48 protein-coding genes and 1 tRNA gene (1 of these 49 running past the window's edge) are annotated in these 57,671 nt (G+C 43.8%); 27 read left to right on the plus strand and 22 right to left on the minus strand.

Annotated elements, in window-relative coordinates; all coding sequences use genetic code 11:
* Positions 1-2,129, minus strand: a 2,129-nt coding sequence (locus tag ACRD6K_RS05475) for an autotransporter outer membrane beta-barrel domain-containing protein (RefSeq protein WP_430972406.1), incomplete at its 3' end; no start/stop codon positions are given.
* A gap of 1,478 nt (positions 2,130-3,607) precedes the next feature.
* Between ACRD6K_RS05475 and ACRD6K_RS05480 the strand changes: the two genes are divergently transcribed.
* Complete coding sequence (locus tag ACRD6K_RS05480; protein WP_430972407.1) at positions 3,608-4,231, plus strand: hypothetical protein; 624 nt, start codon at positions 3,608-3,610, stop codon at positions 4,229-4,231.
* Positions 4,232-4,702: 471 nt separating this feature from the next.
* On the opposite strand, the gene tpx is transcribed toward ACRD6K_RS05480, so the two are convergent.
* Together tpx and ACRD6K_RS05490 are read right to left on the minus strand one after the other, a co-directional pair.
* Positions 4,703-5,215 (minus strand): thiol peroxidase, encoded by a 513-nt coding sequence (gene tpx / locus ACRD6K_RS05485; RefSeq protein ID WP_299578668.1) that lies wholly within the window; start codon positions 5,213-5,215, stop codon positions 4,703-4,705.
* Positions 5,216-5,481: 266 nt separating this feature from the next.
* A complete protein-coding gene (locus ACRD6K_RS05490; RefSeq protein WP_430972408.1) occupies positions 5,482-6,057 on the minus strand; it encodes a peptidylprolyl isomerase in 576 nt (191 codons plus the stop codon).
* Between the two features lie 267 nt (positions 6,058-6,324).
* On the opposite strand from ACRD6K_RS05490, the gene ACRD6K_RS05495 reads away from it, so the two are divergent.
* Positions 6,325-7,326 carry an SRPBCC family protein gene (locus ACRD6K_RS05495; protein WP_430972409.1) on the plus strand — a complete coding sequence of 334 codons (1,002 nt, stop codon included), beginning with the start codon at positions 6,325-6,327 and terminating at the stop codon, positions 7,324-7,326.
* Between the two features lie 10 nt (positions 7,327-7,336).
* On the opposite strand, the gene ACRD6K_RS05500 is transcribed toward ACRD6K_RS05495, so the two are convergent.
* From ACRD6K_RS05500 to crtD, 6 genes are read right to left on the minus strand one after another with little or no spacing between them, the layout of a single operon-like run.
* Complete coding sequence (locus tag ACRD6K_RS05500) at positions 7,337-8,080, minus strand: tetratricopeptide repeat protein (RefSeq protein WP_430972410.1); 744 nt, start codon at positions 8,078-8,080, stop codon at positions 7,337-7,339.
* Positions 8,053-9,156 (minus strand): glycosyltransferase family 2 protein, encoded by a 1,104-nt coding sequence (locus tag ACRD6K_RS05505; RefSeq protein ID WP_430972411.1) that lies wholly within the window; start codon positions 9,154-9,156, stop codon positions 8,053-8,055. The genes ACRD6K_RS05500 and ACRD6K_RS05505 overlap by 28 nt, the downstream gene beginning before the upstream one ends.
* Positions 9,149-9,760 carry a lysophospholipid acyltransferase family protein gene (locus ACRD6K_RS05510; protein WP_430972412.1) on the minus strand — a complete coding sequence of 204 codons (612 nt, stop codon included), beginning with the start codon at positions 9,758-9,760 and terminating at the stop codon, positions 9,149-9,151. The genes ACRD6K_RS05505 and ACRD6K_RS05510 overlap by 8 nt, the downstream gene beginning before the upstream one ends.
* Positions 9,757-10,446 (minus strand): fatty acid desaturase, encoded by a 690-nt coding sequence (locus ACRD6K_RS05515; protein WP_430972413.1) that lies wholly within the window; start codon positions 10,444-10,446, stop codon positions 9,757-9,759. Before ACRD6K_RS05515 ends, ACRD6K_RS05510 begins: the two co-directional genes overlap by 4 nt.
* Positions 10,446-11,090 (minus strand): carotenoid biosynthesis protein, encoded by a 645-nt coding sequence (locus tag ACRD6K_RS05520; protein ID WP_430972414.1) that lies wholly within the window; start codon positions 11,088-11,090, stop codon positions 10,446-10,448. Before ACRD6K_RS05520 ends, ACRD6K_RS05515 begins: the two co-directional genes overlap by 1 nt.
* Complete coding sequence (crtD, locus tag ACRD6K_RS05525; RefSeq protein ID WP_430972415.1) at positions 11,090-12,550, minus strand: 1-hydroxycarotenoid 3,4-desaturase CrtD; 1,461 nt, start codon at positions 12,548-12,550, stop codon at positions 11,090-11,092. Before crtD ends, ACRD6K_RS05520 begins: the two co-directional genes overlap by 1 nt.
* 111 nt (positions 12,551-12,661) lie before the next feature.
* Here crtD and ACRD6K_RS05530 point away from each other — a divergent pair, with 111 nt between their 5' ends.
* The 3 genes from ACRD6K_RS05530 to ACRD6K_RS05540 are packed head-to-tail and all read left to right on the plus strand — an operon-like array spanning position 12,662 to position 15,653.
* Positions 12,662-14,146: a phytoene desaturase family protein gene (locus ACRD6K_RS05530; protein ID WP_299578720.1), complete on the plus strand. Its 1,485-nt coding sequence runs from the start codon at positions 12,662-12,664 to the stop codon at positions 14,144-14,146.
* The gene (locus ACRD6K_RS05535) at positions 14,130-14,963 is read left to right on the plus strand and encodes a phytoene/squalene synthase family protein (protein ID WP_299578722.1); all 834 of its coding nucleotides are present in this window, start codon (positions 14,130-14,132) and stop codon (positions 14,961-14,963) included. The genes ACRD6K_RS05530 and ACRD6K_RS05535 overlap by 17 nt, the downstream gene beginning before the upstream one ends.
* Entirely contained in the window at positions 14,964-15,653 is a 690-nt protein-coding gene (locus ACRD6K_RS05540) for a lycopene cyclase domain-containing protein (protein WP_430972416.1), read from the plus strand.
* 40 nt (positions 15,654-15,693) lie between these two features.
* Here ACRD6K_RS05540 and ACRD6K_RS05545 read toward each other — a convergent pair whose 3' ends face one another.
* Entirely contained in the window at positions 15,694-16,218 is a 525-nt protein-coding gene (locus ACRD6K_RS05545) for a NanQ anomerase/TabA/YiaL family protein (protein ID WP_430972417.1), read from the minus strand.
* A gap of 208 nt (positions 16,219-16,426) precedes the next feature.
* Between ACRD6K_RS05545 and ACRD6K_RS05550 the strand changes: the two genes are divergently transcribed.
* The 8 genes from ACRD6K_RS05550 (at position 16,427) to ACRD6K_RS05585 (ending at position 25,080) form a co-directional block, all read left to right on the plus strand.
* Positions 16,427-16,933, plus strand: a complete 507-nt coding sequence (locus ACRD6K_RS05550) for a hypothetical protein (protein ID WP_430972418.1) — start codon at positions 16,427-16,429, stop codon at positions 16,931-16,933.
* Positions 16,934-16,993: 60 nt separating this feature from the next.
* Entirely contained in the window at positions 16,994-17,521 is a 528-nt protein-coding gene (locus ACRD6K_RS05555; RefSeq protein WP_299578730.1) for a hypothetical protein, read from the plus strand.
* A 128-nt stretch (positions 17,522-17,649) separates the two neighbouring features.
* Positions 17,650-17,722 (plus strand) — tRNA-Gln (locus ACRD6K_RS05560).
* Between the two features lie 186 nt (positions 17,723-17,908).
* Entirely contained in the window at positions 17,909-19,144 is a 1,236-nt protein-coding gene (locus tag ACRD6K_RS05565; protein WP_430972419.1) for a site-specific integrase, read from the plus strand.
* 146 nt (positions 19,145-19,290) lie between these two features.
* Positions 19,291-19,998: a hypothetical protein gene (locus ACRD6K_RS05570; protein WP_430972420.1), complete on the plus strand. Its 708-nt coding sequence runs from the start codon at positions 19,291-19,293 to the stop codon at positions 19,996-19,998.
* A gap of 88 nt (positions 19,999-20,086) precedes the next feature.
* On the plus strand, positions 20,087-20,401 hold the full coding sequence (locus ACRD6K_RS05575) for a helix-turn-helix domain-containing protein (protein WP_430972421.1): 315 nt from the start codon (positions 20,087-20,089) through the stop codon (positions 20,399-20,401).
* A gap of 679 nt (positions 20,402-21,080) precedes the next feature.
* Entirely contained in the window at positions 21,081-21,404 is a 324-nt protein-coding gene (locus ACRD6K_RS05580) for a helix-turn-helix domain-containing protein (protein WP_430972422.1), read from the plus strand.
* Between the two features lie 7 nt (positions 21,405-21,411).
* The gene (locus ACRD6K_RS05585) at positions 21,412-25,080 is read left to right on the plus strand and encodes a restriction endonuclease subunit S (protein ID WP_430972423.1); all 3,669 of its coding nucleotides are present in this window, start codon (positions 21,412-21,414) and stop codon (positions 25,078-25,080) included.
* Positions 25,081-25,266: 186 nt separating this feature from the next.
* On the opposite strand, the gene ACRD6K_RS05590 is transcribed toward ACRD6K_RS05585, so the two are convergent.
* The 5 genes from ACRD6K_RS05590 to ACRD6K_RS05610 form a co-directional block, all read right to left on the minus strand.
* Entirely contained in the window at positions 25,267-26,862 is a 1,596-nt protein-coding gene (locus tag ACRD6K_RS05590) for a sulfatase (RefSeq protein ID WP_430972424.1), read from the minus strand.
* Between the two features lie 357 nt (positions 26,863-27,219).
* Positions 27,220-27,663: a response regulator gene (locus tag ACRD6K_RS05595; protein WP_299578734.1), complete on the minus strand. Its 444-nt coding sequence runs from the start codon at positions 27,661-27,663 to the stop codon at positions 27,220-27,222.
* Between the two features lie 67 nt (positions 27,664-27,730).
* Positions 27,731-29,938, minus strand: coding sequence for a transporter substrate-binding domain-containing protein (locus ACRD6K_RS05600; protein ID WP_430972425.1), 2,208 nt, complete (start codon positions 29,936-29,938; stop codon positions 27,731-27,733).
* Positions 29,935-32,148 (minus strand): PAS domain-containing protein, encoded by a 2,214-nt coding sequence (locus ACRD6K_RS05605; RefSeq protein WP_430972427.1) that lies wholly within the window; start codon positions 32,146-32,148, stop codon positions 29,935-29,937. The genes ACRD6K_RS05600 and ACRD6K_RS05605 overlap by 4 nt, the downstream gene beginning before the upstream one ends.
* Positions 32,149-32,407: 259 nt before the next feature.
* On the minus strand, positions 32,408-33,613 hold the full coding sequence (locus ACRD6K_RS05610) for a sensor histidine kinase (RefSeq protein ID WP_430972429.1): 1,206 nt from the start codon (positions 33,611-33,613) through the stop codon (positions 32,408-32,410).
* A 194-nt stretch (positions 33,614-33,807) separates the two neighbouring features.
* Here ACRD6K_RS05610 and ACRD6K_RS05615 point away from each other — a divergent pair, with 194 nt between their 5' ends.
* The 11 genes from ACRD6K_RS05615 (at position 33,808) to ACRD6K_RS05665 (ending at position 42,384) form a co-directional block, all read left to right on the plus strand.
* Positions 33,808-34,128: a NifB/NifX family molybdenum-iron cluster-binding protein gene (locus ACRD6K_RS05615; protein ID WP_299578742.1), complete on the plus strand. Its 321-nt coding sequence runs from the start codon at positions 33,808-33,810 to the stop codon at positions 34,126-34,128.
* A gap of 328 nt (positions 34,129-34,456) precedes the next feature.
* Entirely contained in the window at positions 34,457-34,792 is a 336-nt protein-coding gene (locus tag ACRD6K_RS05620; protein ID WP_299578744.1) for a NifB/NifX family molybdenum-iron cluster-binding protein, read from the plus strand.
* Between the two features lie 12 nt (positions 34,793-34,804).
* Positions 34,805-35,674, plus strand: coding sequence for a damage-control phosphatase ARMT1 family protein (locus ACRD6K_RS05625; RefSeq protein ID WP_430972430.1), 870 nt, complete (start codon positions 34,805-34,807; stop codon positions 35,672-35,674).
* Positions 35,671-36,546, plus strand: a complete 876-nt coding sequence (locus ACRD6K_RS05630) for a nucleotide-binding protein (RefSeq protein ID WP_430972431.1) — start codon at positions 35,671-35,673, stop codon at positions 36,544-36,546. The genes ACRD6K_RS05625 and ACRD6K_RS05630 overlap by 4 nt, the downstream gene beginning before the upstream one ends.
* Positions 36,524-37,393, plus strand: coding sequence for an ATP-binding protein (locus ACRD6K_RS05635; RefSeq protein WP_430972432.1), 870 nt, complete (start codon positions 36,524-36,526; stop codon positions 37,391-37,393). The genes ACRD6K_RS05630 and ACRD6K_RS05635 overlap by 23 nt, the downstream gene beginning before the upstream one ends.
* Entirely contained in the window at positions 37,386-38,213 is an 828-nt protein-coding gene (locus ACRD6K_RS05640) for an Mrp/NBP35 family ATP-binding protein (RefSeq protein ID WP_430972433.1), read from the plus strand. The genes ACRD6K_RS05635 and ACRD6K_RS05640 overlap by 8 nt, the downstream gene beginning before the upstream one ends.
* 13 nt (positions 38,214-38,226) lie before the next feature.
* Positions 38,227-38,871, plus strand: coding sequence for a GTP cyclohydrolase II (gene ribA / locus ACRD6K_RS05645; protein ID WP_430972434.1), 645 nt, complete (start codon positions 38,227-38,229; stop codon positions 38,869-38,871).
* The gene (locus tag ACRD6K_RS05650) at positions 38,864-39,310 is read left to right on the plus strand and encodes an acyl-CoA thioesterase (RefSeq protein WP_430972435.1); all 447 of its coding nucleotides are present in this window, start codon (positions 38,864-38,866) and stop codon (positions 39,308-39,310) included. Before ribA ends, ACRD6K_RS05650 begins: the two co-directional genes overlap by 8 nt.
* Entirely contained in the window at positions 39,288-40,085 is a 798-nt protein-coding gene (locus ACRD6K_RS05655) for an MBL fold metallo-hydrolase (protein WP_430972436.1), read from the plus strand. Before ACRD6K_RS05650 ends, ACRD6K_RS05655 begins: the two co-directional genes overlap by 23 nt.
* 63 nt (positions 40,086-40,148) lie before the next feature.
* Positions 40,149-41,507 (plus strand): FAD-dependent oxidoreductase, encoded by a 1,359-nt coding sequence (locus tag ACRD6K_RS05660; RefSeq protein WP_430972437.1) that lies wholly within the window; start codon positions 40,149-40,151, stop codon positions 41,505-41,507.
* Positions 41,508-41,667: 160 nt separating this feature from the next.
* On the plus strand, positions 41,668-42,384 hold the full coding sequence (locus ACRD6K_RS05665; protein WP_299578761.1) for a peroxiredoxin: 717 nt from the start codon (positions 41,668-41,670) through the stop codon (positions 42,382-42,384).
* A gap of 100 nt (positions 42,385-42,484) precedes the next feature.
* Here ACRD6K_RS05665 and ACRD6K_RS05670 read toward each other — a convergent pair whose 3' ends face one another.
* Entirely contained in the window at positions 42,485-43,252 is a 768-nt protein-coding gene (locus ACRD6K_RS05670) for an XRE family transcriptional regulator (protein ID WP_430972439.1), read from the minus strand.
* 163 nt (positions 43,253-43,415) lie between these two features.
* Between ACRD6K_RS05670 and dinB the strand changes: the two genes are divergently transcribed.
* Both dinB and ACRD6K_RS05680 read left to right on the plus strand, forming a co-directional pair.
* Positions 43,416-44,579 (plus strand): DNA polymerase IV, encoded by a 1,164-nt coding sequence (dinB, locus tag ACRD6K_RS05675; RefSeq protein WP_430972440.1) that lies wholly within the window; start codon positions 43,416-43,418, stop codon positions 44,577-44,579.
* A 115-nt stretch (positions 44,580-44,694) separates the two neighbouring features.
* Positions 44,695-47,625, plus strand: a complete 2,931-nt coding sequence (locus ACRD6K_RS05680) for a DNA polymerase III subunit alpha (protein WP_430972441.1) — start codon at positions 44,695-44,697, stop codon at positions 47,623-47,625.
* Between the two features lie 35 nt (positions 47,626-47,660).
* Here the strand turns inward: ACRD6K_RS05680 and ACRD6K_RS05685 are convergent, their stop codons facing one another.
* The 6 genes from ACRD6K_RS05685 to ACRD6K_RS05710 all read right to left on the minus strand — a co-directional run bounded on the left by ACRD6K_RS05685 (position 47,661) and on the right by ACRD6K_RS05710 (position 57,290).
* Positions 47,661-49,670 carry an OmpA family protein gene (locus ACRD6K_RS05685; RefSeq protein WP_430972442.1) on the minus strand — a complete coding sequence of 670 codons (2,010 nt, stop codon included), beginning with the start codon at positions 49,668-49,670 and terminating at the stop codon, positions 47,661-47,663.
* Between the two features lie 17 nt (positions 49,671-49,687).
* Complete coding sequence (locus ACRD6K_RS05690) at positions 49,688-50,623, minus strand: PorP/SprF family type IX secretion system membrane protein (RefSeq protein WP_430972443.1); 936 nt, start codon at positions 50,621-50,623, stop codon at positions 49,688-49,690.
* Between the two features lie 268 nt (positions 50,624-50,891).
* Entirely contained in the window at positions 50,892-52,901 is a 2,010-nt protein-coding gene (locus tag ACRD6K_RS05695) for a T9SS type B sorting domain-containing protein (RefSeq protein ID WP_430972444.1), read from the minus strand.
* A 44-nt stretch (positions 52,902-52,945) separates the two neighbouring features.
* Complete coding sequence (locus ACRD6K_RS05700) at positions 52,946-53,950, minus strand: hypothetical protein (protein ID WP_430972445.1); 1,005 nt, start codon at positions 53,948-53,950, stop codon at positions 52,946-52,948.
* Between the two features lie 43 nt (positions 53,951-53,993).
* Entirely contained in the window at positions 53,994-56,342 is a 2,349-nt protein-coding gene (locus tag ACRD6K_RS05705) for a hypothetical protein (RefSeq protein WP_430972446.1), read from the minus strand.
* 192 nt (positions 56,343-56,534) lie between these two features.
* Positions 56,535-57,290 carry a LytR/AlgR family response regulator transcription factor gene (locus ACRD6K_RS05710; RefSeq protein WP_430972447.1) on the minus strand — a complete coding sequence of 252 codons (756 nt, stop codon included), beginning with the start codon at positions 57,288-57,290 and terminating at the stop codon, positions 56,535-56,537.
* Positions 57,291-57,451: 161 nt separating this feature from the next.
* Between ACRD6K_RS05710 and tsaB the strand changes: the two genes are divergently transcribed.
* Positions 57,452-57,671, plus strand: partial view of a tRNA (adenosine(37)-N6)-threonylcarbamoyltransferase complex dimerization subunit type 1 TsaB gene (gene tsaB / locus ACRD6K_RS05715; RefSeq protein ID WP_430972448.1) — the beginning only. The gene runs 494 nt beyond the window's last position; 220 of the gene's 714 nt are visible here — the first part of the coding sequence; its start codon is at positions 57,452-57,454; its stop codon lies beyond the right edge, outside the window.

Raw genomic sequence — 57,671 nt, forward strand, 5'->3', positions numbered from 1 at the left:
TTGCCTGTGGTGCCGTCTTCACAGTCTTCCAGGTTCTGTAAAACCATGTCAGGGTTGTCATATACATCGATGGTAAAATCCACTCCACTACTTTCACAATCCGTTGCATTACTGACATAAAGACTTGCATTATAGGTTCCTGGGCTAACTCCGCCTGGAATTATAATACTAATTTCATCTGCAGGTAAACTTGGTACGCCAATGTCTTTAAAGCCTTCACTTTCTGCTGTCGCATCAAAGTCAATTCGGTAGGTATCAGGAGCTCCGGCAGTGGCAATATATGGAAGATTAGTAGTCGTAGTTCCTTCACAAACCTCAGGACTATCCCCAAGTGTTATGGTAGGCGGTACGCATTCGGCCAAGGCAAAGGATGTTGTGGTACTTAGTGAATTAATCCCCGAAAAGTTGACAATCTTTGCAGTTCGTGTCGTTGCAGGGTAACTCCAATTACCATCAAACATTCCTACCAGGTAATCACCAGCAAGATTCGCTTCAAATTCAAAGCTTCCACCCAAACTTTCAAATTCAACGCCTGAGTTTTCAATCGTCCAGTAGCTATTCATACTTGCGCCTGAATTTAGAAGCGAACTACCTATGTTTGGATGAGAACCTGCAGCTGATGTAACAGAGATGTATCCATTTTGAGTGATGTTCGTGAAATTCAATTTTAAGACTGAATGATTAACAGGAAAACGGTAGCCTGCTACATCTGTTACAGCAATAGCTCGTTGCAGTGTTCCCAACACGTAGCCGTTGGAACTAACCAGTGCTCCAACATCTGAATCGTTCAGAATAACAGTAAGACTATTAGTCGCGGCATCTATGTTGCTGCCATCCTTCATGTATAACTGCTTATTGATGACAAGATCGTTTGCTACCAGCTCTAAGGTTGTGTTTTCACTGACCGTAATGTTGTAAAAAGGGATGGGACTATTGATTGAGAAGGTGCCGCTGGTTGTTGCTGTTCCAAACTGCAATGTACCTCCCGTCATTGATTTGGAGCCGGAAGTGCCATCAATTATTGAAACATCCCAATAGCCTGAGCCATTCGGTTGATGGAAAATGATGGTACCACCGGTCATCTCAAAATTGGCCTCTTTAGTAAGATGCAGGGTGGCGAAGGTTGTACTGCTGTGTCCAACCTTCGCTAAGGTAATGGTTCCGCCAAAGATATTGGCTGTACCACCCGAAACCACCAAGCGCCCGGCAATATCTACGGTGCCCCCGTTGATATTCAGGATGCCTTCACTCCGAATGGTCAGACTATTGCCTGGGTCACTGCCTAAGCTTACCGTTGAGTTTTCTTCGACCTGGAAAATTCCTTTGTTCTCAATCGAGAAAGCACCGGTAGTCAAGCTACCACCTTGAACCAGGAGTCCGGCGTCGACCTCAATCGTAAAGCCAGTATTGTAAGTGCAGTTAATACTCCCTGAAGGGTTCACCAAAAGTTTACCGGAAGTAAGCGTAATGGTTCCGCTCAATACAATAGGGGCATTCACCTGAAGGGTGTTTGCTGCATCTTTATTAAGAATAAAATGTTTGAAAACAGTGGTCGATGTTCCGCTGATCGTTCCATCCGTACTCCCGGTAAAGCTAACGGTACTGTTGGTTCCTGCATCAAACGTCCCGTTGTTGGTCCAATCGCCGGTAACTTCTAAGTTTGCTCCATTTCCGAGGGTCAGTGAAGCATTGATAAGCACATTATCAGTGGTTATTGTTGCTCCAGCAAGAATGGTTACATCATCGTCAGCATCAGGAACGACTCCTCCATCCCAACTGGCAGTTTCATTCCATGGTCCTCCAGTTGCCGTGGAGGTGATGGTGAGTCCTGCCTGCGCAGTCATTGAGCTGGGAATCGCAGGCCTTTCAGCACCTGTATTCAACAGTTCGTTGGGGCTTTCGTTCTTTTTTTCAGGGACTAAGGCAATAAGCTCCGAAGCCGGGGCGTTTACCAATTGTTGATCGGCTGAAGCTGCGATTTCGCGTTCAGCCATGAAAAAAACATCCAAGCTATTCTTTTGGAATGACTCAGATGATGGATGAGCTTGAGAAAAACTGATTTCCTGCAAAAAACACGCCAGTACGACCACACCCACTACGACAGAAAGAATCTTATTTTTTAGGACCATTAAAGATTGATTCTTACACTTAATTCACAACCAAGTGTTTTCAACATGATTAAATTTACGAAATCCCACCTAAAAACCCTTACTACTTAGGACTTCGCTGTTTCTCCGATGACGCTTTTGATCGCTAAAACGATTCCACGTTGTTCGCTTTACCAATAGACTTCCATGTTGAAGTTAAACAATAAACGACTATCAGTCAGTCGAATGTATTCGCTTGATGAGTTTTGCCAATTGGCACTTTTAGTTGAAATCTCACGCACGAATAAAACGACAGGTAGCGAAAATATGTTCAAAAGCATACGCCGGAACATTAACTTCTCTAATCTTAATCCCGAATTACGTTAATAAGTGACCCCTTTTCCTTCTCTTTTTTGACAAAAAGGGCTTATTTAAAATGGGTTTGAATTTCGCCTGTAGCAAATAAAAAAACAGGATACCAAATCGTAATTTCCTCAACCTTTCTCAGCCTCCTGATTCTCAGGATTCAGTACGTTTCACGGCACACGATCTCGCTTCGAAGTCTTTGTGCGTTCGTGATTTGTGTCCTCGTGTGCTCTGCTCTTTGCGTTCACTGCATGCTTCCCGTCTTAGCGGTCAAACAGACTGTTGTCAGTTGTCTGCTTCAAGTTTCAAATTCCGTCATTGCGAGCGCAGCGAAGCAATCTGTAAGCGGATATCAGTTGTCGGTCCTATAAAATACGCACTCCGCAAATTTTCACAGGATAAATTATCAGTTGACAGCCTTCGTACGTTCGTGACTTCGTGCCTTCGTGTGTTCTTTCTTTGCATCTTAGCAGTTAACGAAAATAGTATCAGCATCAAACCAACTTGTCCTTTTGGCATGATCCAAAAGAACCAAAAGATCTAGGCTGACGATGCTTTTGATCGAAAACGGCAGATCAGTCTCTCCCCGAAAACCAACTCCTCCCGTTGGTCGTGAAACAGGGTTTTCTTAGCTAGTCCCGCGCAGATTCCTTCCCTTGTTTTCTGTTTCAAAACCCTCGTAGGCCGAACTTTTCACCTGGCGATGAAGTGGAGGAATTAGTCAGGCTTCGTGACTTCATGCGCTCGTGTCCTCGTGTGCTCTGCTCTTTGCGTTCACTGCGATGCTTTCCGTCTTAGCGGTTAAACAGACTGTTTTCAGTTGTCTGTTTCAAGTTCCGTCATTGCGAGCACAGCGAAGCAATCTGAAAGCGGATATCAGTTGTCGGTCCTATGAAATACGCACTCCGTGCATTTCACAGGATAAATTGTTAGTTAACAGCCTTCGTACGATCGTGCGTTCCTGGGTTCGTACCTTCGTGAGTGCCTTCTATTGTCTATTGTCTATTGTCTATTATCTTCTCTTTCCTTTTGACAGGGATCAAATCCATATCTTCTAAGTATCTTCTGTGTTATTTCTGTGTATATTCTGTAACTTTAATAATATAAAATATGTATAATAAACTAATCAAATACGTTAAAAATAAGACTCTGCTATGGCGAAAATAAGAGACGGGTTATTGGGATCGGTATCCGGGAAACTGGGGCCACTGGTTGTTGTTAAGCGCGGGGACACGTCTTATGTGCGGGCAGCTCCACAATACAGCAAAGACTCCTGGTCGGACCGGCAGAAGCAACACCGGCAGCGGTTTAAGGCGGTAAATACCTTTTGTCAGCAGTATAAACAGCAGGTTATTGTCCCCATTTGGAATCGCTTGTCGGGAAATAGCAGTGGGTATCATATGTTTTTAAAAGCAAACATGCCAGCATTCGGTCACCAGGGACAGTTGGAAGATCCATCCTTGCTCCATTTTGCAGACGGCTCGCTGCCCTTACCATTTAAGCTGGGGGTAGCTGTCCGGCCTGATGGAAGCGACCAGCTGGAAGTGAGCTGGCTGAACGACGAAGGAATAGCCAGCATTCGTTTAAGCGATGAGCTATGGTATATAACAACTTCTGCGGACGGATTTCAGGGGCCCTATGAAAGTGGCCTGCACCGCTCGGCGCAGGGCGGTCTACTCACGCTTCCAGAGGAGTCGAGTTCGTATGACGGAATTTACCTGTTTTTTGCATCGCCTGACCGAGGCGCTTTTTCACCCGACCGGTTTCTGGTCATTTGAATTAGGAGAGTCAAGAGCAGCGGGCTAAGAGCATGGAGCACTGGGCACTGAGCGCGAGAACAGTGAGAAGGACTTTACCGAAGGTATGAACACACGAACGCAGGAAGGCACGATCTCAGGCACTCAGACACTTTCAAAGAATTCGGCAATCTGAATATCCGAAAATCCAGTGGTCAAATTAAAGCCAACGGCGAAGTGCATGCAGAAAAGAGAAAGAAGCACTGAGAGGCTGAGAAGAGCTTTTCAGCAAGGCAGTAGTTAGTAGGCAGAAGGTGCTTATGAACGCCCGACGGCACGACAGCACGAACACACGAAGGCACGAGCGTACGGACATATGAACTTTCAAAGATTCTGGAAGGCCCCTATAAGCCAAACAAAAAAACCAGGTCTTTGCTGACATGCAGCTAAAGCCTGGATTTTTAATATCGTATTAGTACAATTTGCTAATGCGAAGGCTGATAGCCAGAATGACTAAATCAATTCCTTAACAACATTCAATGCTGAATCATAATCAGGTTCAGTGGTTACTTCAGGCACAAACTCAACATACTTAACTGTTCCGTCCTTGTCAATCACCACGGTTCCTCGGGCCAGCAAACGAAGCTCCTTTATCAGGAAGCCATATTTAGTCCCGAAATCCACGTCTCTGTGATCCGACAAAGTCACCACTTTATCCAAGCCTTCGGCAGCACAAAACCGGCTTTGCGCAAAAGGCAAGTCGCAAGAAATAGACAGCACAGCGGTATCGCCTAATTGGGCAGCTTCCTCATTGAAACGACGGTTCTGCGCCTGGCAAACGCCCGTATCAATCGAAGGGTAAATAGCCAAAACACGCACTTTGCCATCAAAGTCGGATAACTTCACCGGCTCGAGGTTTGCACTTAATAACGTAAAGTCGGGCGCTTTTTCGCCTACCTGAATCGGTTCCCCAATCAGGGTTAAAGGATTACCTGCAAAGGCAATTTTTCCAGTTGTTTCTTTCATCTTATTTTAATTTTCAAAGGTATTCGATGAACGCGCTTATTAATCTTCTATCGGGTGCAATAGTTATCACATGCTCGTTTCATCTTGATTTCTTTTTTTTGAACTTAATTATCTAAAACAACCAATCCCTTCGCTTGTTTGCTCTCAGCACAAGTTTTCATCCCAAACTTCCATTATACGCTTTATTACAAGGCATAACAACCCAGGAATACAGAAAAATTGAATGAATAATGATTCATTCATTTCGTTAAGTCAACTCCACGAAATTACTTTTCCAGCGTCATTCCAATAATCCGTATTGGCCTTTGCAACAGCTGCCCATCATCGTTTCCCTGCTGAATCTCCCGAACAACTTCCATCCCCTTCACCACTTTTCCAAAAGCAGCAAAGCCTTGTCCATCCGGATTTCGTTGGCCTCCAAAGTCCAGCTCTGGCTGTTCGCCCACACAAATAAAAAATTCGGTTGATGCAGTTCCAGGCTCCATCCGGGCCATGGAAAGGGTTCCATCCCGATGCTTTAGGCCAGTTTCACGTGTTGTTTCGTGCATAATTGCCGGGTATTTCTCCACCAACTCATCCTCTTTCAATCCCCCCTGAATCACTTCAATTTTTACGTCATTATCCGGTTGATTATCCATCCGAACCACCCGATAAAAACAAGCTCCGGAATAAGTCTGATCCTCAACAAAACGCAGAAAATTAGCCACCGTTACCGGTGCTTTTTCCGGATACAGTTCAACCACCACATTCCCCCGTTCTGTTTCAATAATCACAGTAGGTACAGCAGGCCGGTTACAGGCATAAAAACAAATTAGCAAAAGGCTAAGCAATCCAGGTTTCATAAAACACATTTTTAGGTTAATCAAAGAAACAAAAAAAGTCGCAAAGCCGTTAAACCCCTTTACCCTTGACTTTCTACCTATACTCAAAACATCTAAGGACTAAGTAAGGGCCTATAAAATAAACATCCTTGCTTCACAGAGTTTTCCCGCGAATCAAGCGGATCAATTAAACGAAAGAACAAAAACTTACCCAAGGAGAATTAATGATAATTTTGTATCTTCTTCTCAATTTCGTTGAATCAAAAAAAGATCAATTAATTCCGACCTATGAAAACACTCAAAAAATTCTTTCTTGGCCTGCTTATCCTACTTATTGCCATGGCCATCATTGCCTTTTTCCTACCACGAGAGGTACATGTTGAACGAACAGCCAGCATTCAGGCACCCGCCAAAGTTGTTTTTAACCAGGTAAACAATCTTCGTTCGTGGGACAAGTGGGCCGTGTGGAACCAAATGGACCCGGATATGAAAGTGGATTATAAAAACAGAGGCATCGGCAAAGGAGCGGCTTATTCGTGGGAAAGCGAAAATCCAAACCTTGGAGCCGGTACCATGACCATCACCGAATCCGTTCCTTACGATTCCATTGCTACAACGATGAATTTTATGGAGGAAGGCCTGTCAACCGGTTATTTTCTGTTTGATGAATCGGGACAGACCACGACCGTCACCTGGGCTTTTGATACCGATCTGGGCTACAACCCCATTGCCCGATGGATGGGCTTGTTGTTTGATTCGATGATTGGCCCTGACTTTGAACAAGGCCTTCAGAATTTAAAAATTGTTGCCGAAACCATTGTTCAGGAAAAGCGTCCGGTTGTAGAGCTAGTCAACCTGCCGGCCTTTGACTTTGTTAGTATCCGCCAAACCATTGAGTTGGAAGACGTGTCAGAGCAAATGGGAATTAACTATGGGCAGCTCATCAATTTCATCAACCAAAACGACCTGGCCATGACCAACATGCCTTACGCCATCTACCACAAGATTGACGGCAACCTGATTGATCTGGAATGTGGCATTCCGGTTAATTCTAAAGTTGAAGCCCAAGAGAACATCCTGACGGGCACCATGCCTGCAAAAACCTATGCCGCAGCCGATCACTTCGGCTCATATGACCATCTGGAGCAAACGCACAGCTTTATTCAAAAATGGATTCAGAACAATGAGCTTCAGCTGGCTGGCAGCCCCATGGAGCAATACCTGACTGACCCACAAAAGGAACCCGACGAATCGAAATGGGTAACGGCCATTTATTACCCGGTGAATTAGGCAGGAAGGGTTAATAACCAGCTTCGGAAGAAAGAAAATCATCCAACCAAGGGAGTCCGCCATATTGCCGATGAAGCTTCTGGCGGGTTCTTTGGTACAAAGCATCCTGCTTGGTTTCAGAGTAGCCTTTCAGGATGAAAATTTCAACCAGCACTGTCAGGTAATTGCAGGACTCTTCGCTTTCCTCAAACAACTCCAGCGCTTTGCGATAAGCCGCGATGGCCTTTTTCTTATCGCCCCCAAAAAGGGCCGGCCGGTTGTAAAGGGCATTGCCTTCTTCCAGCCACACCATGGGTTCATCCGGATCCACTTCCATAGCCTGTTGAATGGAGCCAACGACTTTAGGTCCCAAAAAGGGGGCTTTGTACCTGGCCAGACCAATCTTAAACGCATCGAAGGCGGCTTGCAAACTCAAAAGCCGGGCATTGTCTGGCTCTTGCTCCAGGTAGCGTTCCAGCCGATTCTCCCCTTCCTGAAGTACTTCTTTAATCCTCTCCTTTTGATCGGTTCCGAAGTAATAACCGATAAGGCCATAGCGAGCTTGCAGGGCCAGAATCCCCCACTCCTGCTCTTCCGAATGCTTGTGTTCAATTTCTTCAATCCAGCGCATCCAGTTACTCATATCTCCTTCCAGATAGGCATTAAAAAAATGACACTGGTAGGTCTCCAGCTTTTGCCCCGATACGGACAAAGCCAGGCAGAACAGCAAGCCAAGCAGCAACAAGTTTAAATAGTTATTTTTCGACCTTTCCATTTTGCTTTTTTAGTTATTCGAAGGCGAATATTTTCAATCATCAGATGAGCCAGAAACACCATTTGCAAAGGATGAAACAAAAGGTTAGCCCAGCATTGCTGATGGCTTGCCCGAGAAACCAGCAAACGATTCAGCACAAGCAATGTAGCATAAACAAGCAACCCGTTCCATCCCCAGGCGAAATATAAAAGCAATGGACTTCCCATGAGAACGATCCCAAAGAAGAGCATCAGCAAACGGCTGCCAAAGAAAAACTCATGCACATTTTTCACAAAGCCCTGCAAGGCTCCCGCATAATCCTGGTACATCCGACAAAAGACATCGCCATTTCCTAATAAAACAGCCACACGCTCCTGTTGTTTTTTCATCAGGCGAACCAGCTGGATATCTTCCACATGACGATTTTTAACTCGTTCGTGCCAATTATTCCGTTGATAGTTTTGTGCGTCAAAAAGCATAAACTGTCCATTGCCGGCGGCAAACAAAGGGTTACCCGATTTCAGCACAAGCTTCAGAGGCAATAAAGTCACTAAAATCCAGTTCATAACTGGCACTGTCCGTTTTTCAGAAGTAGTTTGCATCAGTTGCTGCGGAAAGAGAGATAACAGGCTTAGCTTGTTGGCTTTGAAAAAATCCACAGCTTTGTGCAGGGCATCCGGTGCCAGAGTCACATCGGCATCCACAAACAACCAATAGTGTCCCCTTGCTTTTTGAGCCAGTTGGTGACAGGCAAAATTTTTCCCGGTCCAGCTGGGTGGTAAATCGTCTCCGTCAAAGTAATGAAGCCAGTCTGCATGCTGCTGCCATTCCTGTAAAATCTGCCCGGTTTTGTCTGTTGAATGATCATTGCACACCCAAACCTCAAGATCCGGGTAATTCAATTGAGAAATAGCTCGAAGTAAGTTCGGCAGGTTGTGCTCCTCGTTCCTGGCTGGCACCAACAAGGACACTTTGTCGTTGTGCTCGCTTCCAGCAGCAGGCAGGTAAGGTTTGCTCACAACATTGACCAGCGCAACCAAGGTGCGTAAAACAAGAAAAGTAAATACAGCCCAGGCAATGATTAAAAGATCAGTCATGTTGCTTGTTTATACATTCGTCCCGAAAAGAATTGTAGGCCAGCTCCATGCTCTGGGGTGTCCGCTCGCCCTCATAGTGTTTCAAACAAAACCGGATTAAAGGTTTTGAGCTGCTGAAATAATCCGTTAAGGTCACACAAAACCACACTTGAACGGGCTCGCCGGCATGTTTTAAAATCCAGGAAGCTCCTCTCCCAAAAGCAATGGTTTTAACCTGCTGCGATTGGATTTCCCCTTGCGGATAGAGACAAACCAGATTCTGATGAGCATGCAATAGCCCGGCAGCATAAGTCAGCGTCTCCAGCAGCTCGCGCGAATTCTTTCGTACGGAGAAAGCACCGCACCGGTTAATGAACATGCGCTTATGAAGTTGTTCTTCCAACATCATCACATGAAAACGCTTCTGAAAAAAACGCTTGCTTAACCACAACGACCAATAGCCGTCCCACCAGCTGAAGTGATTCTGAAGCAACAAAACCGGTCTCTGTGGATCAACTTGCTCGTTGGCATGCACCTCAATTCCGCGAAAATGAAACGCCATTTTCCAGCGGAAATAAAGATCTAAAAACCAAGTCGTTAGGGGATGATGTCTGGATTTGATCATAGCTGAATTTTTCGTTTATCTTTTTCGCGATAAAGTTGCCACCAAGGAATTCGGGGTATCTCGTGATGTTCCCAGTGGTAACCAAAGAAGTAGCAACTCAGCATGGCCCACCAATGCGGTCCCCGCTGGCTTCGCGCCCGATGCGGCTGCATACTTTCGGTGTGCGGTTTTCGGTGCGGCAGGTAGGTGCCCACAAAAAATAGCTGAAAAGTAGCCAGTACCGCCGGAACAATCCAAAACACAATCAACTCCGGAACAGCAAACCAAATTTTCAGCACATTAAAAGCAACCGCCATAAACAAGAGTTGCCAGATGGTGGCATAACGTTTCAGAAAGACAAACCACCAAACAAAGAAATTCTGCGAGCGCGTATAATAATCCGGATCCTTTTCAGTAGCCGGAAACTGATGATGCAAATAATGATTGGCCCGCAGTTTTTGGTAGCTAAGTCCGGCAAAAAGCAAGGATGAAATCCAGCCAAACACCGTGTTTACCTTCATGCTTCTGCTAATTAATCCATGCATGGCATCATGCCCGGTAATAAACAAGCCGGTATATAAGTAGGCCTGTAACATAACATGCAGGTAAGTCCAGCCAGAAGAGGGATCAGCTTGCAGATACAGCAGGCAGTAAAGCAAATGCCCCAGCCAACATATTAGCACGATGATTGCAATTAAAATTCCCATCAAGTTAAATTTAAAGTGAAGGTTAAAGCGAGAAAAAATACCAGTTGAGTCCCCAAGATCCATACGGCCAAAGGGTTCTTCAACGACACCCGTCCGGCACGCATCAAGGCAAAAATCAAGAGCGAAACCAGGTACCAATCCAGGTAGTTTTTCAACGGAATATGGGCCGATTCCCAGCTCCACATTTTCAAGGCCGTGGCTACCGGTTCCATAATAAAATCAAACAGCACCATCAGCAGAGCTCCCAAAAACGGAAAATACCATTGTTGGTTGATTTTCGAGAAAAGCACAAAAATACCGTAAGCCAGGAGCAACCAATTGATTCCGATAAGCAAAGGGGTGTTCCTCAGTTTCAACCCAAGTGCCGGCCCATAAGTGTAGTTTCCAAACAGCCAGCCCGTGTTAACCCCAATCCATTCGGTGACAAAACCAATGCAAGCGACAGCTGTCAGCATTAAAGCCGTTTTTACCGACCACTGCTGTTGAAAGTACAATAAAACCACCGCCGTCAATGATAAATTAAGCGGTGTTAGAGCCACAAACAAGTCATAAGTCCGATCCAATGAAAAGCCTAGTATCCCAACCAGGTAGAGGATGGCCAGAACAATTTTGATCCCTAAAATAAATTTGGCGTTTTCTTTCATTAGCTCTTCCTTTTTTCTTCAACCATATCGGCCACAATTTTTGCCGAAGACAAGCACAGTGGAATTCCACCACCGGGATGCACGCTGCCACCAACGAAGTAAAGTCCGGGCACATCGCGCCGGAAATTGGCATGCCGGTAAAACGCAGCAAACAAGCTGTTTGAGCTTGGCCCATACATGGCTCCATGAAACGAGCCGGTCTCCGCCTCAATTTTCACCGGGTCAAGCAACTCCTCAAATACAATCTGTTCTTCCAGCTCTTCGCCCAACATACGATTCAGCTTAGTCAGAATATGCTGCCGTGTCCGCCGGTTCATTTCAGCCCAGTCTTGTCCAACATTTTCGGGCGCATTCACCATCACAAACCAATTTTCCATACCTTCCGGAGCATCATCCGGATTTTCTTTACTACTAACAAACACATACACCGTTGGATCATCTGAAATTTCCTTTTTCTCAAACAAGGACACAAACTCGGCTTCGTAATCTTCACTGAAAAAGATGTTATGCAAATCCAATTTGGGAAATGACTTTTTCATGCCCCAGTAAAAGATCAAGGCAGAAGAGGATCGTTCCAATTTTTCCATCCGCCGGATCCGCTTCTGATCAGGCAGCAGATGGGTATAAAACTGGTGAATATCCACATCGCTAACAACCACATCCGCAGGTTTCAACTCGCCCTGAACAACGAGGCCTTTCAATTGCCCCTTATGCATCCAAACCCGTTCAACCGGTGCTTGCAAATGAAACTGCACTCCCAGTCGCCGCGCCTGCTCTGCCAGTGAATGCACTAGTTGAGCCATTCCCTTTTGGGGGAAATAAGCTCCCAGTTCATGCTCCAGGTGTGAAATCACACTCAACGTTCCCGGAGTTTTGTAAGGATTAGAACCATTGTAGGTGGCATAGCGATCAAACAGTTGCACCAAACGTGGATCGGAAAACGCCTTTGCATTCAGCTGATGCAGGCTCGAAAAAACTTTCAGCCGAAAAAACTGCAGTGCCCGAAGCAAATTAGCCCAAGTAAGCAACTTGCGAATGCGATGAAAAGAGTTGAAAATAAAAATCGGGGCCGTCAAGCGGTAAATCCGCTCAGCCTGTTTCAGGTAATCCAACAATTTGGCGGCTTTCACTCCGGTTTTTTGCTCCACTTCTGCGGCAAATTGCCCGGGATCAGCATAAGCTTTCAACTGCACGCCATCTTCAAAAAAATACGAGGTAATCACTTCCAGCTTCCGGTAGGGAAATCTCAGGTCTTCATCGAGCAGCTCATCCACCAAATGAGGCAGCGTAAACAGCGATGGCCCCCGATCAAAACGGAAACCAGCTTGGCGCGATTCTTTAATCTTGCCACCTAACTGATCCGACTGTTCATACACCTCCACCTCCATGCCCAGTCGAGCCAATCGAATAGCGACTGCAATTCCTCCAATACCTGCTCCTATGACTAGCGCTTTTGACATTATTTCATTAATTTTAAGAAAGATAATACTCTTATCGAAAAAAAACTTGCTACTAGTTAAAACATTTTAGCTCCAATTTGTTTAACTAAACAGATAAAACTTCAAACAAAAATGAAAAAGAAAGTACTGATTGTCGGAACCGGATTAGCGGGTTTATCAACAGCCCTGCGGCTTACCACTGATGGCTACGAGGTTGAGATGGTTGAAAAATATCATCAACCGGGAGGACGCTTGAACCTGCTGACTCAAAACGGGTTCAAATTTGACATGGCTCCGACTTTTTTCAGTATGAGCTACGAATTCAAGGAACTGGCCAAGTACTGTAAAATCGCCATGCCTTTTGAATTTGTAGAGCTGGACCCGCTTTATGCGGTTCACTTTGAAGGCGATTCTCGTTCTTATTTAATCCATAAGAACCTGAAAAAACTGGCCGCTGAGTTCGAACACCTGGAACCCAATCTGGAAAAGAAACTGGAACGCTTTTTGAAATCAGCTGGCGAAATTTTTCACGACACCGAGCACATTGTCATCAAGCAGAACTTTGATAGTTTGCTGGGATATTTGCTGCAGCTTACCCGTGTCCCAATCAAGCACGCCCCAAAAATGTTTTATTCGATGTGGCGTGAGATGGAGAAGAATTTTGATTCGTTTGAAGTGAAAGTCATTTTTTCGTTGGTCGGCTTTTTCCTGGGAGCAACTCCTTTCGATACGCCGGCTGTTTATTCCATGCTGAATTACACCGAATTGGTACACGACGGCTATTACAACGTTAAAGGCGGCATGTACAAAATCGTGGAAGGCATGGTTGCCGAACTCGAAAAGCGCCAGGTGAAGATCCACTATGGGGTAGAAATTGACCGGTTTGAAGAGACTAACAAACAGCTCTCCGCCTTTTATGATCAGACCGGGAAGAAATGGGAAGCTGATTTGTTTGTGGTAAATGCAGATGCAGCTTCATTCCGCGGCACTATTCTCAACCGGAAGAAGTACAGCCCTCAGAAACTGGATCAGAAAAAATGGACGCTGGCACCGCTGACCATCTACCTGGGCTTAGACACCAAAGTGCCGGACATGTATCACCACAATTACTTTTTGCGCCGGAACTTTAAGGAATATGCCGGGAAGATATTCAAAAACGACATCAAGCTCGACAAGCCCTATTACTATGTCAACATTCAATCGATGCATAATCCGGACTACGCGCCGGAAGGCAAAGAGAGTGTTTTCATTCTGTGCCCGGTACCCGACCTAAGGTTTAAAGCAGACTGGAGCGATGCCGAAGAAATTGCAGATGCCATCATTGCCGATATGAGCCAGCGGACCGGCTTCGACTTTGCAGCACATACCGAATTGCGGACTGTTTATTCGCCCGAAGCCTGGGAAAGCACCTTCAACCTCTACCAAGGAAGTGGCTTAGGCCTGGCCCATGATCTGAACCAAGTTGGTGGATTCCGCCCGTCAAACAAAGACGAGGCATTCAACAACCTCTACTACGCCGGAGCCTCTACCGTTCCGGGAACCGGACTCCCCATGACCGTGATAAGCTCAAGATTAGTAACCCAACGAATTTTAAAAGACCATGGAACTTTATCGTAAAAACAACCTGGATTGCAGCCGAATTACCACCCGTAATTACAGCACCTCTTTCTCGCTGGGTGTTCGCATGCTGAATAAAAAATACCGGCCGGGCATATACAGCATTTATGGTTTTGTGCGGTATGCCGATGAAATTGTTGACACCTTTTTTGACCAAAACCAGGAAGAAATTTTTCAGGAATTTAAGCGGGAAACCTTTGTAGCCATAGAAAGAGGCTTTAGCATCAATCCGATTCTCGACAGTTTTCAGCATGCGGTTCGTCGTTATCAAATCGATCGGGAATTGATTGATGCTTTTCTTTTCAGCATGGAGATGGATTTACACCAAACCAGCTACGATCCACTCCTCCTGAAAACCTACATTTACGGGTCGGCCGAAGTTGTTGGGCTTATGTGCCTGCGCGTCTTTTATTCGGAAGAGCCCGAGCTGTACGAGCAGTTGGTGGAGCCGGCACGAAAACTAGGTGCTGCCTTTCAGAAAGTGAACTTCCTGCGAGATGCCCAGGACGACTTTGAAAACAAAGGCCGTATCTATTTCGAAAACATCGACTTCAATCATTTTGACTCGGAAGCCAAAGCACGGATTGAGCAGGAAATTGAACAAGACTTTGCCGAGGCTTACCAAGGACTAAAAGCCTTGAAAAAAGAAGTCCGCTTTGGCGTTTACCTTGCTTATATCTACTATTTAAGGCTATTTCGGAAAATCAAACGTGCACAGCCATCTCAAATTTTAAAGCAGCGTTACCGGGTTTCCAACCCAAAAAAAATGTATCTTTTGGCCAACGCTTATTTAAAAAATACGCTTAACCTTTTATAGATGGATTTGCAACATTTTACCTACGCCGGCTTGCTGCTGGGCACCCTTGCCATTCCGCTGGCCCTGAGTTTTGATCAAAAAGTTCGTTTTTGGACCAAATGGAAGTATTTGTTTCCAGCCATTCTGATTACGGCTATCCTTTTTATTTATTGGGATATTCAGTTTACCAAGGCCGGCATCTGGAGTTTTAACCACGACTATGTGTTGGGCTACTTCTACAAAGGGCTTCCGCTGGAAGAATGGCTTTTCTTTCTCATAGTTCCTTACGCCTGCCTGTTTATTTACGAAGTGCTGAAAGCCTACCTCCAGGCCTATGAATTTCCACGCATTTTTGCAGCCCTAAGCCTGGGGCTGATTGTCCTGTTCGGCCTCCTCAGTTTTTTTCATCAAAGCCAGTTGTACACCTTTTTCAACTTTCTGTTTGCTGCCGTTTACCTGGGTTACACCATCTTCCGAAACCGCTTCAGGCAGCATCTTAGCAAGTTCTTTTTCACCTACCTGATCACGCTGATTCCCTTTCTGCTTGTCAATGGTGCACTGACAGCCATTCCTGTGGTTGAGTACCACAGCGAGCATATTCTCAACATCCGGGCATTTACGATTCCGGTTGAAGATTTTGGCTACCTGTTTTTATTGCTTCTGATGAATACAACCATCTACGAAACACTGAAGGAACAAAAGTACTATTAAGCCTTAGGAGCGCGGGGTAAACCCCAAAGAGTTTGAACGGCTAATCCACTGCAATTTTGAATACCAGTTTTTTAACTGGTTTCGCTCCTTCATGATCCATCATCATGCATGGGCGATGAACATCGGAAGGAAAAAACACAAAATAGCACATTGGATTGGCTCTAAAATATTCGCCTTCCTGCTGCCCAAAAAAGATTAAATCGTTGGCCTCATCATATTTTTCAGGCGAAACGGCACGCGACAGGTCCAAAAGTCCCATCGTCTCCTCACCATCAATGACATACTGTAGATCAATATATTTTCGGTGTGCTTCCCATTTCGCGTCTTTCGGATTTTTCGTTGAATAGTTTGAAACCATGGCAAAAACATCATCACCCATCACCGGGTATTTACCTTCATCCAACGCAGCCAAGTCTTGCTTCAAAAATTCAAAAACAGCTTTCCAGCGCTCGGGATGGCTGTGATAATGGCTATAAAACTGGTTTAAATCAATCGACGCATGCGCCTTCATACTCAATCCTTCCTGCCAATCTGCCGCATGAAACCAGGCTTGCTCTTTGCTCATTTTTAGGGGGTATATGGGGTTATCAATAATTTTCCTGCTTCAAAGGTAACAAAAACAAGCATCTCTGGCTCCTAAAATGCTTTTTATGTAAGTTAATTATTTGGATATCTAAACGTTAAGAAATCATAAAATAGCTTTACTGACCAACAACATACCAAAACAAATTCACAACTTTGCAGTTGTAAATCATGAAAACAATGTTTAGCCAATGGATATAGTCGGAGTTGTAAAGTTAATTCATGTATTTCTGTTAGCCACCATCAAGTATTCCATCACCTTTCCCTACGCCTTGTTAATCGGACTGGATACCACTCAGGCCATTATCGCCATAACCGTCGGGGGAATTAGTGGGTTTTTCTTCTTTTATTACTTGAGTGCAGCTATCGTTCGGGTATTTAAAAACCAGAAAGTAGTGATCACCAACTTTGTTGACAAACACTTCAAATTCGATTTGAATCGGCTGTTTGCCAAGTTCAGGTCACGTTCATCCAAATCTATGCGGACCAAAAGGCAATTTGTCAAATTCAGAAACCGCTACGGATTCATCGGGATTATTATTGCCACACCTGTTTTGTTGAGTATTCCTTTAGGAGCTTTCCTGTTGAACCGTTACTACTCCCGTAAAAAACATGTGTTTGCCTATATGGTTCTTTCCATTTTGGGCTGGTCCATGGTATTTTCTTTAATTATTATCATTATCCCGCATTCGATCTAGGCATCCTTCGCTTCAGTTGAATCAGCTATCTTTAGTCATGTTTTCAGAAAAGAATACAGCATGACCCGAGAAGAATTTTATACATACTTAAACGAATGGAGCGCCATTGAAACCCTGACCAGCTACCTGGTTGAGCATCCCGAAGAAATCAGCATGCTCGTGCAAATTGGCTTACATGATTCTCAAAAAGAAAGCTGGCGAGCCCTTTGGATCGTGGATAAAATTCATGAGAAGAAGCCGGCCTTAATCGGTCCTTACCTACCCCAGTTCATTGATTCGCTCCACCAGGTTACCAATGAAAGCAAGCTTAGGCACCTGTTAAAAATTATCAGCCTCAACCCAATTTTGCCTGACCGGCTAACTTTTCTGTTAGACTTTAGCATTGCTGAGCTGACCAATGCAGCCCGCCCGATAGCCATCCGGGTGCATGCCATGCAACTGTTGTATGAAATTGCCCTCGTCGAACCGGAATTGCGGGCAGAAGTCATCCAACTCATCGAACATGAAATGACTTTTCATGCCTCGCCAGGCATTCTTTCACGCGGGAAAAAGATTCTCAAAAAAATTCACGCTTTAGGTCAAACATAAAAGATCCTCATTTTCAATATGGTTCTTAATTCACCCAAAAAAAAATGAAAAAAATTACTCCTAAACGCTTGTGGGTATATATTCTTTTCCTATTTTTGCAGCGTCTTTAAAGAAAAGGCAATAATGATTGACCCGTGGTGTAATTGGCAACACGTCTGATTTTGGTTCAGAAGAGTCCAGGTTCGAGCCCTGGCGGGTCAACTGAAAAGCTTGCAGAAAACTGCAAGCTTTTTTCATTTCTACTGTGTTTATAGGGATTTCAGAGCATTTTACTATAAAACCAGATCAAGAGAAATTAAGAGAAATTAAACTTTTCTGTCCCCCCTGCTGTCCCCCCGCTGTTCTTCTGTATCTTATTAATTCCTATCTTGCCATAAAAAATCAAGTATGGCAGAAGTCAAATTCTTTCTTAAAGAGCCAAAATCGGATAAAGAAACATTGGTTTATCTTTTCTTTAGCTACAATGGCAAACGCTTAAAATATTCAACAGGAGAGAAAATTCATCCTAACTATTGGATAACAAAAGACAAGAAATACCGTGCAAGCAACAAAATGCCGTTTAATCAGGCTTCCGAATTCAATTCAAGGCTGGACAAACTGGAAGGAGCTATAAAAAAAGCTTACCGAAAATTACTAAATGACGGTACGCCTCTGAATAATACAGCACTGAAAACCGAGTTTGAGAAAGAACTCAACGAAGAAAAAAAGGAGAGGCCAACTTTAATTTCATTTATTGATGGCTTTATCGAAGAATCAAAAAACCTAAAAGCTCCCGCAACAATAAAAGCCTACAAAAACACTTTCTCCCACCTCAAAAAATATTGCAAGGAGAAAAGAAAGACAATGGACTTTGAAAATATAGATTTGGACTTTTACAACTCTTTCATCTCCTACCTCACAAACGATTTGCAATTTGCCAGCAACACGATAGGAAACCAGATTAAAAACCTCAAACTATTCATGAACGAAGCCACGGAAAGAGGCTTAAATACAAATCTGGATTTCAAAAAACGGAAGTTTAAAAAAGTTACCGAGAATGCTGACAAAGTATATCTGACTGTTGATGAACTAAAAAGAATGTATGAACTCGACTTATCAGAAGATGCAAGACTAGAGCGTACCAGAGATTTGTTTATCGTCGGCTGTTTTACAGGGTTGCGTTTTTCCGATTTCATCCAGTTGAAAAAAGAAAATATCATTGATGGGAACAAGATCAAGATTAGAACCCAAAAGACAGGCGAAACAGTTGTCATTCCGCTTCATCCATATGTAAAAACCGTTTTTGAAAAATATGATGGAGAATTGCCGAAACCAATAAGCAACCAAAAAATGAACGATTATCTAAAAGAAGTTGCGAAAAAAGCAAAAATCAAAGAGCGTGTTGAGATTGGAATTACAAAAGCTGGCGTACTTCAAAAAAAGCTGTACAAGAAACATCGCCTGATAACAACCCATGTCGCCAGGCGAAGTTTTGCAAGCAATCTATATTTGGCTAATGTGCCTTCAATTACAATTATGAAGATTACAGGACACCAGACCGAAAAAAGCTTCCTTCGCTACATCCGCATTACACAAGAAGAAAACGCAAACAAGCTATTAAATCATCCATTCTTTCAATCATGACACATCCTTTCACCCTAGACCTAACAACAAAGCAAAAAACAGCTTTAAAAGTCGAATTCAGCCAACTTCAGTCCATCGAGGAGAAGTATAACTTCTGGAAAGAGAAACTAGGACGTTCTTACTGCTTCTGGGCACACTTTGAGCAAATGGAAATTATCGACTTTCTTATCTACCCAAACACCCCAGATGAAACAGAAACCCTTAACAGGTTACTCTATCAGGATGGCCAATATATTTTTACAAATAAGAAAGAACCTAAAATTTCTGTATCGAAACAAAAATTTATTGATGCCGCCAACAATTCAAAAAACAAAGATTCTATCATCGAATATGAGCTAAAAAAGATCGACGATTATATTTTCACCCGAAAACAAACCACAATCGTTGACGGAGAACAATACGAAAAAGACAGATTCTTTATGGCTGGCTATGAAGATTTCCTCCTCCACTCCAAGGAATTTGACTGGTCAGAACGAAGTTATCAGACGGCTTTACTATTTGAAAAACTCCGTGGTATTGAATGGGCAAAATATCGAAAATTTGTAAAAGATTATTCTACCTCTACAGCCCCAAAACCAACTGAACTAAAACTTACCGGAGAACAAAAGTTTCTGGTTCTGCATTACTGGAAGTTTGGAAACGAGATTAAAACGAATACAAAAAAAGCACTGTTGTATGATTTCTTCATCAGTGAGCTAAAGCAAAGCACAATTCGTCCCATGTTTTCCGATATCCCCAAATACGAAACAGAAGAAAATCTAGATGCTGTCGTCGATTTTTTTAGATTGCTTGGTCTTACCTCAAAAGCCCGTGAGATACAGGATAAAGTGAATAAACTGAGAAAGAAGCAGTAAAGAAACCACCCACAGTTTCACCCACACTTTCGACCACAGCAAATTTATCAACGGAGATTTGTGACATAAACATTTTAAAAAATAACACATGTCACACATTATCCTACACGGAATTAGTACAGACGAATTCAAGGAATTATGTCTGGAAGCATTTAAAGAAATGCTTAGTGTCAACTTGGCTAACGGAGCAACAGCCGGCACAAAGAAGTTATCGCTCGAAAGTGAAGAAACTTTCTTTACACGTCAACAAGCTGCCAACTATTTGCAGATGTCTTTACCAACGCTGCATCAGTACACAAAAAACGGCTGGATTACTTCCTACCGAATTGGCAACAAAGTCCGCTACAAGAAAGCTGATCTTGAAACAGCTCTCACAAAACGTAACTACGGGAGGAGGGCTTAATTATGAAACACAAAAACGATTATTCAGCAATTGTTTTCTTCGAAACACAAAAACCCAAAAAATGGGCATTCATTCACAAGCTTAGTACATTTCGAAAATTTTTGGACGAAAAGCATTCAAGTTGGGAATATATGAATGTTTACGATCGAAGAAATAAAACATTTTTGAAGCGACTACACAAAGATGAAGTCACTCCTGATTTTCTCTAAAATTTAAGTCTTTTAAAACCTTTAAAGTCTGGGCAAATATGTCTGGACTTTTTTTTTAACCTTTAAAATTTATCGAGTAAACCTTTATAAAGGACTTGATATTACATTCAGATTCCGCAAAGCCGCACCACACGGGCAAATCAGACAAAACCGTACTAATAAAACAAACAATACAGCCAAAAAAAAACCAAAAACCCGACTGCATCTTGCCTTCAAGATTACACCGAGCAGTAAACCTTCAGTATTGGTTTTAATATTGATGTAACTTTTCCGACGGGACTCTTATCGTTAAATAGCATTAGAGAATACCTTTTTCAATATTTAACCTTTAAAATACTAGAGGAAAACATTCTACTTCCATTGATACAAAAAATCTGTACTCCTTAATTACAGACTTAAAAACATTTACTACATTTGCTTATAAATAGCAAGTTCATTTCTAGCAAGTTGTATCTAAGCAAGTACCATTTATGGCAACTTTTGGAGAGTTTATAAAGAAAGAGAGACAAAAGAAGAAGTTAAATCAAAGTGACTTTGGTCAGCAACTTGGAATCATTATGACTGATATTAGCAAAATTGAAAATAGTCGTAAAAAGTTTCCATATGCAAGTCTTGAAAAGCTGGCTGAATTTCTTAACGTTGATTATATAGAAATTAAAAATCTATTTGTTGCCGACATTTTGATCGAAGAAGCTAATAAATACCAATGCTCAGATGATGTATTTACAATAGCTGAAAGTCAAAGAAAATACACAAAGGAAAAGAATGCTAAACAAGGTGAAATGAAATTCTAATATTATTATGACACAGAAAAAGCTCATACGAGCATTAGGATTTAAGCCTAAAGAAAACACGTCAGGAATATTTCATAAAATATATTCTAAATGCGACAATTACGAAATCGAGATAGACTTTGAAAGGGGAAATTTCAATTTTGGAGACAAGATAAAAGCTGAAAGCAAGACGACTCAAAATTTTACGCATACTGAAAATTGGGTTGTATTGGAGTGTGTGAATAGATTACTTGAAAAAGGTTACCAACCTCAAAATATTACACTTGAAAAGACTTGGGCAACTGGTCACGGAACAAGTGGACGTTTGGATATTTTAGTTACCAATGATGATGGTTCTGCTTACCTAATGGTTGAATGTAAAACTTGGGGAGCTGAATTTGATAAAGAATTTAAGAACTTAGGTAAAAACGGCGGACAACTATTTACCTATTTTCAGCAAGACAAAGATGCTGAAATTATAATGCTTTATACTTCTGAGCTTGATGGAAACGAAATTAAGTACAGAAACGAAATTGTTAAAATTGAAGAAGATTACCGACAAACGGGGAATGTAAAAGATTTGTATGAACGCTGGAATAAATTGCCGAAATCAAATGGAGTTTTTGACAATTGGGCATCGCCTTATGAATTTCAGAGTAAAGCACTAACCAAGAACGATTTAAAAGTATTAAAACAAGAAGATAGTAGTTTTATTTTTAATCGTTTCTTGGAAATTCTTCGACACAATGTTGTTTCTGACAAACCGAATGCGTTTAATAAAATCTTCACGCTGTTTTTATGCAAAATCGTTGATGAAAATAGAGATGACGACGAACAATTACATTTTCAATGGTTAGAGGGAGAAGATAATCATATTTCATTTCAAAAACGTTTAACAGACCTTTACAATAGAGGAATGTTAGAGCTTCTTGAAAAAAAAGTTACCGATGTTAGCGATAGCGAGTTCGATAAGCAATTTCTACAAGTTGAAACGCAGTATAAAGACAAATTCAAAGAGATATTAACAGAAATAAGGTTAAAGAAAAACAATGAATTTGCAATAAAAGAGGTTTATGACGACGCTTCTTTTCAAGAGAATGCAAAAGTTGTTAAAGAAGTTGTTGAATTACTTCAAGTCTATCAGATTCGTTATAATTATCGGCAACAATTTTTAAGTGATTTCTTTGAATTGCTTTTAACTACAGGATTGAAGCAAGAATCAGGACAGTTTTTTACTCCCGTACCTATTGCTCGTTTTATAATTAAAAGTTTACCGTTACAGGAAATCACTCAATCAAAAATTAAAGCAGGAAATAAAAATGATTTACTACCTACCATAATTGATTATGCAGCAGGAAGCGGTCATTTCATTACCGAATCAATGGAAGAAGTTCAAAAGTACATTGATAAACTTGATGAAAGCAATTTTAACCCTACAACTAAAAAATCTATAAAAAAGTGGAAAGAAGACCAATTCGATTGGGCTGAAAAATATGTGTATGCCGTGGAAAAAGATTATCGTTTAGTAAAAACAGCAAAAGTTAGTTGCTATTTACATGGCGATGGCTTAGCAAAAGTTATTCACGGTGATGGTTTGGGCGATTTTGCTTCTTCAACAGAGTTTAAAGATTTACTGAAAGAAACTGATAGAACTTATCCACAAGACAATAAGCAGTTTGATATAATCATCTCAAACCCTCCTTATTCTGTTTCAGCTTTTAAAGGGTTGATGGATGAAGAAAAATCAAAACAAGGATTTGATTTATACAGCAGATTAACCGACCAAAGTTCGGAAATTGAGTGTTTGTTTATTGAGCGTACTAAACAACTTTTAAAAGACGGAGGTGTTGCAGGTATCATTTTACCAAGTAGCATATTAAGCAATACAGGGATTTACACGCAAACACGAGAAATTATCTTAAAATATTTCGATGTGTTGGCAATTGCCGAAATGGGATCAAACACATTTATGGCTACTGGAACAAATACTGTTACATTGTTTTTAAAACGCAGAAATAACGCCGATGCTCATAATACTGAAGAGGCAATAAAAAAAGTATTCGTTAATCTACAAGACGTTACCATTAACGGAATAGAAAAACCATTACAAAAGTATGTTTCTCATGCTTGGGACACTATTTCAGTTGACGATTATAAGACTTTATTGCAAAAATCTCCAAACGAAAAGATACAGCAACACGATATTTATAAAGAGTACACAAAAAAGATAAAAGCAAAAAATGAACAAGAGCTTCGGAACAGCATTTTAGCTTTAGAACAAAATAAACTGTTGTATTTCATAATAACGTATCCTCAGAAACTTGTATTGATTAAAACTGGTGAGAAAAATGCTGAAAAACAGTTTTTAGGTTATGAGTTTAGTAACCGCAGGGGTAGCGAAGGTATTCACCCAATGCAACGAAGCAAGTCTATTGATGAATGTACACAATTGTACGATGCAGATAGTTTTTCAAACCCCGAAAAAGCAAGCACCTATATTTACAAAGCTTTCAATGGTGAGTTTGATTTAGATATTGCGGAAAATTTAAAATCAAATATCACTTATCAAAACTTGGTTGATATGCTCACTTTTGACAGAGCTGATTTTGAAAAGAGCATTTCATTAAGTGCTAAAAAAAAAGTTAGAATTGAAAGTAAATGGAATCAAATTAAACTAAGTCAGATTTCAAAACAATTATTTGCAGGTGGGGATTTACCTAAGAATGATTTTTCCAAAGTGAAAACAGAGAAATATCAAATTCCTATTTACGCCAACTCATCAGAAAACAAGGGTTTATTTGGATATACAAACCAATCAAGAGTAGATGAACCTTGTATAACAATCTCGGCTAGAGGAACGATTGGATATACAATCGTAAGAAATGAACCTTTTTTCCCAATAGTAAGACTATTGGTATTAATTCCAGACCCTGAAAAAGCATTACCAAAATATTTAGAATTATTGGTCAATCAAATAGATTTCAGTTCATTTGGTGCACCTATTCCACAGTTAACTGTGCCGCAAGTTTCAGATTTTAAAATTCCTGTTCCTCCCATAAACATACAAGAAAAGATTGTTTCTGAAATTGAGCTTTTAGAACAACAAGAGCAAAAAGCGGTTGAAGAAGTAAATGACTTAAAAGAGCAAATTAAAAATGTTATTATACAGCTTGAATCAAATAGGAAAGTTGCGTTAGAGAATATATCTGAGAATCTTGATAGTAAAAGAAAACCAGTCACAAAGAGTGATAGAGAAAACGGCATATTTCCGTACTATGGAGCATCTGGAATTGTTGATTATGTATCGGATTATTTAATAGATGATACTGTTTTGCTTATTTCTGAAGATGGTGCAAATTTAAAGTCAAGGGTTTCCTCTATTGCTTTTACTGCAAGCGGTAAAATTTGGGTTAACAATCATGCCCATATCCTAAAATTTAAAGATATGGCAACTCATAAACTAGTTGAATTATATCTAAATCAAACAGATATTTCTGAATTTATCACTGGTCAGGCACAACCAAAATTGAACCAAAATAATTTAAATAGTATTAAAATTCCACTACCCTCACTTCCAGAACAAGAAAGAATAGTAGCTGAAATTGAGAGGATTGAAAAGAAAATATCCGTTTTGGAAAAGGAAATTGAATTGATACCCAAACAAAAAGAACTGATATTAAGGAAATATTTGGAATAACACTATTCACGCAGTTTGTCCCCTAGACTGTCCCCTGTCAAAAATATGCATTTATAAAGATCTGTTAATCAATACAAACAAGCGATCTTATTTTGATCTGGCGGGTCAACAGAAGAAAAAAAAGGAGTGCAAAATTGCACTCCTTTTTTTGGTTAGAAGAACCCCGAAGGGTTCTTCTAAATTGGATTAATCTTTTGTTACCTGACTTCCCCACCAATTGTTGTTTGGGTTGAAATCTTCCGATAAATAATGAAGCCGTTGTTTTTCCAATTGAGGCATTCTGTTTTTCTCCACCCTCTCCAGATGGGCTTTTTCCAGCTCAGCATCATACTCCGGATCTTTCTCCGGAAATCTGGCATTAACCTCATTCAGGTAATCAAACAAACGTGCATGCAATTCATCAACTTTCTCAGGCTGTGCTGAAGCAAGGTCGTGCTTTTCTTCCATGTCCGTTTTCAGGTTGTACAATTCTTCGCGCCCGTCCTCATAATAATGAATGAGTTTCCAGTCGCCCAAGCGGATAATGGATGAAGGCTCACCTCCTTGGTTTCCGTAATGCGGATAATGCCAAACCAAAGGACGCTCAGGCAATGATTTTCCTTGCAGAACAGGCAGCAAACTCACACCATCGGCATGCTCGTCTGGCAACTGAGTAATTCCGACCAAATCCAGAATCGTTGGGTAAAAATCGGTTCCACTTACAGGCACATCGCTCTTTGTTCCGCCCTTAGTCAAACCTGGCACTTTGATGAAATAAGGTTCCCGGATACCGCCTTCAAACTGATAGCCTTTGCCTCCGCGAAGAGGCAGGTTGGAAGTCGAAAATGAATCACCAGCCGAAACCCCGCCATTATCTGAAGTAAAGATGACAATGGTATTCTCATCCAGCCCCAGCTCTTCCAGGCTACTCAGCACGCGGCCAACGGCATCATCCATCGATTCAACCAAGCCGGCATAAACCGGGTTATCCTGCACCTGACGAATAGGAAGGAAATGCCCCATTTCATAGCCCGATTCGGCAATCCCAGCCTGCGCTGCCTTTTCGCGGTACTTCTGCCATTTTTCCTCAGTGGTTTGAATTGGCCCATGCACGGCGTAAAAGGAAAGAAAAGCAAACACCGGCTGTCCGGTTTCAGCAGGATTATTGGCCTTTAAATAGGCCACTGTTTCCTCGGCTAAACGCATTGATAAGTTTTCGCCATCCTTCCGGTTTTCGAGGTTCGGATTGTTGTAAGGAGAATAGTAACCTCCGATTGGACTCCCGGCATGCCAGCCCCCAATGTTTACATCGAAACCATGATCTTCGGGCCAAGAGCCTTTGTCTCCCAAGTGCCACTTCCCGGCAAAAAATGTCTTATATCCGGCCTGCTTCATGGCTTCAGGCAAGGTCAGATAGCTAGAATCCAGCTGAAACACATAGTTCGGGGGCAACAACTTGTTGTGTCGTTGTAGCTTTCGCCAGTTTTCGCCGACCGGTGCTCCAATCCAATCGGTAATTCCATGGCGCGCCGGAAATTTTCCCGTCATAATACTGGCTCGCGAAGGACTACACACCTGGCAGGCGGCGTAACCATTGGTAAATACGACACCCTCCTGAGCAATCCGGTCGATGTTAGGTGTTTCGTAAAAAGAACTGCCCATGCAGCTCAAGTCGTAATAACCCAGGTCATCAGCCAAAATAAAAAGAACATTCGGCTTGGGTTTCTCAGCCGACTGAGAACAAGACATAGCACTTAGAGCAATTGTTCCTCCTAAAAGAAGGAGTTGACGATTAGAATACATAAAATTTAATTATGGTTTTTATAAAAATCAATCTACATCATTTCGCTTGCGCAAAGTCATTTGGAAAGCAGCAGGTATTTTCCTTTCAACAAAGAGAACTTTTGGCAAGTTCCACTTCGCTCAATCCCGACAGACCAAAAAGGATCCTCCTGGCAATTCCAATGTTTAAAAGTAAGCAAGTTTTTTAGTCAACAGAACTCCTGTTTCAATTTTGCTTCATGTTCAGGATATGATTTGCAAACCATCGAAACCAAAACACAGCTCGAAATGAGTTCATTGCCATCCGAACTGTGAACTGCTCAATTTTTCAGGAATTATTCGGAATACCTGTTCCAATGTGTCCCTGCAAAGTCCGTTTCAACGTTTTTGTTGATTCAACAACAGCCAGTAAAAACCGATTTCACGAATGGCATCCACAAACTTGTCAAAATCTACTGGTTTTACAATGTAGCTATTAACACCCAGTTGATAACTTTTCACCAAGTCGGATTCTTCTTTGGACGAAGTGAGCATAATAACCGGAATGACCTTCGTTTCCGGATGACTTTTAATTTCTTTCAACACATCCAACCCATCAATTTTGGGCAATTTCAAGTCAAGCAAGATAATTTTAGGGCGCGACTGCCGGGAGCGTTCATCAAACTTTCCTCGTGCAAAAACAAAATCGAGGGCCTCTTCTCCATCGCCCACCACCAGCACTTTATTGGTCAGTTTATTCTTCTTCAGTGCCCGAAGGGCCATTTCGGCATCCAATGGATTATCTTCGACAATCAAGATCTCCACTTCATTTAAATTCTCCATTCGTTAGTTCATTTAGCAGGTTCATTTTTAAATATCCTTAAGGTCTCTATTGCTGACTTGCTTATTCCTATGCTCCATTCAACGAAAAGTAAAATGTAGCCCCCTCCTGCAACTCGCTTTTAGCCCAGACCTGCCCACCATGCCGCGACACAATGCGCTGCACAATGGCCAGTCCAACCCCGGTGCCTTTAAATTCCTCTTCGGTATGCAGGCGCTGAAACACGCCAAACAACTTATCCTGGTACTTGGGGTTAAAACCAGCACCATAATCCCGGATAAAGAAAACTTGTTCTCCTCCTTCTTCCCATGAGCCAATCTCAATTTTCTTAACGCCTGACTTTTCACTGTACTTCAAGGCGTTGCCAATCAGGTTCTGCCAGACTTGCTTTATGAGTGAATAGTCGCAGGCTATCTCGGGCATGGCTGAGATTTCAAGGACAAACTGCTCTTGTTCTTTCCGGCTTGCAAGTTCCTGAAAAATGGACTTGGCCACTTTGCCCATATCAACTTTACTCATCCGCATTTCAGCACGCGAAATCCGTGAAAGGTTTAGCATGTCCGTAATCAACCGATCCATTTTGGAGGCATTATTCTGAATAACCCTAAGGAAACGCTTCCCTTCATCATCCAACTTGTCTGCATAATCTTCCAGTAAAAAATCAGAATACCCGTTAATAGCGCGCAAGGGAGCTCTTAAATCGTGAGACACCGAGTAAGTAAAAGCATCCAGTTCCTTGTTGGATAATTCCAGCTTCCGGCGCTCTTCATTCACTTCTTTACTAACCTGATTCAGATCCTCAACCATATACAACAAGGCTCTCTGACTCTTATCCAGTTTTTGTACTTTTTCCTCCAACTCTGCCGTGCGTTGAGCAACCTCAATTTCCAGATTGGCTTTCAAGGCCAGCAATTCCCTTTCGGATCGTTTCCGTTCAGTTATGTCCCAAAAGGTAACCACAAGGCCTACAATCTCCTCATTTTTATGAATTGGGTAAGAGAAAAATTCCGTAGGAAAACAACTGCCATCGGCCCGCCAAAACACATCATCTTCATTATGAATTCCAGTTCCTGAACTAAAGGCTCTTCGAATATCGCACGCCGCTGTTTCATAGTAAGAACCATCGGTTTTGGTATGGTGAATCAATTTATGCATGTTTCGTCCAATTACCTGACTCCGGTCCTCATAACCCAAAGCTTTTAGTGCCGATTGATTGATGAAGGTGCAGTTGCCGCGGGTGTCGGTACCATAAATTCCTTCGGCGGTTGAATTAAGCAACAGGCGAATCTGCTCCTCACTTTCTTTGAGCCGGCTTTGCTGTTCCTGAAGCACCCGCCAGGTTTTTTTATGCTCAATGATTTCTTCGTTCAGATGCCGGGTTCGCTTTCCAACCTCTTTGCGAAGCAGTACAATCCACAACAGCGATAAGACCACCAACAAGGGCACGAAAATCCAAAGCACCAACCTGAGCAAATCAGCTTTTGTAAAATGTTCCTGAAATGCAGTACCAAACCATTTCTGATGGATGGCCTTGTAGGTACCATTGGCCATCACGATTGACAGCCCTTCATTCAGCTGAGCCAACAAGGCTTCGTTGCCTTTTTGAACAGCAAAACAAAACTCCTGCCGAAACTCGGGCAGAGGGGCTTTCAGCGGAACCACCGTTTGCAGGTTCAGCCGCTCCATGATTTTTAATCCAATAATACGCTGCGTAATCACCGCATCGCCCTCGCCGGCCGCCAACTTCGTAAAAGCTTCATCAAAAGTCGTGGTGGTATAAATCCGGTCAGAAATACGTTCGCGACGTACAAATTCGTCTGCCACATCGCCTTTCATCACCAGAATTTCTTTATTCTTTAAATCAGCCAACGTGTGGATGTCCTGATTGTCGCGCCGCACAAAAATAGCGCCGTGCAGTTGGATATAAGGAATGGTAAAATCATAAAGAACTTCTCGTTCCGGTGTTCTTCCCATAATCGGAAGTGCTTCAATAGCTCCTTCGGCTAAGTCCTTCTTCAAGCTCACCCAAGGGCCTAACTTAACTTTTACATTGAGGTGAACAGCTTCAGCTGCTGCCCGGAACAGATCAACGGCAAACCCAACGGGCTTGCCATTTTCATCCAGCAAACAGTAGGGTGGGTAATCGGGCTCTGCTCCCAGCAAAACAGTCCGGATAGTATCGGGTTCCTGCACGTGAGAACTTGCCTCAACCAGTATTGCGGGGGATGCAATCAAAGCCAACAAGAATATGCCCAGGCGTATCACGATTCTGTTCATGCGTTCTTCTCTTTAAGCTTTTCTATTTCGTCGCGTAGTTCTTTAATCCGGAACTCACGTTCGATGGTGGCATCATAAAACCGCTGCAATTCGTCAACACGCTCTTGCAGTTCTTTCGTTTTCTCATCCACCTGAATTTCCAGCTGCGCTTTTAGCTCAAGCAAATCAGCTTCGGCCTTTTTCTGTTCCGTAATATCTCTTCCAACACCAATAATACCAACAATCTTTCCTTCGTCGTTCAGCAAAGCCACATCGTTCCAGGCCAACCATTTCCAACCTTCCTTGGTCATGGCACGCTGCTCCAGAGAAACCCGGTAAGGAGGCTTATATAACTTTTTCATAGCTTCAGCCGTGCTCCGCTGATCCTCTTCATGCACAAGCGGCATAAATGTTTTTCCCAGCAATTCTTCTTCGGTTTTTCCAAACATCCGGCAATAAGACGGGCTCACAAACAGAAAACGACCTTCGACATCGACCTTCACAACAATATCCGACTGGTTTTCAACCAAAAGCCGGTAGTTGTTCTCGCTTTCGCGTAAGGCCTTTTCGGCTTTCTGCTGCTCGGTAACGTCTTTTACAAAAGAAAACGACAGGAGTTTATCCTTATACTGAAAGTAATTGACCGTGACCTCCACCGGAAACTCGGTTCCATCTTTTCGTCGGTGCGTCGAAATAAAGGTATTCCTCTTCTTCTTGCTCTTAATTCCCTCCCGATGCTTATGAAAATTTTTGGCATTGAATGGAGGAGCAATGGTAAAAAGCGAACTGCCAATCAATTCTTCGGTGGAATACCCCAGACTTTTGGCAGCATAATGATTGGCATAAATAATCGTTCCATCTTCTTCGACCTGAAAAACACCCACCTGCGCATGATCAATCCCAAACTGAGTCAGCTCCAAGCGAAATTCTGCTTGTTTGCGCTCGGTTACATCGGTAACCAACACATGCCGCGCCGGGCGTTTATTAAACACAACAGCATGAGAAGTGATTTCCACAAAAATCAGTTCGCCATTCTTTTTGAAATGACGCCATCCCCGGGTTCGCTCATATTCCTGAGCACCCAGCCTGACACTCTCCATTAAGACAGGGATGTCTTCCTCCGGGCGAATATCTTTAATGGTCATTCCACAAAATTCTTCCTCGGAATAACCATAATGGTTGATAGCCGCATAATTGACCTTCAGAAAAGCAAGCGTTTCGAGGTCATAAATCCACATTGGCTGCGGATTATTTTCAAACATGACCCGGTATCCTTGCTCCCTTTCTTTTAGCATTTCATGCATTTGATAGGCATCGGTTACATCGCGAAAAACAAGCACAACACCCGTAATTTCACCCTGTCCGTTCCGAATGGGTGCCCCCGAATCGGCAATCTGGTATTCAACACCTGTTTTTGAAACCAGCTTGGTGTGATTCGCCAAACCAACCACTTCACCGGTTTTTATCACCTTGCTGACCGGACTTCTGGCTGGTTCGCCAGTTACACTATTGAAAATATGAAAAACCTCCTCCAGATTTCGGCCGGCTGCATCCTCCGGATTCCAGCCCGTAAGCTGGGCAGCTACCGGGTTTATTCGGGTAATGGCACCCTTAACATCGGTGGCAATAACAGCATCGCCAATGGAGTTTAGGGTGATGCGCAGGTTTTCTTCGCTTTCCCGCCTCACTTCTTCCATGCTTCTTCGCTCCAAACAGCGGCTCAGGTGGGTCGTTATGGCCTTCAACAGGTTTCGTTCTTCCTTGAAAAAAGGTCCTTCGTCGGCTTCCGGTCGCTTTTCCAGATAAGCCACTTCCACTTTGGCCAGCAGCCGATCGCCGGTATAGCTCTCTTCGGTCAGCATCCAAGGGGTCTCCTTAAAATTGGAGGTTTGCCCGGTCTTTTCACCCACATGCAAGCGCACGCCGGTAGCTTCCGGATATTGCCAGGCAGAAGGGATCAAGCTCAGCACCTGCTGTAAAATACTGTCTGACGAAACGGATCTGTCTTCAGTATACTGAATAAGCTTGTATAATGCACTCAGCTCTTTGGCACGTTTCTCAAGCGATTGTGATTTTTGATCCAGTTCCTGTTGGTACTGATTCATTTCTTCCAGCAATTCCTGGAACTTCGCGTCTGACCTCCGATCATGCTCTTTGTTGAGCAACCCATTGATCCGTTCTTTTAAGGTCTTACCAATATTTGATTTGAGTGGACTGCCGTCTGATTTCATAATTTTGCTTTAGTAGGTTAACTACTCCAACACCACCGACCTGAAACCATCATCGCAGGAAGCTTGCTCTCTCTAAATTCACCAATTCAACTGTTAAGGTCATTGCTTCCGGTTTTCGACCTCCTTCGGCCATCTGGTTAATCTATAGAAAATTACGGTTTATTTTCTTTTTACACAAAAAAACAAGGTCATTTTTTATGTTTGCAAATAAAAAGCAATTTTAGGAGCAGTTGGCCGGACAACTTGCCATAAAACCAGATCATCTTTGCAAATCAATATCTTTAAACACTAAATCCACTTGTGTACCTTTCCCCACTACACTATTTACCATGAGCTGGATGTTGGTTTTCTGAATCAGTTCGTTGACCAGCACCAGGCCTATTCCATTCCCTTTTTCTTGGGCTGTCCCCAGTGTTGAGCCAGCAACAGAGCTAAAAAGCGAGGCCAGTTTTTCCTTGCTCATGCCAACACCATGATCAATAACCGATAAGGTTTTAGCATGATACCTCAACAGGATTGTTCCTTCGTGGTAAGAATATTTCACCGCATTCGACAAGAAGTTGCGCAAGGCAATTTTCAAGATAGGACCATTACTAAAAACCCGTACATCTTCAGGAACGTCATTTTGCAGACTGATTTTCTTGTTGTTTAGTAATGGTTCAAACTCAGCGGCAAGTTCAAAAATCAATTCACGCAAAGCAATCGGGTGGTTATTCTCCGTATTTAAACATTTGGCCTTTGCCCACTCCATCAGACTTGCAGTCATGTCATAAGCCTGACCAGCTGTTTGCTGAATAATGCTCAAAAATTCAGTGTCAGCCGCCCGATCATCGTTTTCCTCCGTGTTTTGGGCCAATAAATCGGCAAAGCCGATAATGTTGGACAAAGGAGTGCGCAGATCGTGCAGGATGGCCGAGAAGAGGTTCTCCTGCAAATTCAGCTGCTCTGAAAGCGACCGAATTAGGGCTCGGTGATTTTCTTCAATGGCCTTGCGCTCCGAAATGTCGAAGACAATGCCTGTTAAAAACAAGGGTTCTCCCATCGGTCCTCGCTGAGTGATGGTTCCGCGGTCGTAATACCATTTCCAATCGCCATGTTTGGTTTTTATGCGATATTCCACCTCATAAGCATCCGATTTTCCACTAAGATGATCGCGCATATTTTGCATGACAGGCTCGTAATCATCCGGATGCAGTTTATCGGTAAAAAACTGGTATTCGCAGCCCTGTGGAACCTCCGTTAGATCATAACCCAGCGTAGTTGCTTTCAGCGCATTGAAGCTGACCTTATTGGCTTGCACATCCCAGCTCCATTGCCCCAGGTTACCCGCCCAGGCAAACTTCAGCTGCTCCACTTCCTTTAGCTGATTGGTCAAAGCAGCCAGCAGTCGGTCTTTTTCCCGTAGGCGCTCAAGCAATTCATCCTTGCTTTGATGCTCATCAATTGTTCCCATAATACGTTCCATTCATTTTGTCACAATCCCATTCAAAGTAAACACTTTTAAAGGAATCAAAAAGAACCAGTGAAACAATCGTATTCCGCAGCTCTCTGAATCTCAACGATATTTCTGAATAAAAAAAAATCAGCCCAATCCCTGTTTGATGAACAAATGTTCATTATATTTGTGTCGTTGTTTATTTTCATTTATTCTTATAAATCATGAAAGTTGCCATTACATCATCCGGAAAAACAGGCTCTTCCAAAATTGACAATCGCTTTGGAAGGTGCGCTTATTTTGCGATTCACGACCTGGAGTCAGACAAAACAGAGTTCATCAAAAATCCAAACAAGGATGTCAATGAAGGTGCAGGTCCAGCTGCCGCTCAGCTAATCGCATCACAAGGCGTTAAGAAAATTATATCAGGCGAGTTTGGAGGAAAAGTGAAAACCATTTTAGAAGACCTTCAAATTCAGATGATCATGGTCAATGGTCCGGAACAGACCGTTGAGGAACTTATTCGATTAATGACCACCAGGTAGAAAGGAGGTGTTATTATGCCCGGATTCAATAAAAAAGGCCCGGCGGGAGAAGGTCCCTTATCAGGCAGAGGCAGAGGTTGCTGTGCAGCCAAAGGTCAAGGCCGTTTCTCCACCCAAACAGGTCAACAGGAGCCCAACACTCCTGAAAATAAACAAGAGGAAAGATCAGATCGTCTTTGGGGCTTAAGAAGAGGACGTCGACGCGGGAATGCGTCAGGACGCAAAGCTTGCTTCTGAGGATGAACTGTTTCCGATTGAAAACTGGCAGCTGAATGGTCCTTAAAGCTGCCAGTTTACTTTCAAATGAATCAAATTAAAAATAGAGACTATGAAAAAATTTGCGATCCCGGTTGAGGATGGTCAACTATGCGCCCACTTCGGGCATTGCCAGCAGTTTGTAATTATCCAGGTTGACAACAACACGATGCTCCAACCAGAGTATTTAACGCCTCCGCCACATGAACCAGGACTGCTCCCTGCCTGGCTCGGGCAGCATGGAGTTACAAATATCATTGCAGGAGGCATTGGACAAAAAGCCATTAGCCTGTTCAATCAACAAAACATTGAAGTAACAGTAGGCGCCCAGCCCAAATCACCCCACGAGCTTGTAGCCGATTGGTTAAGCAATTCGTTGGTATCCGGAGCAAATGCGTGCGATCATTAATGACGAATAAACATGATTAATGACTATCGTTGTTTCTTTTGTTTTAACCGGGCTTTTGAGAAACTGCTTAAACGAGAGAAATTATCTTCAGAGCAAGCACTAAGTTTTACTCATGAGATGGTGCAATTTTATATGGAAAACCAAGAAGAATACTCGACACCACAATTAGCCAGAGAGTTGCATCTAAGGTTTAAAAAATATAATAACCAAGAGGATCCCTATCGAACAGAAAAGAAACAAAGCAATGATGTCATTCTGAATCAGTATCAAAAATTCAAAGCTCAGGTTGAATCAAGTGAAGACCCATTCAACACAGCACTTCGACTTGCCATTGCCGGAAATATAATTGATGCAGCGGTCAGTGAAACTTATCGATTAGATGAAACCATTGACCATGTCTTAAATTCTGACTTTGCCATTGATCATTCCAATCAATTAAAATCAGCAATTCAAAAGGCTCAAACGGTTTTGTACCTGGGTGATAACAACGGTGAAATTGTATTGGATAAATTGTTCATTGAAACCATTCATCACCCCAATTTGGTTTATGCGGTCAGGGATCAGCCAATCATTAACGATGCCACCATGTCCGATGCGCATTATGTGGGAATGACTCCGCTCGTGCCGGTCATTTCCAATGGATACGATGCGCCATCGACCATTTTAGAGCAATGTTCTGATGAGTTTTTGAGGCTATATAATCAAGCAGATGTTATTATATCAAAAGGTCAAGGCAACCTTGAAGGCTTATTGGAATCAGGAAATGAAAAAATATTTTTCCTCCTGATGGTTAAATGTGATGTCATTGCTAAGAAATTAGGAGTCAGTAAAGGTGACTTTGTCGTTACCCGATACTTTAACCCTGAAACATTAGAAAAATGAAGATAGCAGTTGCAAGCGGAAAAGGAGGGACGGGAAAAACGCTACTGGCCACCAACCTGTTTAATGTCATTCAACAATCAGGCTATGCAGTTGATTTAATTGATTGCGATGCCGAAGAACCCAATGACCAACAATTCATTAAAGGAAAACTGCAAGGACAACAACTGGTTACCCAGAACATCCCGGTCATTGATAAAGATCGGTGCACCTTTTGTGGAAAATGCCAGGAATTTTGTCAGTACAATGCCATTATTATTGTCCGAAGCCATCAGCATATCCGGGTTTTCGAAGACCTTTGTCACGACTGTGGGGCATGCGACTACGCTTGTCAGTCAGGGGCAATCTCATGGCAAGCAAAAACAACAGGCACCCTCACAACCTATGAATACAACCAGCACTCATTACTCGTTGAAGGTCGAATAGCTGTTGGCGTATATTCATCGGTGCCGCTCATTTCGCAAGCCATAAAAGGAGCGAAACCAGAGCAAATCACAATTCTGGATGCCCCGCCGGGCACATCCTGCCCTTTTATTGCCACGGTAAACGAAGCCGATTTTGTCGTACTGGTAACCGAGCCTACTCCTTTTGGTCTAAACGATCTCAAACTTTCTGTGCAAGCCCTTCAGCACCTTAACAAACCTTTTGGCGTTGTTATTAACCGGGGCGGGTTGGGAAATCAGGATGTTCATCGTTTTCTAACCGAAAACAAGCTGCCGTTGCTGGATGAGATTCCCTTCGACCGCCGCATAGCCCAGCTTTACTCCGAAGGAGAGTTGATTACCAACAACATCTCGGCCTACAACAAGCAATTTCAAGAACTTTTCATTCGTATAAAAAAACAGATTGAACATGACCGAGATAGCCATACTTAGCGGAAAAGGCGGAACCGGCAAGTCGAGCCTGAGCGCTGCGTTGGCAACTTTAGCCTCCAAAGTTGTGGTGGCCGACTGCGACGTTGATGCGGCCAACCTGCATTTGGTTCTCCATCCGGACAATTACCGCGAAGAGACCTACGTATCGGGGCAAAAAGCAGTGATTGATGACGCAAAGTGCAGCCACTGCGGAGCTTGCATGGACTATTGCCGCTTTGATGCCATCCGCCAAACCAACCACACCTTTCAGGTGATAGAAACAGCCTGTGACGGGTGCCAGCTTTGCACCCGGGTATGTCCGGAAAAAGCCATCAGCATGGTCAATCAAGATAAAAGCCGATGGTTTGCCGCCGACATTCCAAACGGCAAAATGATACATGCCCGGCTCGCTCCGGGCGAGGACAACTCAGGCAGGCTCGTTAACCTGGTTCGCGATCAGGCTCGTGAGGCAGCTCTTGAGCTTAACACGGATTTAATTCTGATTGATGGACCACCGGGAATTGGCTGCCCGGCGATCTCTTCCTTAACAGGTATCGATAAAGTCGTTCTGGTTTCTGAACCCAGTAAATCAGGTATTCACGATTTAAAACGCATTGTGAAGCTGGCCCAGCACTTTCGGGTCAAAATTTATGTTGTCATCAACAAATACGACTTAAGCAGCTCACTCAGCAAAGCCTTGGAAGACTGGTGTCAGTTGATGCGTATTCCCATCATTGGGAAACTTCCTTTTGACCGGCTGGTGGTTGATGCCATGGTCAATGGCGAGAGCATAACCAATTGGGCACCAGACTCAGCAATCAGTCATGAAATCCGAAAAATTTGGAATAAACTCATACAACATGAATAAGCAAGACCCTTTTGATAAAATAGAACTGCCCGGAGTAAAAAACGTCCTGGTGGTTGCTTCCGGAAAAGGAGGCGTTGGAAAGTCAACCGTAGCAGCCAACCTGGCAGTATCTTTGGCACGCGAAGGTTTTCGGACAGCTATTTTTGATGCCGACCTTTACGGACCGTCCATCCCCATCATGTTTGGGGTGCAAAATAAAAAGCCAACCATTGCCCATTATCAGGGAAAAGAAACCATCATCCCAATTACAAAATTTGGTGTCAAAATCATTTCCATCGGATTTTTTATGGTTAGTAACAAATCCCTCATTTGGCGTGGACCAGCCGCCTCATCCGGATTAGCTCAACTGCTATCCGATACCGAATGGGGCGAGTTGGATTATCTGATTATCGATTTTCCACCTGGCACCGGCGATATCCAATTGACAACCATCCAACGGCTGAACCTGACAGGCGCTATTTTGGTAACTACTCCACAACAGGTGGCCATTGCCGATGCCCGCAAAGCAGCCGATATGTTTAACACCAAACGAATTCAGGTCCCCCTGTTGGGTGTTGTGGAAAACATGGCCTGGTTCACTCCTGAAAAACATCCGGAGGAAAAATACTTTCTCTTCGGAAGTGGCGGAGGTCAGCAGCTGGCCAACCAGATTAACGTCCCTCTGCTAGCCCAGATTCCCTTGGTTTGCGACGCTTGCGAACTGGGCGATACCGGTCAAACCATCTTTGCATCAACCGATGGAACACTGATCAACCAGTTTGAAACTCTGGCCGACAAAATAAGTAAACTTCCAACAGTCAGCGCTTCAACCAACAATTAAGCAAAGCTCAAAAATGTTTGAAATTCAACATCAATCAATTGAAACTACGATTCTTAAAATTGGGGAACGCGTGCAGCTTCCAACCGTTTACGGGAACTTTGAGTTGCTGGCCTTTCAGGAAAAAGCCAATGGCAAGGAGCATATTGCTTTGATAAAAGGCCAGCCCGAGAAACAACAGCCGGTACTCGTCCGGATTCACTCTGCTTGTGCTACCGGCGATTTGTTTGGCTCCCTGCGTTGCGACTGCGGCGAACAGCTGCAACAGGCTTTAATCCGGATCGAAGCTGCAGGTTGTGGCGTATTGATTTATCTTCAACAGGAAGGCCGTGGAATTGGGCTGATGGAAAAGATGAAAGCCTACCGGTTACAGGAAAAAGGTGTCGATACCGTTGATGCCAACCTGCAACTCGGGCACCAACCGGACGAGCGCGACTACCGGGCTGGAGCAGCCCTTCTCCATTATCTAAACATCAGCCAGGTTCGGTTGCTGACCAACAATCCGGAGAAAAAGAGCGGACTTGAAAAGCATGGCATTGCCATTTCCTGCTGCGTTCCCATTCTGACGACGCCCAACCAACACAATTCGTTCTACTTAAAAACCAAGCAGGAACGCATGGGGCATTTGTTGAAACAACTAAAACTGAACAGCTATGAATAAGCCTTTAGAAAGCCGTTTCAGCCTGCGTCCGCGCTATGGCGAGGTAGACCAAATGGGCTACGTGTACCATGCCAATTATGTGAGCTACTGCCACCAGGCACGCACCGAACTGCTTCGGGAACTTCAAATTGATGATAAAACACTGGAATCGAATCAGATTATGATGCCAGTGATCAGCATGAACCTGCGGTACCACAAACCTGCGGGCTATGACGATCTGTTGACAGTGATCACCAAAATTCCACAACTACCAGCCACCCGTTTTGCTTTTCAGTTTGAAATCCGAAACGAATATGATGAACTGATTTGCTCGGCAGATTCAACCGTCGTCTTTGTTGATAAAATCAGCCGCAAGCCCATGCGGGCTCCGAAAATGATTATTGAGGCCCTCAAAAAACACCTTTACTTTTCGCATTATGAAACTGAGCATACTCACTGACAACACCGCCGGAAGCCACTTTTTAGCAGAGCATGGACTCTCTTACCTGATTCAAGCGGATGGGCTGAACATCCTGTTCGACACCGGACACAGCGATGTTTTTAGGCAAAACGCCAGCAAGTTGGGGATCGACCTGCAGCAGGAAGTCAGCCTGATTGTACTCAGCCATGGTCACTGGGATCATGGCAACGGCCTGCGTTTCTTGCAAGGCAAGCCTCTGCTCACCCACCCAGAGGCCTTCATCAGGCGATTTCGCAAAAAGGATCGTTCGCCCTTAGGCCTTGCCTTGTCGTACGAAGAAATTAACCAGCAATTTGCACTAACAACAAGTGCGAAACCCCATCGCATTTCAGACCGGATTTTTTACCTGGGCGAAATTCCCCGAATAACACCTTTTGAGTCGCAAAGCACGCCCTTTGAACAGGAGAACGGAGTGGATGATTTTGTGCCCGACGACTCAGCCTTGGCAATCGTCAACCATGGAAAACTGATTGTTATTTCGGGATGTGCCCATTCCGGCATTTGCAACATTTGCGAATACGCCAAACAAGTAACAGGTGTACACACCATTGACGCCGTCATTGGCGGGTTTCACCTGAAAAGCCAGGATGAGCAAACCCGACAAACCATTCGGTATTTTGACCAAGAAAACATCCGAACGCTACTCCCCTCGCACTGCACTGAACTTGCGGCACTAGCCGCTTTTCATGCTGCCTTTGGCATTGTCCAGGCCAAGACCGGACAAATTATCAGCTTTCCCTCTACTGGAAAATGAGTCAGCCCTTTTAATGGTAGCAATAATTATAACGAGCTCTATTTTAATTAAAAACATAAGCATATGAAAAAGACAGATGTATTAATTATTGGAGGAAGCGCAGCAGGTATGGTGGCGGCAATGTCTGGCAAAACATCATGGGCTGATAAAAGCTTTACTCTGGTAAAAAAGCAAAAAGAGGTCATGGTTCCCTGTGGTATTCCTTACATTTTTGGCACACTTGATAGTAGTCAGCAGAACATTATGCCTGTTGATAATATGCTATCAAAAATAGGAGTTGATACCCTTGTCAACGAAGTTGTTTCAATTAGTAAGAATACGAAAACAGTGACCCTAAAAGATGGAGAACAAATCAATTATAACAAACTGGTCATTGCCACGGGGTCAACACCCGTAAAGCCCAAATGGCTTAAAGGTACTGAACTAGACCATGTTTTTGTGATTCCGAAAGATCGAGCTTACCTGGATGAGATGAAAAATCAAATTAGCGAGCTCAAAAAAGTGGTTGTGGTTGGTGCTGGCTTTATCGGGGTTGAATTTTCTGATGAATTAAAAAAGCAGGGACATGATGTTACACTAATTGAAAAAGAAACGAGTATTCTGTATTCTGCTTTCGATGAGGAGATCGCTTCTCGAATTGCAGAGATTCTTGAGAGTAGAGGCGTCAAAATCATAACAGGCAACGGAATCCGTGAAGTAGTGGGTGACTCAAAAGTGCAAGGAGTGAAATTGGAAAACGGCAATCTACTCCATGCCGATGCGGTAATTCTGTCAATGGGTTACGAACCAAACACAAAGTTGGCTGAAGATTCTGGAATTTATGTTGACGAAAGTGGTTTTATCGCTGTTGACGAATACATGCGTACCCACGAAAAAGATGTATTTGCGATTGGAGACTGCGCACAAAAGCGTGATTTTATTACCCGCAAACGCATTTCCACCATGCTGGCCTCAACAGCTTGTGCCGAAGCGCGCGTAGCTGGAATGAATTTATTCAACATCCACGTGGTTAAAACTTTTAGCGGAACCATCGGAATTTACTCAACAGCCATTGGCGAATATGGATTTGGAACAGCAGGAATTACAGAATCACGAGCCAAAGAGGAAGATGTTTCGGTTGTTACCGGCTTTTTCGAAGGCATTGACCATCACCCGGGTAACTTACCTGGAACTCACAAACAACAAGTAAAACTGATTGTTGCCAAATACTCAGGAGTTATTGTTGGTGGAGAAGTAATTGGGGGTACAAGCGCCGGAGAATTAACGAATGTCATTGGTTTAGCCATTCAAAACAGGATGTCTGTTAATTCACTACTTATTTCACAAATCGGCACACATCCATGTTTAACGGCTTCGCCTGCTGGTTATCCATTAATAAAAGCTGCCGAGATTATTGCCGCAAAAATGAAAAACCCAAAGTGAATACAAAAGTAGCCACAGTCAATAAATGAACCTTTCATTCGAACTAATGTTCTATATAATGCTTGCTATTTCTACTTTTTAAAAGAGGCAAAACAGCAAACTTTAATTACGATTCAAATCAGTAAAAAATCAATTTATTAATCTTTAAAGTATTAGAACAATGGAAGAAAATCAAACACAACCAACCGTAAGTATGCCTCGCATTGGCGAGGCGGCACCTGAATTTAAAGCTGTAACCACACAAGGCGAAATTAATTTTCCATCAGATTACAAAGGCAGCTGGGTTATCCTCTTTAGTCATCCAGCCGATTTTACACCGGTTTGTACCTCCGAGTTTATGACTTTTGCCAGCATGGAAAAGCAATTCAATCAGGCCAATTGTAAACTGGTCGGACTTTCTGTGGATGGCTTATACAGCCACATTGCCTGGCTGCGTACCATCAAGGAAAAAATTGAGTACAAAGGGATGAAAGATGTCGAAGTTACCTTCCCGCTGATTGAAGATATTACCATGGAAGTGGCTACCAAATATGGCATGATGATGCCCGGCGAAAGTAATACCAAAGCCGTAAGAGCCGTATTCATCATTGATCCAAAAGGAATCATCCGTACCATTATTTACTACCCGCTAAGTCTCGGACGTAATTTCGATGAACTTTACCGGGCTCTGATTGCCCTGCAAACAGCAGATGAGTTTGAAGTGGCTACGCCAGCGGATTGGCAACCGGGCGACGATGTTATTGTACCCACTGCCGGTTCGTGCGGAACAGCTAAAGAACGCATGGAAAGCAAAGATGAAATGCATTGTTACGACTGGTTCTTCTGCACCAAAAAGCTGGATAAGGAAAGCATTTTGGATAAAATTCTGAAAAAGTAAAATCGCTCTGTTTTTAGTTTATAACAGTTAAATCTGAGGGTTCAATGCGTTTAGCACTTGAGCCCTCTTTCTTTTCGGAAGTTCAGTGCTTGCACCATCTTCAGCTCAGTTTATTTCGAATAGCGGCCAGCTCTTCCTGGATAATCTCCATCTGGCGGTGCAACTGGTCAGAAGTGCTTTGCTCAGGAACTTCTCTGGAGATAAAGTGTACAAATTTCCAGATTTCCCGAATTTCAGTAACCTGCATCATGTAAGGCGCATAGGCCCGGTTGGTTGAAATCAGTTCCAAACAACCAGCTTCCGCCAGCCTGTTTTTTACCTTCTTAAAAACCACTCCTTCATTCAAGGTAAGCACCACACAACAGTCGCCATCTTTCAGCTCATACCAATCCTGAATGAACTCGCCTGTAACCCAGGCACCATCAGGTATCGGCAACATCGAATCACCGGAAATCTGGAAGGTACGGTATTTTTTTTCAGAAGAAAGGAATGGCAACTGAAAAGCCGGAAGTTCTGAAATATAATCCGGGTCAGAAAACCCATTCAGGTAACCGGCTTTCGCTTTCTCCGAAACCAGTTCAATATTTTCCCGGTTCTGCGAATCAACCGTGGTTGCCAACACCCGAATATTGCTTCCCCGCAAAAAAACATCCTGCCCATGTTCCAATTCATACAACTGACTCAACCGAAGTTGCGAAAGATCAACCCGCAAAAGCGTATCAACAGCCACCCCAAAATAATCGGACAAACGAATCAGGATCTGAATATTAGGTCCGGAAATCCCATTTTCATAATTATTCAGAGTCGAACGCTTGATTCCCAATGCAAGCGCGATATCTTCCTGGGTACGTCGCCGGCGTTTTCTCAAAAACTTAAGGTTTGAAGCAAAATACATAGCTAAAATGATTACATTATAATCCACAAATTTGATTATATAATAATCAAAAATACAGATTTTGCATTGAAAAACAATTTGTTTGTGTTGATTTTTTGGGGAGAATGACCAGTAGCATGCATGAAAGGAGGGAACGATGAATCTACAAAACCGCACCATTGCCCATTTTGACCTGGATACTTTTTTTGTATCTGTCGAACGGCTAATGAATTCTAGCTTAAACGGCAAACCCATTCTCATTGGAGGGCTTTCGGACCGGGGGGTTGTAGCCAGCTGCAGTTACGAAGCCCGTACCTTTGGTGTCCATTCAGCCATGCCCATGCGCATGGCTCTCAACCTGTGCGGCGATGCCATTGTCATCCGCGGAGATATGGACTTGTACAGCAAGTATTCCCGGCTCGTAACAGAGGTTATTGCCCACAAGGCTCCGATGTACGAAAAGGCATCGATTGATGAGCATTACATTGACATGAGTGGGATGGATCGCTTTTTTGGCTCCTACCAATGGACACACGAATTGCGCCAGCTCATCATTCAGGAAACCGGTTTGCCCATTTCTTTTGGATTATCGGTTAATAAAACCGTATCGAAAATAGCTACCGGAGAAGCCAAACCCAATGGCGAAAAAGAAGTGATCCAAAACCAGGTTCAGCCATTCCTGAACCCCTTATCAATCAGAAAAATTCCATTGGTTGGCCCCAAAAATTATCAGCTGCTTTCCTCCATGGGTGTGCAAACCATTCAAACCCTAAGCGCCATTCCACCAACCATGATGGAAAGTGTACTCGGAAAAACCGGGATCGAAATCTGGCGCCGCGCCAATGGTATCGACAGTCGTCCGGTAGTGCCCTACTCCGAAGAAAAATCGATGAGCACGGAACGCACCTTCGAAACCGATAGCATTGATGTACAAATGCTGAATCAGGTACTAACCCGAATGGTTGAAAAACTGGCTTTCAGGTTACGTCAAAAACAACGACTGGCCTCGGTGGTCACCGTCAAAATCCGCTACAGCAATTACGACACCCATACCCTACAAAAAAAGATTGCTTATACCTCTCTTGACCACGTGCTGATGGAGACAGCCCGTGATTTGTTTCGCCGGGTATACCAGCGACGCATGCTTGTCCGCCTGATCGGGGTTAAGCTGAGTGGCTTGGTAGGAGGCGCCCAGCAACTCAACCTGTTCGACAACAACGAAAAAATGGTGAAGCTCTACTTATCAATGGATAAAATCCGCATGCGCTTTGGCTCCGACGCGGTTCGCCGGGCCTCCGGAGTCAAATGCCGGGCTTCGTGAATTCGTTGTCTGACCGCTAATTCATGCAAGGAAAGTCAGTCCTTGTCTTGCTGCGGTCTCAACCTGACTGGCACGCTTCAGGCTAAGTCCTGTGAATCATTAAAAACAAGAAAGTATGTACCTCAACAACCACTCATTTTTCAGTCTTCGCTACGGCACCCTTAGCATTGAAGAGTTGCTGGAACAAGCTTCAAACATGTCAGTAGAAAGCCTGGCCCTGACCGATATTAACACCACCATGGGCATTCCTGACTTCGTGAAAGCTGCCAGCTCCAAAGGGATTAAACCCGTTGCCGGCTGCGAATTCCGAAATGGCGATCAGCTCTTGTATATCGGCTTGGCCCGTAACCGCGAAGGCCTGAAAGAATTAAACGACTGGCTGACGGAACATAACCTTCAGAAAAAAGAATTTCCGGCTGAGGCGCCACGCTTCAACCAGGTCTATGTTATTTATCCGTTCAGCAAAAAACACCAGAAACTACACGATCATGAGTTTATAGGAGTACGCCCCGATGAAGTAAACCAACTGCTAACTTCGCCTTACCTTAGCGCGTCTCACCGCTTGGTTATTCTTCAACCCGTCAGTTTCACCAACCAATCGGGCTGGCACTTGCACAAAAGCCTGCGGGCTATCGATCACAACACACTGATTAGTAAACTTAGCCCCAGCCAGTCAGCTCCTGCTTCTGAAATTATGCTTCCGCCTACCAGGCTTTATGAACGATTTTCCCGGTACCCGGAAATCATTCGTAACACCCAAAAAGTACTGGACGATTGCAATATCACCATTGATTTTAGCTCCATCAAAAACAAAAAAGTGTTTACCCACACGGTGAGTACCGACAAACAATTGCTTGAAAAACTGGCCTTCGAGGGAATGATTTATCGCTACGGCACCAACAACCGGGAAGCCCGGGAGCGGGTCAGGCATGAGTTAAATATTATTTTCAAGCTGAATTTTTCATCTTACTTTCTGATTGCCTGGGACATCATTCGCTACAGCATGTCACGCGATATTTATCATGTTGGGCGAGGAAGTGGAGCCAACAGCATTGTCGCTTACTGCCTGCGAATCACCGATGTTGACCCCATCAAACTCAACCTGTATTTCGAACGTTTTCTGAACCCCAAGCGTACCAGTCCGCCCGATTTCGACATCGACTATTCGTGGCGGGACCGGGACGAAATTCAACAGTACATCTTCAAGCGCTATGGCAAAGAACACACCGCCTTACTGGGAGCCACCTCCACCTTTAAAGGCCGATCCATTTACCGGGAGCTCGGGAAAGTGTTTGGCTTGCCCAAGGAAGAAATTGACCGGCTGATTCGTGATCCGGGAAACAGGCAAAATCAAAACAAAATCACGGAAGCCATCGAAAAACTCGCCCAACAGATGGCAGACTTTCCCAATGCAAGAAGCATCCACGCCGGAGGTATCCTGATTTCAGAAGAACCAATCACCTATTACTCTGCACTGGACTTGCCTCCCAAAGGGCTTCCAACCACCCAATGGGACATGTATGTGGCCGAAGACCTGCGCTTTGACAAGCTCGACATCCTCAGCCAGCGCGGCATTGGACACATCAAGGAAACTGTGGAAATTGTTCGTGAGAACCAGGGAAAGCAAGTTGATGTGCACCAGGTGAATCAGTTTTTTCAGGATAAAGAAGTAAAAAAACGCCTGCAAACCGCAGAAACCAATGGTTGTTTCTACATTGAAAGTCCGGCCATGCGAGGATTGCTAAAAAAGCTGCAATGCAATGACTACCTCACGCTGGTGGCCGCCAGCTCCATCATCCGCCCCGGCGTGGCCAAGTCAGGCATGATGCGGCAGTACATTCACCGGTTTCACCATCCCAATGGGTTTCAATACTTGCACCCGATTATGAAAGAACAGCTGGAAGAAACCTATGGCGTGATGGTTTACCAAGAAGATGTGATCAAAGTGGCACACCATTTTGCAGGCCTCGATCTGGCCGAAGCCGATGTGCTGCGCCGGGCCATGAGCGGAAAGTACCGTTCGCGAACGGAATTCCAGCGCATCGAGGACACTTTTTTCAGCAACTGCCGGGCCAAAGGTTATCCCGATGCTTTAAGCCTGGAAGTGTGGCGCCAGATTGAGTCATTTGCCGGCTACTCGTTTTCCAAGGCCCATTCGGCATCGTATGCCGTAGAAAGCTTTCAGAGCCTGTTTCTGAAAACCTATTTTCCGCTGGAATTCATGGTTGCGGTCATCAACAATTTCGGTGGATTTTACCGCCCGTGGGTCTATTTCAATGAAGCCCAGCGCTGCGGCGCCCACATTGAACTGCCCTGTGTCAACCACAGCCGAAATGAAACACGAATTACAGGACGGACGATTTACACCGGTTTTGTATTTGTTCAAAACCTCGAGCAACAAACCATCAGCCGACTGGTCAGCGAACGGGAAAAAAACGGCCCCTTCCAGTCACTCGCCGACTTTATTGAGCGTGTTACCATCGGTAAAGAACAACTCACCCTGCTCATCCGACTGGGGGCTTTTCGCTTCACCCAGAAAACCAAAGCTGCCTTGCTGTGGGAGGGACACCTTCTTTTAAACAAACCTGTTCCGAAAGTAAAAAGCCCATCCATCTTTCAGGTTCAGGAGCGAAACTACCAACTCCCCAAGCTGGAACAATCGCCTTTACGCGATGCCTATGACGAGATTGAACTGTTGGAATTTCCAATCAGCATAAGCCTCTTCGACCTGCTACAAACCCGTTTTCGAGGCGAAGTTTTTGCAAAAAATATGCTTCAGCATGTTGGGCGTAAAGTGCGGATGCTGGGGCGTTTGGTAACCATAAAATATGTTCGAACCGTAAAGAAAGAAATGATGCACTTCGGCACTTTCGTTGATGTGTATGGTGAATTCTTTGACTCGATCCACTTTCCGCCTTCACTCAAGCAATATCCGTTTCGGGGAGATGGCATTTACCTGCTGCTGGGCAAGGTTGTTGAAGAGTTTGGCTATCCTAGCCTTGAAGTCGAAAAAATGGCCAAGATGCCGTTTCAAACAGCCTCTTAAGCTCAACAAAGAGCAATTTCTGAACCGACTACCTGCTAGAAGTGAGATATTGATCGCTTGGCACGCACCCCCTGATACTCTCCTTTTTTAACCACTTTCACAATATTCCGGATATTGGCTGCATGATCTGCCTCCGGGCAATCCACGCCATCATCACAATGATTCAGCAAACGGGTTTCGCCATAGCCCTTGTACACAATCCGCAAGGGATTGATGCCTTTCCACACAATGTAATTGAAGATGGCTTTGGCCCGTCGTTTCGACAACAGCAGGTTTTCCTGATCGTCTCCCCGTGAATCGGTGTGCGATTCAATCCGAATCTCAACATCCGGAAACTGAACCAGATAATCAATGAGCCCGTCCATGGTGTGAGCAATTTCGGAGTTAATCACCCAGCTATCGTTATAAAACTGAACATCATCCTCGCTCAACACCTGCAATGGCTCTCCGTTTTCGGTTTCCATATAAAGTGGCTCGGGCTCTCCTTCTTCCAGCACTTCCCGCTCAAGCAAAAGTTGTACGGTCGTTTCCTCCCCTTCCCGCAATTTTAAGGTTCCAAGCTCCACCTTATTTTTGATGTAGTATTCTTTTTGCCCCTGAATGGTATAACTCAGGCCTTTATTCACTTCAAACTGAAACATCCCGTCAGCCGAAGTCAGTTGGGTTGAAAGGGTGTCGGCAAACGGATTGACCAGACTGATTTTAGCATCGGCCAAAGGCTGCCCGGTAAGCATATCGTTAACCACGCCCCGAATAAAGACCGGGACAGAAGGGATACGGACATAGTAAATGTCATCGTTGCCACGCCCGCCTTTTCGGTTCGAGGATAAGTACCCGGCAGTTCCGGTTTTATCCAGCACAAAGCTGAAATCATCTTTCGGACTATTCAGCGGATATCCCATGTTTTCCACCGAATGGAAAGTCTCATTTTCAGGCACCGCCACATAAACATCCAGCCCTCCCAGGCCGCCATGCCCGTCGGATGAAAAATAAAACAAGCCATCGTAACTGACAAAGGGAGAAAGCTCATTGCCACTGGTGTTTATTGCCGGTCCAAGGTTCTCCGGCTCCGTCCAGTAACCTCCGCTAAATTCGGACCGGTAAATATCTGTCCCACCGTAACCTCCTGGCATATCTGATACAAAATACAGGACGTTCCCCGTGGTGTCGACCGCCGGGTGTCCGGTGGAATAATCATCACTATTGAACACAAACTCTCCCCGGTATTCCCACTCTCCTTGTTCCTTTCCTCCAAACAAAATTTTCAGATTTACCTCGCCATCCTTCCCCTTGCTTACATTGTGCCCTTTCCCTACGTTGTTGCGTGTAATATACACCCGGTCGCGGTAAGGGTCAAACGCCACCGGCCCGTCATGATAGCTTGTCTCCAACTTGGGCGCAAATTTTTCAACATTTAGAATATCGCCATTGGGCCCCCTGTCGCCAATAAACAAATTGAGGTAAGGTAATTCGTTCCATTTATATTTCAAGCCGGGCACTCCGTTTACCGCCTTGGTCGATGAAAAAACAAGCTGATCGCGATAAAAGGCAACCCCCAATTCCGCTCCGTCGGTGTTCAACGAAACCGGCCGAATTTTATACCGGGTTGAATCACGATGCAATAAACGAATTTGCTCCAGCAGCGAGGTTTGAGAGTCAATGCGCTCATCACCTGGCTTTAGCTGTGCATACCTGGCCAGCCACTTTTCAGCCTCCTGGTAGCGCCCATTGCTCTTCAGCACCTGCGAGTAACTAAACACGTCTTCCGGAGATTCGTCTCCGCGATCAATCAGGAGTTTCAGCCATTTTTCAACCGCTTCGGTATGGCCAATTTTCTGATTGGCCTTAGCCAGCTGCCGAATGACATAAGTATCTTCCGGGTTCTTTTCGTAAGCGAATTCGTATAAGCCAATCGCTTCAACAAAAGCAAAATCCGAATAGCTTTTGTCAGCCAAACGAATCGTTATTTTTTGGGCAAGAGTAAACGAGCAAAGCAGCAAGAAAAAAAACGAAGTCAGGATAATTTTACGTGTTACCGGTCTCATCAGGTTTTCAGGTTTAGTTAAAAATAACGTGGCGACCGGACTTTGTCCCGCCCGAAGTTAAAGTCATAGCTCACTAATATTTCATGCGTTCCGTTGTTGTAAACGCCGAAATCGGTTGCTGTGATATCATAAGAATAACCCACTTTCAAGCTCTTTGAAATTTGAACCTGCATCATGCCCCCCACGGCATCGCCCACCCGGTACATGGCACCAAGCCACAGACGCTCATAAAAAAGAAACTGGGCTGTCAAGTCTAAATCCAGCGGTATATTCGTACTGTACTTGACTAAGAAATAGGGTTTAAACTTGATGATCCGATTCAGGTCAAAAACATAACCGGCCATCAAAAACAAGTGAATATTTTCTTTACTCACATATTCGGACGACGAATTGTGCCGGTTAATTTTATTCTCAATAAGCTTTGGAACCGAAAGCCCGAGCATGCTTCGCTCCGAATGAAAGTAGACGCCCAGCCCCACATTGGGCAAGAAATTACGCGTAATGTCACTGGCAAATACCGGATCATTCGGATCGACCGTTTCCAGATCGGACAGCTTGGCTTCAAAAAAATTAACACCTGCCTTTAATCCAAAAGACAGGTAACGCCCACGTGTAAAATCAATGCTGTACGAATAATCGGCATAAGCTCCGGTTTGATTAATAGGGCCCAGCTGGTCTTTCAACAAGGAGAATCCCAGGCCCATGTGCTGTCTGGAAATTGGAGCATGCATCACGAAAGATTGTGTCGCCGGAGCACCCTCAAAGGAAACCCACTGGTTACGCGACATAACCATAAGGCTGAGCACATTGCCGGAGCCGGCATAGGCCGGATTTACGGAAAGGATATTGTTCATATACTGCGTATACATCGGATCTTGCTGCGCCCAACTTTCCGTTACCGGGAAAAGAACAACACTAAACACCCCCAATATCAGTGCAAACAATCGCTTCATTAAACTGTGTCCCTCATTGGCTTCATGCTAAAAACGCACTCAATTTCAGCGACAAACATACCATTTGAAAAGCCCTGCAAAAACAAGTAGTTAGCAAACCCGGAAAAAGGTATAGCGAAAAGGCTTGTGGAACTATCTACCATCAGGCAGCACGCACTACTACCCGCTTTGGGAAGTGTAGAAGTCCCCGGCAAGGGCTGATTTTTGGAGCTGCAGCAAGCGCCCCAAGCTGTTCGTTTCAATGTCATATCCAGAGGTTAATTATGCGTTAGCGGTCCAGGTAAACAAAGCCCGTGACTTTCTCTTTTCCCCGCCCCAAATCCAGGATGTAATAGTAGGTTCCGGTAGCAATCTGTCCGTCACCAAAACGGATTCCTTTGCTGGCTGTGCCATCCCAGAAGCCATCGCCACCTCGCCCATAGTTATTCGATTCATAAATCAGGCTTCCCCAGCGATTCAGAATCCGGAGCTTAACACGTTCATAGCCATCAATCCCGATAATTTCGAAATAATCATTTATACCGTCGCCATTGGGCGAAAAGGCATTGGGTATAAACAGCGCTTCATCACTGATCCGCACCAAAACATTGGCTTCATCACAGTGATTGGAGTAGTCGCACACCGCATAAATAAATTCATCGGCCCCCACATAGTACGGGTTAGGCGTATAAGTAATGATGGAGTCAGAAGTGACATGAGCAACTCCCTGGCTCGGAGGCGACACAATGGTAATGGATTGCGGATCGAGTTGTCCCTTCGGAGCATCATTCCGAAGCACGTTGATATCAGCATAGGTATTGACCAACACGTCTGCCTGGTCATCCACTGCCGTAACCTGAACAAGCAGCCCTACCACCACCGAATCCAAGGCCGAACAGCCAAAACGATCCGTTACCTGAAGGTAGTATTTCCCCAGTCCCGAAACTTGTGGCGTTGCAGTTTGTGCCCCGCTTACAAGCAAACCATCGCCCGATGACCACCAATTGAACGACAGGTCAGTACCTGCGCTTGAGGAAGCATCGAGCAAAATAACTTCGTTCGGCGAATTGACAAACACCTGCCTGTCCAGTCCAATTTGGGGCGAAGACAGCACTTCCACAAAAACATCATCAGTTGCTGTTTTTCCACGACTGTCGGTAACCGTAACGGTGTAACGCGAAGAGGTTTCCGTCCTCAAAAGAGGTGTCGGACTTGCCGGATCATCAAGCCCGGCCGTTGGCGACCAGCTATAGCTCAGTTTTCCAACGCCTGTACTTTTGCTGGCATCCAAACGAACAGTTCCACAACTTCCTGTTTCCAGCTGCTCAGCTTCAATGATGGCTACCGGCCGGTCTTCCCGGGGCAAAACAACAATTGTTCGGGTATAAACTTGCGATGAACAGCCCGCCTGGTTGGTGGCTTGCACACTCAATCGGTTCACTCCCGACAGATTCCAGTTTATCGGTTCGGTGGTGTTGGTTTCCGAACTCAACTGAAGCAACTCTCCATTAGGCTTTGAAAGCGTCCAGGAATAAGTATATGCAGAGGCCCCTTGTACCGAATACGCGGAGATCGTCCCAAACGCCACTTCATCCTCATTGGTGTTGAAGCTAATTTTTGGGGAAGACACCAGCGTAGTGGTTTGAATATCTTGTCTCTCGCGGGCGGGAATGGTCAAATTTTGTTTGTCGGTTACTTCAATTAGCTGAATAGAAACAACCGTATTCTGCGTTGGATCAGCCTCAAAGGCCGTTTCCGGAATATGCAGTTGTTGATTCAGGTAGCTAACGGTTTGCGTTGGTTGTGGCACATCGTTGACCGCAAAGGAGACGCTTACCGGAAAACGATCAGCCGTCCAAAAGCTGCCCTGATCATCTAAAAACTCAAGCTCAACCGAAAAATCGTTGTTCCCTTCCTGATAACATTGGGTGGTCGTTGCATTGGTAACAGCCAGCCCCAAATCTCCAGTTGGAACGACTTCGATAGGAAGTGATCGTCCTGTGGAACATCCCAGCGGGTTCGTTTCCAATAGGACAATAAAATAAGAACTGGCTTTATGGAATACCAATTTGGTGTGACTTTCTTCTGCTGAAGCAATAAAGTCATAGGAATCCTGATTTGCGGGGATCAACGCATTCTCATCTAAGAACACGCCCCACAAATATTCATTTTCATCCACAGCTTCAACTTCGAAAGAAATTTCCTGTCCAATAAAATAAGAAGTCTGCGCTTGTAATTTAATTACCCCAGTAATTAAAATGAAAAGAGAAATCAATCCTATGGCAATTTCCTTTTTCATTGAAAATATACCGCTGACGAATTTGTCAGCGGTATATTCATGTATTAATTGAATTTGATCTTAGATGTATTTGGAATTGGATTGACGGTAATAGTATATGCAGAGTTAATGTGCGATCCGTCAGCGCCATCATAGCCAGCAGGCTCTTCACCTTCAGCATAATCTCCTGCTGTTCCACCGTCTTCCACAAGTACTGTTGCAGGATCAATCGAGAATCCTAGCTCATATATTTCAGTTGCAGCATCAGCAATATTCTTAATTTCTGCAGTAATAGTGACAGTAGATGTTCCCGCGGCAACGACGATTTCATTGAGATTTCCGGTTGTGTAAGTTCCGGTTCCATCTGCTACTATCCAAGTTACACTACCATCAGCAGGAATAGTACTGGCATCCTGTACAGAGAATTTCCACCCTGCATCGGGCAATGAAGTGCCAATAGGAGCATCTCCACCTTTTTCCGTGTGAAGTGTTATTTCATACGTCATCATCATGGTTCCCATAACTGGAGTTACCCCGGTATCGCTATTCAGGTCGTCAGCATCTTCATCTCCATAAACTGAACCTGCATTGGTATTACAAAACTCACCATCAGCTGTGAGAATATTATCGTCATCATCTTTAGTTACCACAAGTAAGTCAAGGTCAATATTAGTGACACCAAAACGTCTTACAGTAGTACAACCATCTCCAGCATTAGTTTCAACAACCTGAACTACATAATTTCCAGTAGCAAGCCATTCTATTTGCGTGTTAAAGACATCAGTTCCTGAACTAGTTGCTGCAAAGGTATAATCTGTTCCAGATGCAGCTGCGGTTGCGGTTGCGTCCCAATCACTAGCAGAATAGTCCACACTGCCATCCCACTGATAAACTGACCATTCATATCCATTCCCAACGTGATCTGGATTATGGGTAGTTCCATCACTACTATTCACCCAATAATTCCGTATTGAATTAACTGTGACGGTCTGTTGGGATCCTTGCGCCATCACATTGGTGCTCATGCCCAGAAGAATTAGCAAGCTTAATAAGGTAAAGAACTTTTTCATTGACAAAAATTTAAGATTCATTGTTATTATTTATTCTTGATTTTCAGTTTGTTTGAATATCTGTCGTAGGAGGGACTCCCCAAAGGGTGACCTCATCCTTATCATCCTTATTAATGGTTTGTTTGGTAATGCTGAACTGGTCGGTTGCCGACTGAATCGTCAGGTTAAAATCTTTATCCACGCCGGCTTCACTAATAAAAGTGAAAGCAATTTGTACGGCCGTTACTCCCGGCTCTTTGGTTACAGCAACAGTATAGGTTGCATCACAATTCTGCATGCTGCCGATCGACTCTGAATCAGCAGCAAACAAGTTTGAGACCTGTCCGGCACAGCCATTAACTCCATCTGAAATGGAAAAATCGAAAGCGTAAGGTTCCACGCCACCTTCGAATTTCACATCCCAAAAAACCACGGTAGGCACGCCCGTTCCTCCGTCCTGGCAGGTAGGCCCGAGAGGGATAACCCCCGAGTTAAAATTACTTTCCTGAATTTCAATATCCAGCTCGAAAACTGCGGAACAATTGCCGGTATTTTGTTCTTTAATGACGCGTACGGTATATGAACTTCCTTCAACAAAAGGAGTTTCAGAAAAAGCAATCGCTACTTTTCGGGGATCACTTTCAGGATGACTCATCGGCGCTGAAACTTCTGTTCCGGCTTGATCAAGCACTAACCAAATGTAAGTGTAATACCCTGAATTGCTTTCCTCCCGGTCAATTTCGTACTGGTGGGTGGAGGTGATAAAAGGCTTTTGACCTGAGCCAATAGCGCCTGCACCAGACTGATTCCCGTCGTACAGCATTTCGGAGATATCAAGTGGGGCCAAATTGATCAGATTAACCATGAAGCTGCACGAATCCCTGTTGCCATCTTCATCAGCATAAATCAACCAGACCTCGGTGTCGACAAAAACTTCAGTATCAACAGCAGGTCTTTGCGTAACCGTTGGATGGCTGTCGCAATTATCGCTTAAGTCAGTCAACAGGTTAGTATAATCCGGCAGTAAAACCGAGCAAGCATTGCCGACATCCAGCTGCTGACTGCCGGGACAACTGGCCGTTGGCGCAGCCTTATCTTCAATGGTAATGGTCTGCTCGCAGGTTCCAATGTTACCACATTCATCCTCAAAACTCCAGGTGATAATGGTGGTTCCTTTGGGAAAAGCGACTGCTGCAATTTCGCCGTCCGTTTTCACCGTATTGCCTGCTATCGCGTAGGTATGATAAACGGTAACATCTCCAAAACCACATCCATCGGTAAAATTGGTTGGAGCAGAAACACTGATTATTTTCGCGCAATTTTCATCGGCTGAGTCTGTGATGTCATCCGGACAATCCAGAATCTCAGGAGCAGTGGCATCAGAAATGGTAAAGGTTCGTGTACAGTTGGTTGAATTTCCAGTTTCATCAGCAATAATATAGGTTCTGAGTACCTGACATGGGTTGTTTTCATCCTTCTTGTCAGTCACATCCTCTGCCCATACAATCGTTAGCGTTCCGTTGTTCGGGCAGTTGTCACTGACAGTTCCTCCCCGGGCTATAAACTGGGCAATGGTGTTTACCGGTGCTGAAATAGCTTCAATACAAGTGGTGGTTGAATCAGGAGGACAACTAACTGAAGGAGAGGCACGATCATTGATTATTACGATTTCATTGGTTTGATACCACTGCGTGCCCAATTTGTAAATAGCATGGTAAATTCCCACTGAATAAACGTCTTTGGTTAGTGCTCCGGCACTTTCAACTTTGACTCCATCTTGATACCAAAAAATATTGTTCGCTTCCGGCTCCTGGATGCTCAAAGTCACGTTGCCAGAAGGACAAAGTTGCCCGTCCTCAGGAAAGGAAACCAAGTTATTGGTTGGTTCCACCTTATCGGATACAATCTGTTCAAAAATGGGATTATCAGACTCGCCTTCTAAAAAATCATCCAGCGTTCCGTGTCCGCAATTATTGATTGTTCCTTGTTCATAGTCAACATCAGGACAAGCAATATCGGTATTATCAAAGTCGGCAGAAACATCTCCAAAAATATACACATGCGAAGCATCTGAAACCACTGCCTCAGCATGCTTTTCAGCCCCGGTATGGGTTAATGATCCCAGAATAAACAAGTAACTGTCAATATCCAGCGTAATCTTATTGGCGGTGATTAGATTCTCCTGAATAATAACAACACCGCCTTGGTTGATCGTTAGTACGACCTTATTGGCTAAGGTTAAATCGCCCTGAACCCAAAGTGTATCGTTGACAATTAAATTTTGAGAAATTGTTGTGGAGGAAGGGTAAACTGTTGGAGAATTGATATAAATCTGCCCGAAACTTTGGCGAGACAGCAACAGACAAAAAAAAAGTATACAAAATAGCAAGCACCGTTCTATTGAAAACTTCATCAACTCCCAGATTTGATCATGTTCCAATTCTTCGGATTCATCCGGAAGATGATCCTACAAATTGCTAATCCACTCGTTTTAGCGTCGATAAAGATAGATGGAAAGAGAACAGATAAATATCGGAATTAGCAAACGGGGAAGCCGAACTAGCAAACAGGAATAATGGCAGAACCAATGACAACAAGCGCCTCTTTAAAGCCGGTTGTGAAGCAGTTTATCAAGCAATTCTTCTTTGTATTTTGGGGAAACACGAAGCTGTGATTTGTCCGACAATTCAACCAGACCTCCATCCGTTTTCAGGTAGCGCTCAACGTATTTCAGATTGACGAGGTGGGAACGATGGATACGGCAAAAACCATGCGGCACCAACAATTGATCGAATTCAAGCAAGGTTCTAGAGATAAGCACTGAAGTGCCATTTTGGTAATACACCCGGGTATAGTTGCGTTCGCCCTCGCAACGTAAAATATGAGTCACCTTAATGATCGCAAAGCCATTCATCTCCGGCAAGGCAATTGTTACGTGCGAACTCTCGCCCTTATTATCAATATTTTTCTTCAGCGCTTCTACCCGGTGTTTCTCATTCAACACCGGAATCTCGCTGATGCGTTGGATGGTTGCTTTGACATTTTCAACCAAAACTGGTTTTAGGATGTAATCGAAAGCCGAGTACTTAAAGGCAGTAATGGCATAATCGCTATAGGAAGTGGTAAATACCAGCTTGAAGTTAACTTCTGGTAATTTTTCAATCAGGTCAAAGCCCGTACCATCGGGCATTTCAATATCCAGAAACACCAAGTCCGGAGCTTCTTTCAATATTAGCTCAACCCCGCTCTCGACAGAGTCAGCCTCACCAACCACATCAATATCGGGGAATTGCTGATCCAGAATTCGTAATAATACCCTGCGGGCTAATTGATCATCATCAATAATTGCAGCTCTATACATTGTACCTGATTAAAAATCATCTAAAACTAATAAAAAATACAAACTATTCAGGCATTTTTAGACCAATTGTTTTTAACAAAAAAGCTTTATTCAATTTTCCAAATCATTTTAGGGGCTTATGCTGTTAATATCTTAATTTTGCGGTTTAAAGGAAGAAAACAATGACATTAATATTAAATCTCGAATCATCAACCCAGGTATGTAGTGTGTCTCTGTCAAAAAATGGTCAACTGGTGGATTATATTGAAAGTAATGAAGGCCAAAATCATGCGCGCTTATTAAGTGTATTTGCCGATCAGTTAATCCAGCGCAATAAACTTGATTTCAACCAACTACAAGCAGTCGCCATCAGCAAAGGCCCCGGCTCGTACACCGGACTTC

This window comes from Sunxiuqinia rutila, assembly GCF_050589705.1.
Classification (GTDB): domain Bacteria; phylum Bacteroidota; class Bacteroidia; order Bacteroidales; family Prolixibacteraceae; genus Sunxiuqinia; species Sunxiuqinia rutila.

Excerpts from the sequence above, each read along its gene's own strand:
- ACRD6K_RS05555 (WP_299578730.1), top strand. The coding sequence starts at position 16,994 with ATGACCCGAGAAGAATTTTATACATACTTAAACGAATGGAGCGCCATT.
- ACRD6K_RS05495 (WP_430972409.1), top strand. The coding sequence starts at position 6,325 with ATGAAAACACTCAAAAAATTCTTTCTTGGCCTGCTTATCCTACTTATT.
- ACRD6K_RS05700 (WP_430972445.1), bottom strand. The coding sequence starts at position 53,950 with ATGAAAAAGTTCTTTACCTTATTAAGCTTGCTAATTCTTCTGGGCATG.
- ACRD6K_RS05480 (WP_430972407.1), top strand. The coding sequence starts at position 3,608 with ATGGCGAAAATAAGAGACGGGTTATTGGGATCGGTATCCGGGAAACTG.
- ACRD6K_RS05575 (WP_430972421.1), top strand. The coding sequence starts at position 20,087 with ATGTCACACATTATCCTACACGGAATTAGTACAGACGAATTCAAGGAA.
- ACRD6K_RS05630 (WP_430972431.1), top strand. The coding sequence starts at position 35,671 with ATGAAGATAGCAGTTGCAAGCGGAAAAGGAGGGACGGGAAAAACGCTA.
- ACRD6K_RS05580 (WP_430972422.1), top strand. The coding sequence starts at position 21,081 with ATGGCAACTTTTGGAGAGTTTATAAAGAAAGAGAGACAAAAGAAGAAG.
- crtD (WP_430972415.1), bottom strand. The coding sequence starts at position 12,550 with ATGTCAAAAGCGCTAGTCATAGGAGCAGGTATTGGAGGAATTGCAGTC.
- ACRD6K_RS05695 (WP_430972444.1), bottom strand. The coding sequence starts at position 52,901 with ATGAAAAAGGAAATTGCCATAGGATTGATTTCTCTTTTCATTTTAATT.
- ACRD6K_RS05590 (WP_430972424.1), bottom strand. The coding sequence starts at position 26,862 with ATGTATTCTAATCGTCAACTCCTTCTTTTAGGAGGAACAATTGCTCTA.
- ACRD6K_RS05610 (WP_430972429.1), bottom strand. The coding sequence starts at position 33,613 with ATGGAACGTATTATGGGAACAATTGATGAGCATCAAAGCAAGGATGAA.
- ACRD6K_RS05500 (WP_430972410.1), bottom strand. The coding sequence starts at position 8,080 with ATGGAAAGGTCGAAAAATAACTATTTAAACTTGTTGCTGCTTGGCTTG.
- ACRD6K_RS05535 (WP_299578722.1), top strand. The coding sequence starts at position 14,130 with ATGGAACTTTATCGTAAAAACAACCTGGATTGCAGCCGAATTACCACC.
- ACRD6K_RS05565 (WP_430972419.1), top strand. The coding sequence starts at position 17,909 with ATGGCAGAAGTCAAATTCTTTCTTAAAGAGCCAAAATCGGATAAAGAA.
- ACRD6K_RS05545 (WP_430972417.1), bottom strand. The coding sequence starts at position 16,218 with ATGAGCAAAGAGCAAGCCTGGTTTCATGCGGCAGATTGGCAGGAAGGA.
- ACRD6K_RS05655 (WP_430972436.1), top strand. The coding sequence starts at position 39,288 with ATGAAACTGAGCATACTCACTGACAACACCGCCGGAAGCCACTTTTTA.
- ACRD6K_RS05570 (WP_430972420.1), top strand. The coding sequence starts at position 19,291 with ATGGAAATTATCGACTTTCTTATCTACCCAAACACCCCAGATGAAACA.
- ACRD6K_RS05660 (WP_430972437.1), top strand. The coding sequence starts at position 40,149 with ATGAAAAAGACAGATGTATTAATTATTGGAGGAAGCGCAGCAGGTATG.
- ACRD6K_RS05620 (WP_299578744.1), top strand. The coding sequence starts at position 34,457 with ATGAAAAAATTTGCGATCCCGGTTGAGGATGGTCAACTATGCGCCCAC.
- ACRD6K_RS05585 (WP_430972423.1), top strand. The coding sequence starts at position 21,412 with ATGACACAGAAAAAGCTCATACGAGCATTAGGATTTAAGCCTAAAGAA.
- ACRD6K_RS05690 (WP_430972443.1), bottom strand. The coding sequence starts at position 50,623 with ATGAAGCGATTGTTTGCACTGATATTGGGGGTGTTTAGTGTTGTTCTT.
- ACRD6K_RS05510 (WP_430972412.1), bottom strand. The coding sequence starts at position 9,760 with ATGATCAAATCCAGACATCATCCCCTAACGACTTGGTTTTTAGATCTT.
- ribA (WP_430972434.1), top strand. The coding sequence starts at position 38,227 with ATGTTTGAAATTCAACATCAATCAATTGAAACTACGATTCTTAAAATT.
- ACRD6K_RS05640 (WP_430972433.1), top strand. The coding sequence starts at position 37,386 with ATGAATAAGCAAGACCCTTTTGATAAAATAGAACTGCCCGGAGTAAAA.
- ACRD6K_RS05635 (WP_430972432.1), top strand. The coding sequence starts at position 36,524 with ATGACCGAGATAGCCATACTTAGCGGAAAAGGCGGAACCGGCAAGTCG.
- tpx (WP_299578668.1), bottom strand. The coding sequence starts at position 5,215 with ATGAAAGAAACAACTGGAAAAATTGCCTTTGCAGGTAATCCTTTAACC.
- ACRD6K_RS05530 (WP_299578720.1), top strand. The coding sequence starts at position 12,662 with ATGAAAAAGAAAGTACTGATTGTCGGAACCGGATTAGCGGGTTTATCA.
- ACRD6K_RS05490 (WP_430972408.1), bottom strand. The coding sequence starts at position 6,057 with ATGAAACCTGGATTGCTTAGCCTTTTGCTAATTTGTTTTTATGCCTGT.
- ACRD6K_RS05710 (WP_430972447.1), bottom strand. The coding sequence starts at position 57,290 with ATGTATAGAGCTGCAATTATTGATGATGATCAATTAGCCCGCAGGGTA.
- ACRD6K_RS05600 (WP_430972425.1), bottom strand. The coding sequence starts at position 29,938 with ATGAACAGAATCGTGATACGCCTGGGCATATTCTTGTTGGCTTTGATT.
- ACRD6K_RS05685 (WP_430972442.1), bottom strand. The coding sequence starts at position 49,670 with ATGAGACCGGTAACACGTAAAATTATCCTGACTTCGTTTTTTTTCTTG.
- ACRD6K_RS05650 (WP_430972435.1), top strand. The coding sequence starts at position 38,864 with ATGAATAAGCCTTTAGAAAGCCGTTTCAGCCTGCGTCCGCGCTATGGC.
- ACRD6K_RS05550 (WP_430972418.1), top strand. The coding sequence starts at position 16,427 with ATGGATATAGTCGGAGTTGTAAAGTTAATTCATGTATTTCTGTTAGCC.
- ACRD6K_RS05615 (WP_299578742.1), top strand. The coding sequence starts at position 33,808 with ATGAAAGTTGCCATTACATCATCCGGAAAAACAGGCTCTTCCAAAATT.
- ACRD6K_RS05505 (WP_430972411.1), bottom strand. The coding sequence starts at position 9,156 with ATGACTGATCTTTTAATCATTGCCTGGGCTGTATTTACTTTTCTTGTT.
- ACRD6K_RS05680 (WP_430972441.1), top strand. The coding sequence starts at position 44,695 with ATGTACCTCAACAACCACTCATTTTTCAGTCTTCGCTACGGCACCCTT.
- ACRD6K_RS05605 (WP_430972427.1), bottom strand. The coding sequence starts at position 32,148 with ATGAAATCAGACGGCAGTCCACTCAAATCAAATATTGGTAAGACCTTA.
- dinB (WP_430972440.1), top strand. The coding sequence starts at position 43,416 with ATGAATCTACAAAACCGCACCATTGCCCATTTTGACCTGGATACTTTT.
- ACRD6K_RS05595 (WP_299578734.1), bottom strand. The coding sequence starts at position 27,663 with ATGGAGAATTTAAATGAAGTGGAGATCTTGATTGTCGAAGATAATCCA.
- ACRD6K_RS05540 (WP_430972416.1), top strand. The coding sequence starts at position 14,964 with ATGGATTTGCAACATTTTACCTACGCCGGCTTGCTGCTGGGCACCCTT.
- ACRD6K_RS05515 (WP_430972413.1), bottom strand. The coding sequence starts at position 10,446 with ATGGGAATTTTAATTGCAATCATCGTGCTAATATGTTGGCTGGGGCAT.
- ACRD6K_RS05625 (WP_430972430.1), top strand. The coding sequence starts at position 34,805 with ATGATTAATGACTATCGTTGTTTCTTTTGTTTTAACCGGGCTTTTGAG.
- ACRD6K_RS05665 (WP_299578761.1), top strand. The coding sequence starts at position 41,668 with ATGGAAGAAAATCAAACACAACCAACCGTAAGTATGCCTCGCATTGGC.
- ACRD6K_RS05520 (WP_430972414.1), bottom strand. The coding sequence starts at position 11,090 with ATGAAAGAAAACGCCAAATTTATTTTAGGGATCAAAATTGTTCTGGCC.
- ACRD6K_RS05705 (WP_430972446.1), bottom strand. The coding sequence starts at position 56,342 with ATGAAGTTTTCAATAGAACGGTGCTTGCTATTTTGTATACTTTTTTTT.